The 52,222-nt window shown below is 41.2% G+C and carries 37 protein-coding genes, 1 tRNA gene and 1 pseudogene; 14 read left to right on the top strand and 25 right to left on the bottom strand.

Features of this window, described 5'->3' with window-relative positions; all coding sequences use genetic code 11:
- Nucleotides 1-176 precede the first annotated feature (176 nt).
- On the bottom strand, nucleotides 177-2,024 hold the full coding sequence (locus BHV72_RS02010; protein WP_286853949.1) for a right-handed parallel beta-helix repeat-containing protein: 1,848 nt from the start codon (nucleotides 2,022-2,024) through the stop codon (nucleotides 177-179).
- A 334-nt stretch (nucleotides 2,025-2,358) separates the two neighbouring features.
- Between BHV72_RS02010 and BHV72_RS02005 the strand changes: the two genes are divergently transcribed.
- The 6 genes from BHV72_RS02005 (at nucleotide 2,359) to BHV72_RS01980 (ending at nucleotide 13,293) form a co-directional block, all read left to right on the top strand.
- Nucleotides 2,359-3,300 (top strand): FecR family protein, encoded by a 942-nt coding sequence (locus BHV72_RS02005; RefSeq protein ID WP_149921483.1) that lies wholly within the window; start codon nucleotides 2,359-2,361, stop codon nucleotides 3,298-3,300.
- Nucleotides 3,301-3,342: 42 nt separating this feature from the next.
- Complete coding sequence (locus tag BHV72_RS02000; RefSeq protein WP_022042542.1) at nucleotides 3,343-6,726, top strand: TonB-dependent receptor; 3,384 nt, start codon at nucleotides 3,343-3,345, stop codon at nucleotides 6,724-6,726.
- Nucleotides 6,727-6,737: 11 nt separating this feature from the next.
- The gene (locus BHV72_RS01995; protein WP_286853943.1) at nucleotides 6,738-8,642 is read left to right on the top strand and encodes a RagB/SusD family nutrient uptake outer membrane protein; all 1,905 of its coding nucleotides are present in this window, start codon (nucleotides 6,738-6,740) and stop codon (nucleotides 8,640-8,642) included.
- Nucleotides 8,643-8,663: 21 nt separating this feature from the next.
- Nucleotides 8,664-9,533 (top strand): discoidin domain-containing protein, encoded by an 870-nt coding sequence (locus tag BHV72_RS01990; protein ID WP_229093476.1) that lies wholly within the window; start codon nucleotides 8,664-8,666, stop codon nucleotides 9,531-9,533.
- A 163-nt stretch (nucleotides 9,534-9,696) separates the two neighbouring features.
- Nucleotides 9,697-12,567 (top strand): M60 family metallopeptidase, encoded by a 2,871-nt coding sequence (locus tag BHV72_RS01985; protein WP_229093475.1) that lies wholly within the window; start codon nucleotides 9,697-9,699, stop codon nucleotides 12,565-12,567.
- A gap of 165 nt (nucleotides 12,568-12,732) precedes the next feature.
- Nucleotides 12,733-13,293, top strand: coding sequence for an RNA polymerase sigma factor (locus BHV72_RS01980; RefSeq protein ID WP_032837987.1), 561 nt, complete (start codon nucleotides 12,733-12,735; stop codon nucleotides 13,291-13,293).
- On the opposite strand, the gene BHV72_RS01975 is transcribed toward BHV72_RS01980, so the two are convergent.
- The 4 genes from BHV72_RS01975 to BHV72_RS01960 form a co-directional block, all read right to left on the bottom strand.
- Nucleotides 13,265-14,518 (bottom strand): Gfo/Idh/MocA family protein, encoded by a 1,254-nt coding sequence (locus BHV72_RS01975; protein ID WP_286853936.1) that lies wholly within the window; start codon nucleotides 14,516-14,518, stop codon nucleotides 13,265-13,267. The genes BHV72_RS01980 and BHV72_RS01975 overlap by 29 nt on opposite strands.
- 126 nt (nucleotides 14,519-14,644) lie before the next feature.
- Nucleotides 14,645-14,727 (bottom strand) — tRNA-Tyr (locus BHV72_RS01970).
- 54 nt (nucleotides 14,728-14,781) lie between these two features.
- Nucleotides 14,782-15,276 (bottom strand): 6,7-dimethyl-8-ribityllumazine synthase, encoded by a 495-nt coding sequence (gene ribH, locus BHV72_RS01965; protein ID WP_005677363.1) that lies wholly within the window; start codon nucleotides 15,274-15,276, stop codon nucleotides 14,782-14,784.
- 149 nt (nucleotides 15,277-15,425) lie between these two features.
- The gene (locus BHV72_RS01960; protein WP_286853933.1) at nucleotides 15,426-16,109 is read right to left on the bottom strand and encodes a tetratricopeptide repeat protein; all 684 of its coding nucleotides are present in this window, start codon (nucleotides 16,107-16,109) and stop codon (nucleotides 15,426-15,428) included.
- Between the two features lie 161 nt (nucleotides 16,110-16,270).
- Between BHV72_RS01960 and recF the strand changes: the two genes are divergently transcribed.
- Together recF and BHV72_RS01950 are read left to right on the top strand one after the other, a co-directional pair.
- A complete protein-coding gene (gene recF / locus BHV72_RS01955) occupies nucleotides 16,271-17,380 on the top strand; it encodes a DNA replication/repair protein RecF (RefSeq protein ID WP_005680074.1) in 1,110 nt (369 codons plus the stop codon).
- Nucleotides 17,377-17,664 carry a DciA family protein gene (locus BHV72_RS01950; RefSeq protein WP_005680075.1) on the top strand — a complete coding sequence of 96 codons (288 nt, stop codon included), beginning with the start codon at nucleotides 17,377-17,379 and terminating at the stop codon, nucleotides 17,662-17,664. The genes recF and BHV72_RS01950 overlap by 4 nt, the downstream gene beginning before the upstream one ends.
- Here BHV72_RS01950 and BHV72_RS01945 read toward each other — a convergent pair.
- The 7 genes and pseudogenes from BHV72_RS01945 to BHV72_RS01915 form a co-directional block, all read right to left on the bottom strand.
- Entirely contained in the window at nucleotides 17,651-18,442 is a 792-nt protein-coding gene (locus BHV72_RS01945) for a histidinol-phosphatase (RefSeq protein WP_286853926.1), read from the bottom strand. The genes BHV72_RS01950 and BHV72_RS01945 overlap by 14 nt on opposite strands.
- Nucleotides 18,387-18,977: a 5-formyltetrahydrofolate cyclo-ligase gene (locus BHV72_RS01940; protein WP_085962114.1), complete on the bottom strand. Its 591-nt coding sequence runs from the start codon at nucleotides 18,975-18,977 to the stop codon at nucleotides 18,387-18,389. Before BHV72_RS01940 ends, BHV72_RS01945 begins: the two co-directional genes overlap by 56 nt.
- Nucleotides 18,889-20,637 carry a S41 family peptidase gene (locus BHV72_RS01935; protein WP_005677369.1) on the bottom strand — a complete coding sequence of 583 codons (1,749 nt, stop codon included), beginning with the start codon at nucleotides 20,635-20,637 and terminating at the stop codon, nucleotides 18,889-18,891. The genes BHV72_RS01940 and BHV72_RS01935 overlap by 89 nt, the downstream gene beginning before the upstream one ends.
- Before the next feature lie 30 nt (nucleotides 20,638-20,667).
- Nucleotides 20,668-21,114, bottom strand: a complete 447-nt coding sequence (locus tag BHV72_RS01930) for a dCMP deaminase family protein (protein WP_005677371.1) — start codon at nucleotides 21,112-21,114, stop codon at nucleotides 20,668-20,670.
- A gap of 9 nt (nucleotides 21,115-21,123) precedes the next feature.
- Nucleotides 21,124-21,636 carry a DUF4847 family protein gene (locus tag BHV72_RS01925; RefSeq protein ID WP_122134339.1) on the bottom strand — a complete coding sequence of 171 codons (513 nt, stop codon included), beginning with the start codon at nucleotides 21,634-21,636 and terminating at the stop codon, nucleotides 21,124-21,126.
- 21 nt (nucleotides 21,637-21,657) lie between these two features.
- On the bottom strand, nucleotides 21,658-23,718 hold the full coding sequence (locus BHV72_RS01920) for a M3 family metallopeptidase (protein WP_286853920.1): 2,061 nt from the start codon (nucleotides 23,716-23,718) through the stop codon (nucleotides 21,658-21,660).
- Between the two features lie 173 nt (nucleotides 23,719-23,891).
- Nucleotides 23,892-24,801 (bottom strand): annotated as a pseudogene (locus tag BHV72_RS01915) (type I glyceraldehyde-3-phosphate dehydrogenase).
- Nucleotides 24,802-24,900: 99 nt separating this feature from the next.
- On the opposite strand from BHV72_RS01915, the gene mscL reads away from it, so the two are divergent.
- Entirely contained in the window at nucleotides 24,901-25,344 is a 444-nt protein-coding gene (mscL, locus tag BHV72_RS01910; RefSeq protein ID WP_005680080.1) for a large-conductance mechanosensitive channel protein MscL, read from the top strand.
- A 133-nt stretch (nucleotides 25,345-25,477) separates the two neighbouring features.
- Here the strand turns inward: mscL and BHV72_RS01905 are convergent, their stop codons facing one another.
- From BHV72_RS01905 to BHV72_RS01895, 3 genes are read right to left on the bottom strand one after another with little or no spacing between them, the layout of a single operon-like run.
- On the bottom strand, nucleotides 25,478-26,440 hold the full coding sequence (locus tag BHV72_RS01905; protein ID WP_286853907.1) for a TraB/GumN family protein: 963 nt from the start codon (nucleotides 26,438-26,440) through the stop codon (nucleotides 25,478-25,480).
- Between the two features lie 32 nt (nucleotides 26,441-26,472).
- The gene (locus BHV72_RS01900; protein WP_022041867.1) at nucleotides 26,473-27,090 is read right to left on the bottom strand and encodes a hypothetical protein; all 618 of its coding nucleotides are present in this window, start codon (nucleotides 27,088-27,090) and stop codon (nucleotides 26,473-26,475) included.
- The gene (locus BHV72_RS01895; protein ID WP_055172823.1) at nucleotides 27,065-27,856 is read right to left on the bottom strand and encodes a CPBP family intramembrane glutamic endopeptidase; all 792 of its coding nucleotides are present in this window, start codon (nucleotides 27,854-27,856) and stop codon (nucleotides 27,065-27,067) included. Before BHV72_RS01895 ends, BHV72_RS01900 begins: the two co-directional genes overlap by 26 nt.
- A gap of 346 nt (nucleotides 27,857-28,202) precedes the next feature.
- Here BHV72_RS01895 and guaA point away from each other — a divergent pair, with 346 nt between their 5' ends.
- On the top strand, nucleotides 28,203-29,726 hold the full coding sequence (gene guaA, locus BHV72_RS01890) for a glutamine-hydrolyzing GMP synthase (RefSeq protein ID WP_055172825.1): 1,524 nt from the start codon (nucleotides 28,203-28,205) through the stop codon (nucleotides 29,724-29,726).
- A gap of 333 nt (nucleotides 29,727-30,059) precedes the next feature.
- Here the strand turns inward: guaA and BHV72_RS01885 are convergent, their stop codons facing one another.
- The 7 genes from BHV72_RS01885 to BHV72_RS01855 all read right to left on the bottom strand — a co-directional run bounded on the left by BHV72_RS01885 (nucleotide 30,060) and on the right by BHV72_RS01855 (nucleotide 43,237).
- Nucleotides 30,060-30,926, bottom strand: coding sequence for a hypothetical protein (locus BHV72_RS01885; RefSeq protein ID WP_286853895.1), 867 nt, complete (start codon nucleotides 30,924-30,926; stop codon nucleotides 30,060-30,062).
- A gap of 32 nt (nucleotides 30,927-30,958) precedes the next feature.
- A complete protein-coding gene (locus BHV72_RS01880; RefSeq protein WP_286853893.1) occupies nucleotides 30,959-32,629 on the bottom strand; it encodes a RagB/SusD family nutrient uptake outer membrane protein in 1,671 nt (556 codons plus the stop codon).
- Between the two features lie 21 nt (nucleotides 32,630-32,650).
- Nucleotides 32,651-35,737 carry a SusC/RagA family TonB-linked outer membrane protein gene (locus tag BHV72_RS01875; RefSeq protein WP_286853890.1) on the bottom strand — a complete coding sequence of 1,029 codons (3,087 nt, stop codon included), beginning with the start codon at nucleotides 35,735-35,737 and terminating at the stop codon, nucleotides 32,651-32,653.
- Between the two features lie 20 nt (nucleotides 35,738-35,757).
- Entirely contained in the window at nucleotides 35,758-37,455 is a 1,698-nt protein-coding gene (locus BHV72_RS01870) for a RagB/SusD family nutrient uptake outer membrane protein (RefSeq protein ID WP_055172829.1), read from the bottom strand.
- A gap of 6 nt (nucleotides 37,456-37,461) precedes the next feature.
- Complete coding sequence (locus BHV72_RS01865) at nucleotides 37,462-40,317, bottom strand: SusC/RagA family TonB-linked outer membrane protein (protein ID WP_250539590.1); 2,856 nt, start codon at nucleotides 40,315-40,317, stop codon at nucleotides 37,462-37,464.
- Between the two features lie 479 nt (nucleotides 40,318-40,796).
- On the bottom strand, nucleotides 40,797-42,545 hold the full coding sequence (locus BHV72_RS01860) for an SGNH/GDSL hydrolase family protein (RefSeq protein WP_055172834.1): 1,749 nt from the start codon (nucleotides 42,543-42,545) through the stop codon (nucleotides 40,797-40,799).
- A 26-nt stretch (nucleotides 42,546-42,571) separates the two neighbouring features.
- Complete coding sequence (locus BHV72_RS01855) at nucleotides 42,572-43,237, bottom strand: Crp/Fnr family transcriptional regulator (protein ID WP_005677397.1); 666 nt, start codon at nucleotides 43,235-43,237, stop codon at nucleotides 42,572-42,574.
- Between the two features lie 137 nt (nucleotides 43,238-43,374).
- Between BHV72_RS01855 and BHV72_RS01850 the strand changes: the two genes are divergently transcribed.
- On the top strand, nucleotides 43,375-43,974 hold the full coding sequence (locus BHV72_RS01850; RefSeq protein WP_122264995.1) for a MarC family protein: 600 nt from the start codon (nucleotides 43,375-43,377) through the stop codon (nucleotides 43,972-43,974).
- Here BHV72_RS01850 and BHV72_RS01845 read toward each other — a convergent pair.
- Nucleotides 43,872-44,615: a rhomboid family intramembrane serine protease gene (locus BHV72_RS01845; protein WP_005680140.1), complete on the bottom strand. Its 744-nt coding sequence runs from the start codon at nucleotides 44,613-44,615 to the stop codon at nucleotides 43,872-43,874. The genes BHV72_RS01850 and BHV72_RS01845 overlap by 103 nt on opposite strands.
- A 214-nt stretch (nucleotides 44,616-44,829) precedes the next feature.
- On the opposite strand from BHV72_RS01845, the gene BHV72_RS01840 reads away from it, so the two are divergent.
- The 3 genes from BHV72_RS01840 to BHV72_RS01830 are packed head-to-tail and all read left to right on the top strand — an operon-like array spanning nucleotide 44,830 to nucleotide 49,518.
- Nucleotides 44,830-46,767 carry a glycogen debranching enzyme N-terminal domain-containing protein gene (locus BHV72_RS01840; protein WP_005677402.1) on the top strand — a complete coding sequence of 646 codons (1,938 nt, stop codon included), beginning with the start codon at nucleotides 44,830-44,832 and terminating at the stop codon, nucleotides 46,765-46,767.
- Nucleotides 46,768-46,783: 16 nt separating this feature from the next.
- Nucleotides 46,784-48,049 carry a glycosyltransferase family 4 protein gene (locus BHV72_RS01835; RefSeq protein WP_005677403.1) on the top strand — a complete coding sequence of 422 codons (1,266 nt, stop codon included), beginning with the start codon at nucleotides 46,784-46,786 and terminating at the stop codon, nucleotides 48,047-48,049.
- A 17-nt stretch (nucleotides 48,050-48,066) separates the two neighbouring features.
- The gene (locus BHV72_RS01830; protein WP_286853876.1) at nucleotides 48,067-49,518 is read left to right on the top strand and encodes a glycoside hydrolase family 57 protein; all 1,452 of its coding nucleotides are present in this window, start codon (nucleotides 48,067-48,069) and stop codon (nucleotides 49,516-49,518) included.
- A 161-nt stretch (nucleotides 49,519-49,679) separates the two neighbouring features.
- Here the strand turns inward: BHV72_RS01830 and bamH are convergent, their stop codons facing one another.
- On the bottom strand, nucleotides 49,680-51,368 hold the full coding sequence (gene bamH / locus BHV72_RS01825; RefSeq protein WP_250539592.1) for a BamH family beta-barrel-assembly machinery protein: 1,689 nt from the start codon (nucleotides 51,366-51,368) through the stop codon (nucleotides 49,680-49,682).
- A gap of 19 nt (nucleotides 51,369-51,387) precedes the next feature.
- Nucleotides 51,388-52,222, bottom strand: an 835-nt coding sequence (locus tag BHV72_RS01820) for a glycogen/starch synthase (RefSeq protein WP_286853872.1), incomplete at its 5' end; no start/stop codon positions are given.

The following is a 52,222-nucleotide window of genomic DNA, read 5'->3' as shown; positions in this document are numbered from 1 at the left end:
AAATACCAAAATAAAGAGATAAAGAGCATTTCCTTTTTAATACAATATGTCAAAGAACACTTGATGCTTACTTTTTACACAACCTCCGGGAAGGAGGGGAATGGAGATACCACCGACTGGGTAAATTACCACCAAATTTGAAGAAGAACCTAAAAACTTTTTTGTAGCAGAACTTATTATTTCAATTTTCGGAAAAAAGGATTCTTGCTAATCTTTATATCCGACGATTTCATCCTGTCGAATTTAACGGTTCTCCCTAGCACATCCCCTTCGATCTTATTATTAGAGATGACTACCAATTTGCAGGCTTCCAGCGTGATACCTTCCTTGCGGTAATGATAAGGTTGGTAAGTCGTGTCACGTATCAGCGTGTTGTCGGAGAAAGTCAGTCCGTCTACCGAGCGGGCAAAGAGGATCGGGTAGTCGAAAAGATGAAAGGTGTTATCCACAATACGGATATTGCGGTGGTAGGGATATTTCTGTTCCGGTGTCGGTATTTCCGGGTCGATACTAATCACAGCCTCGCAGAATTGGTAAATTGAAGAGTTGCAAGGATAACGAAAATCATTATTACGGATAAGTACATCTTTTACGGCCCCTGATTCATACCAGGCATTGGCGTCTCCGGCAATTAAAATAGCGGAACCGCTTGATTCGAATATGTTATTCTCGATAACGACCTTTCCCGGAGTTGATACTAGTAAGCCGCGTGCACGGCAACTTCCGAAATGACAGTTGCGTATTTCCGCATCCGGTGTGCAAGTCAGGTTTTCTATCACGTATCCGGCCTCTACTCCGGCAGGGAGCGGGGCGGATAGCTCAATGATAAATTCGGCCTTGTTGAGCGCTTCAAACTTATTCATTTTTCCGGTTGCTACGGTGCGCATTGTATTGTGTTCAATGAATCCGATCATTTCGTCCGGGCGTCCCCATTCCATACCTTCGCTCATGTCCTGCATGAATTTACATTTGATACGGGTGGGGGAGAGAACTTCCATGATGCGTGAGCAAGTTCCGTGGATATTGATCGGGTCATCCATTAATCCGGCCCAGCTGCAATTTTCTATTTTGAGCAGCCCGCTGCATCCCATAAAATGGAAGCCGTCGTCGTGTCCGCTTAATACACGTCCTTTTGCGGCATTGGGGATGATGTGGACATCGTTGAATGCGATATTTTTGCTGTATTGTGACAGGATTCCTAATCCGCAGGTATGGAATAACTTCAGATTCTCCAGTTTGGTGTCCGTGCTGTGGTAGATGAAGATACCGGCATGGTCACGGGTACTATGTCTCAACACGAGGATAGTGCCCGGTGCGGGGAAACGTTTGTTGGCTTCCCTTTTCGGATCGGCGAGGCGTACCAGTCCGGGTTTTACCTCTGTCGCATCATAAGGGCGCCATCCCAGGTTGTCGCCGGTATTGGGCAGGACGAAGTGGGTTTCAGGGTCAAACTGCATGATAGACCACAGCCCGCTTTTCCAACCTTCACCGACAAAGGTGAGCCGTTTGTTTTCTATGATGTAAGGATATTGGCGGGTGTCGATTTCCACTTCTATATAGTCGGGGGTGGATTGAGTGACGGTGCCTTGGGCGGTTAGAGGGATTTCCCAGTCAACGGAGAAGTTTTTCAGGGTGATGTTTTGGCAGCGGTCCAAGGTGAAGGGTTGCATACGGCCGTGCATGATAAACTCCGAGCCGTTGCCGTCAATAGTCAGGTTGTTGACTTGATCCAGCAGTACGGCAAGGATTTTAGGATTGACATCGTAAGTATTCGTTTCGTGATAATCTCTTTCAATGGCGTGCTGTGCCCAAAAGTCATATCTCCCCTTGGGAAAGACAAGCGTGGAGCCGGGATGTTGTTTGCAGGCATTGATTGCTTTTTGTACAAACGGTACGGCATTGATGCGGCTGTCGGGCTTTAAACCGAAATCAGAAACCGAGATAATTTTATTTGCAGAAATGTTGGTAGAACAAACCAATAATGCAAATGATAAGAGTGATTTCAATGGCAAGAGGTTTTTCATGCGTTTTGTAGTTTATTAGATGTTTATTTCTTACATAAATACTACTAATTAACCAGTATCCCTATCTATTCTCTGAAAAAAAAAGATTTTTTAGTATTTGCGTTCTTTTTGGCGGATTATTATACGGATGAGTGAGAATATGCCTTAGAATATACTGGAGGGCTTACCATAGTTCTATATGAACTAAAGCAAATCGGAGATAAAAGAAGGAGAAGAAAGGGAAAAACAGGAAAATCTTATCTTTTTTCAAATAAAATCGTTTTTTCTTGTAGGGATAAGCCGGGCTGCGGTGTATTTATATATGTAACACCAATTATTGAAGAACAGAATTGAAATGGAAACAAATACAGATAAAAGAAAAACATTAATAAGAAGACTTCTGGTTGAACAGTTATTGCCGGAAGAAAAACAGAATCTACTGAAAAGAAATTCGGTAGAAAACGAGATGAAAAAGCAATGGAAACAGTTTGAAGATGACCCAATAAAGTCGGAAGTTAAAAAAAGGATATGGAAGAATGTCCAACGTAGATGTGAAGGCAAATCCGATACTTTAGTTCATATAGAACTATGGCACTCACTGGCTGCTGCTGTCGTAATCCTCTTAGTAATAGGCGGTTTACTGTTTTTATCCGGAAACGATGATATGGGAGTAGAAAAAACGATTAAAATAATCGCAGAAAAGAATCAATTATATGTGTTGCCTGATAGCACAAAAGTGTGGATGCAGCCGGGTAGTTCGATTCGGTATGCAAAAACATTCGCCCGGGACAGGAAAGTGTGGCTGGAAGGAAATTCCTTATTTGAAGTACGCAAACATCAGGGAAATACGTTTCAGGTATATATAAATGATGCATTTATTGAGGTGAAGGGAACTTGTTTTTTGGTAAAGCAAGAGGACGCACACCGTAGCGAGATAACTCTGTTTGAAGGTAAGATTGAATTTAATGTTCCGTCTACCCGACAAAAAACGGTGATGCGCCCCTTGCAGAAACTCATTTACAACTCGGTTGATTCACAAACGCAAATTGACAATATCGCTAATATCAGTTGGGAAAACGGGAGATATAATTTCAAGGATGTCCCGTTGGCTCAATTGATTCAGATCGTAAGCCAGATGTACCATACTGATATTCTCTTACAGGGAGTACGTAAGGATGAATCCTCATTCAGCGGCAGCATTCATTATAATGAGCCTCTGGACAAGGTACTGAATAAGATTTGTTTCAGCCTGAATCTAAATATCCGGCAGACGGATGACCGGATCGTTTTATACTAGTCCATTTTTATTAACCATATGTCTAATCAAATTAATTAAAGCATGAGAAAATCACTCAGTTTTCACAGTAGCGTGCGATATTTCAAGTATATCGTGCTGGTTTTGCTTTTTTATCCGTTGACGGTCCTTGGAGCTCAGGGGCATATCACGGTGAAAGGGCAGTCTATTACAATCAAAGAAGCTATTATGCTCATTGAAAAAAACAGTAATTATGTCTTCTTTTACAATGCGGCGGATTTGAAAAACATTCGATTGAAAAATATCAATTGTTCGGGTCCGATTGATAAGGTATTGAACGAAGTATTTGCTAATACGGGAATCACTTATCTGATTCAAGGCAATGATGTTGTTCTGAAAGTGAGTAAAACGGAATCGGCCCAACAAGCTAAGAAAACGGAAATTGTGGGTGTCGTGACGGATGCACGCACGGGCGAGGCTGTCATTGGGGCGAGTGTCGCTATTGTAGGTACCACAACGGGAGTTATCACTGACATCGACGGTAAGTTTGTGATTCAGGCAGGTCCGCAGGATGTTCTGAAAATTTCGTATGTGGGATACACAGCTAAGGAAGTGAAAGTAGGCAACCGCAAAGTACTTGCTATTGATTTGTCGGAAGATGCACAGGCGCTTGAAGAGGTTGTGGTGACAGCTTACGGAACAGGACAGAAGAAGGCGAGTATGGTAGGCTCGGTGCAGGCTATCCGTCCGGCGGAATTGAAAGTCCCTTCAACGAATCTTTCCAATTCATTTGCCGGACGTTTATCCGGTGTGGTTGCTGTTCAGCGTACAGGTCGTCCCGGTGCAGACGGGTCGGATTTCTGGATTCGAGGAATCTCAACCTTGAGTGAGGCTACGTCTCCTCTGATTATCATCGACGGTGTACAGGTATCTTCGGCTGATTTGAATGCTTTGGATCCCGAGGTTATTGACGGATTCTCCATTTTGAAGGATGCTACCGCTACGGCAATGTACGGAACCCGTGGTGCAAACGGTGTTATGATTGTTACTACGAAGTCCGGACAAAACCTGGATAAACCGATTATAAATTTCCGCGTAGAGGGACAAATCAGCCAACCGACCAAGACGCCTAAGTTCGTGGACGGAGCTACGTATATGGAACTGTTCAACGAGGCTGTAAAGAACGACGGCAGTCCGGACGTTTTGTATAGTCAGGACAAGATTAACGGTACACGTATGAAACTCAATCCGTATGTTTTCCCCGATGTGAATTGGTATGATGAGATGTTTAACGATGTAGCTTTCAATGAGAAAGTTAACTTTAACATCCGTGGCGGTGGAAAGAAGATTGATTATTTCTCAAGTATTTCGGTCAACCACGAATCGGGTATGTTGAAGAACCGTTCTAAGGACTTTTTCTCTTATAACAATAATATTGATGTGATGCGCTATGCCTTCCAGAATAATATCAACGCATATCTCAGCAAATCATCAAAGTTATCCGTAAGATTGAACGTCCAACTTCGTGATTTGCGCGAGCCTAACCGCGGAATTGATGATATTTTTGCAGATGCAATGAATTCAAGCCCGGTTGAAGCACCTGTTTTCTATGAACCGGACGGAACAACCAATCACGTGAAATGGGGTACTACGGACCGTTTGATTACGGCTTATCAGGGTAACCCGGTTGCTCAGTTGACTACGGGATATAATGATACGTTTGAAAGTACGGTTATCGCCGCTCTTGAATTTGAACAGAAATTGGATTTCCTGACTAAAGGGCTTCGTTTCAAAGCGTTGGGTACGTTCAAAAACTGGTCGAAGTCTATTAATAAATATAGCGCCGGCTGGAATAAATATCTGTTGGGATCGTATGAACAGAATGAAGATGGTTCATATAGCTATACTACAAACAGAGTCGGTAATGAAGTGTCGACTGACTTGAATAGTACTAACGAGACGGCAGGAGATCGCCGGATTTATCTGGAAGCAATGGTAGATTATAACCGCACGTTCGGAAGACATGATGTAAATGCCATGTTGCTTTATAATCAGGATGAACTCGTGAATAATGTACCGGGTAACAATCTTATCAATTCTCTGCCTAAACGTAAACAAGGTCTTGCAGGCCGCCTTTCGTATGCATACGATGGAAAATATATGGCGGAAGTCAATATGGGATATAACGGTTCGGAGAATTTCGCGAAAGGACATCGCTGGGGATTTTTCCCTTCCATAGCACTGGGATATAATATCAGTGAAGAAAGTTTCTTTGAACCTTTGCGTAAAGTCATCACCAGCATGAAGTTGCGTGGTTCATGGGGATTGGTCGGTAATGACCAGATCGGTGGCGAAAGATTTATTTATATGCCTACAATTAACTTGTCCGGCAAGGGATTTACTACCGGTATCGACCAAAACTATGGATTGAGCGGACCTGTTTACACCCGCTATGAAAACAATAGCATCACTTGGGAGGTAGGAGAAAAGATCAATCTGGGTATTGACTTGCAATTATTGAACAGCCTGAACATTGTTGTTGACATTTTCCGTGAGACCCGTAGAGATATATTCCAGAAAAAAGGAACTATTCCTACATATTTGGGAACCGGAAATACTGATGTGTTCGGTAATCTTGCCGAGATGAAAAACCAGGGACTCGACCTTTCGATTGATTACAACAAGGCGTTCAGCAAGGATTTCTATATGAACTTTAAAGGAACGTTTACTTATGCGCACAATGAGATTACTAAATATGACGAAGCTCCTAAATATGCTTTTCAGTCAAAAGTGGGTCAGAGTGCTAATGTGAGCCAGGGATATTTGTCAAATGGATTGTTCTTGGATGAGGCTGAAATAGACCGTTACAATCAACAAATGGGATCTACATTGGGAGCCGGTGATATTAAATATCTCAATGTCTCAAATATGCATGGTTATGGAGATGATATCGTGGATGTGGACGACTGGACGTGGATTGGAAATCCGACTGTTCCTGAAATCGTATATGGTTTCGGACCTTCGTTCAAATATAAGAACTGGGACTTCTCTTTCTTCTTCCAGGGAGTAGCGAAAACTTCTTTGTTTATGAGTGGATTCCATCCTTTCGGAGACAATTCACTGCGTAATGTGTTGCAGTTTGTGGCAAACGACAGATGGTCACCGACTAATCAGAATGTGGATGCAAAATATCCGCGTTTGACCCGTAAGACAAGTTTGAATAATACGAATCCCGGTAACTCCGGCCGTACTTCCGATTATTGGATGCGTGACGGTTCGTTCTTGAAACTGAAAAATATGGAGCTCGGGTATACATTTAAGAGAATGCGTTTCTATATCAGCGGTTCTAACCTGTTGACATTCTCCAAGTTTGATTTATGGGATCCGGAACAAGGCGGTGGTAGTGGTTTGAAATACCCGACACAACGCGTCTTTAATGTTGGTTTCCAAATGACTTTCAATAATTAAATTTACATAGTATGAAAAAAATAATAAAATATCTGTTTTTAGCATTGTTTGCAGGATTTACAATGGTTTCCTGTGATTTCTTGGATGTGGTACCGGCGGAGAAAGCAAGCGATAAGGATGCCTTCTCCAGTCCTAAAGCAGCAGAAAGATTCCTGTATTCATGTTATGGATATATACCGCAGATTAATATGGTACAGACCTGTCTGGACTTCAGTGGAGATGAAATAATAAGCCCTTTTGCTCAAGAGTCTTACGTAAAGTTTGCTGAAGGTGTGTATACCTCGGGAAACTTAATCATCAGTTACTGGAACGATTTGTTTCTGGGTATTCGCCAGTGTTATCTGTTAAAGAAGAATATTACGTCTGTCCCCCGCATCGACCAGGCAACCATAGACAGCTATGTGGCTCAGGCTGATTTCCTGATTGCTTATTTTCACATGTTGTTGATTAAATGCTATGGTCCTGTCGTTTTGGTGAAAGAATTGCCGGTTTTGGATACTCCCAAAGATAATTTATTGGGACGTACCTCTTATGATGAGTGTGTACAGTGGACTTGTGATATGTTTGATGATGCTGCCGGAAGGTTGCCTGCAACCCGGACCGGTTCGGAATATGGACTTGCAACCAGTGTGGCTGCAAAAGCTCTTAAAGCCAGATTATTGCTTTATGCAGCTTCTCCTTTGTTTAATGGTAATACAGAATACTATAGTGACTTCGTTAATACGGATGGTAGTTCGTTGATGCCTCTTTCTTATGATGAAAATAAGTGGAAAAAGGCGGCTGATGCCGCACTTGAGGCTATTAATCTGGCTGAGTCCAACGGATATAGTTTATATGAGATGAGAGAAGGGGACTTGAGCGGTTATCCCGAACCTCAAGATCTAACACAGCGTACGTTGCGTTTTACATTTATGGATAAAGACAATTCCAAAGAAGTATTGTTTGCAGAGACCCGTAAAGCAGGTGCGTATGGTTTGCAGCCTAAATCCTTGCCTTATTTAAGTGACGGTTCGTGGAATGGAGTTGCACCGACTTTGACTATGGTGGAACGTTTTTATACGAAAAACGGACTCCCGATTGACGAAGATCCTGAGTTTGATTATCAAAATCGGTTCTCGGTAGTTCCGTTCCCCGATGGTGCTACTTATGGGGAAGGACAAACTATAAAACTGAATGTTGACCGTGAACCTCGTTTTTATGCATGGATTGCATTTCAGAATGGCTATTATGAATGCCAGACAGAATCTAAAGAGAACGCTTATGTAGCGAAAGCCGAGCGGACAGAAGGAAAGAAATGGTTGACAGATTTTACAGAACAAGGTAATTGTGGTAAGCAAGGTAGAAACAATAACTACTCAAAAACCGGATACCTGAATAAAAAAGGTGTTCATCCGGGAGTAGCTGCTTCCAAGTCGCAAAAAGAACCTTCTAAAGATTACCCATGGCCGGTTATTCGTCTGGCGGAATTGTATTTGAGTTATGCGGAGGCATGTATCGCTTATAATAAAGATGGGTATCTTGAAAAAGGTATGGTAAAACTGGATAGAATACGTGAACGTGCCGGACTTCTTTCTGTCAAGGATTCTTGGAAGAATGCAAAAAATCCGATTGTCAGTTATGAGGGAAATGGTGGCCTGAACGGTAAACTGACAGAGATTGTGAGACAGGAAAGAATGATCGAACTTTATCTGGAACAGCAGAACTTCTGGGACATTCGTCGTTGGAAACTGGGAGATAAATACTTTAATGTACCGGTGAAGGGTATGAATATTGATGCTACTGATATTAATGGGTTTGCCACTGTGAAAACTCTTCCTGATGTACGCAATTTTGATACTCCGCGGCAGTATTTGTTACCTATTCCGGCAGCAGAAGTGAGCAAGAATCCTAATATGGTACAGAATCCTAATTATTAATTAAATTTTAGCATGACTATTATGAAGAAAAACATATTTCTATTGGCTGTCACTCTACTTTTGATAGGATTCGCTAGTTGTAGTGACGAAGATACAAAGCCTATTATCCCTTCTGATGTGATCGACTTGAGTGCTGACACTCAAAACAAGCCCGGTTACATTGTGCTTCGTTGGGCAACACCTGATGATAATACGATCAGATACATAAAAGTATCTTATTATGATTATTTGCTGGAACAGGATGTGGTAAGATTGGCCAGTGTTTATGCGGATAGTGTGTTGATTCCGGATACACGTAAAAAGTTTGGAGAATATGAATTTAAAGTCCAGTCTTATAGCGAAACCGGTGATGCGGGAAATGTTCAGACAATCAAGGCTGTTTCGGAACCGGCTCCGGTACAAGTGGTCTTTGGTGAGTCCAAACAAATAGCGTTGACGGTGGACCAGTTGTCGACGAATGCTCAGGAAAAATCGGAAGGTCCTATCGCAAACCTTATTGACGGAAATACCGCTTCTTACTTCCATACGAGCTGGAGTGGGACTGTTCCTCCGGCTCCCCACTGGTTCCAGATAGATACGAAGAAAGAGATTACTTATTTCAAGTATGAGTCGGTAGCGCGTAACGGCAATAATATTCCTGATGATGTGGATATTATGGGTAGTAATGACGGAGTCAACTTCGAACTAATTGAGAATCTTACAAAGGCTAAGAATGGCATGTTGATGAGTACATCGCCCTACACATCGCCTGTCATGGGAAATAATTCAAAACCTTATCGTTATATACGTTATTCGGTGAATCATACGAATACAGGTTCTGTCTTTTTTAGTATGGCGGAATTTAAACTGTTTGAGGTTGATGCAAGCGTTGTCGATCCTGAAGCTGATTAGTAAGGAGCGTAGAATGCAGACATTGAAATAATTGGGGAAATTTTGTCTTTTTGACAACTAAGGCGGAAATATGAATATTTCTTTTTAAGAATAATATTAGATTTCCGCCTTTTTTATTTGGATGTTTTGAATAATAGATGTTACATAATAATATATCTGATAAATGGTAAATTGTCATATAAAAAAATACTTGATTATCTTCTTCGTACTTGTACAGGGGGCTGTCGCTTTTTCTTGTGCCAGTGATGATGAAGTACTGGAAGTGGTCGATTTGTCCGTTAATAAGGAAGTGGTGGATTTCAAAAGTGAAGCCGGAACGCAAAATATAACGGTTTCAACGAATGCTCCGACTTGGGAGGCTAAAGCGGATAAAAACTGGTGTACGCTTTCTGTGGCAGGAAAGATCTTGAAAGTTTCCGTAGACGAAAGTGAAGAAAGATTGGTACGTGAAGCTACCATTACGATAACGGCGGAAGGGCAGAAGAAGACGGTTAAAGTTCGGCAACTGGGCTATGAAGCTGCTATCCTGATTGATACGAACGTGTTTGAAGTGGAAGTCATTGGTAAAGAGATTACTTTTAATGTCACGACCAATGTGGAAGTGAGTGCCGGGTTTCCTGATTGGATTACTGAAAAGGCAAAATCCCGCGCGCCGGAAATGGTGACGTCTACCCACACTTATATAGTGAAAAGTAGTACGTTGGATGAAAAGAGAGAGGGAGCCATAGTCTTTACTGAGGTTTTACCGGAAGGTGCTTCGGAAGAAAACTCCCCGGTTTCTGCTTCGGTCTTGGTTTCACAACATGGCCTGAATGAATATAATGGAGGTGCGGGAGAAGACATCGAAGGTGACATCAAAGTGAAAGTGGTGAGTGGGCACGATACTTCTCATCAGGGAGAAGATGCTATTGAAAAGTCTTTTGACGGTGACTATACAACGTTGTATCATTCGAGCTGGTCGAATGGCGGAGCGAATTATTTCCCTATTACGCTGACCTATAATTTTGCGGAAGCGTCTGATGTGGATTATCTGATTTATTATCCCCGTTCCACAGGATATAACGGTCATTTTAAAGAAGTGGAAATACAGTATTCGGAAGACGGGAGTGTATTTACGAAGTTGCTGGATAAGGATTTTGAGGGTTCGGCAACTGCTACCAGAGTAACCTTTGATAATACGGTCCGGGCTAAGTCTTTCCGTTTTGTCGTGAAAAGCGGAGCAGGAGACGGGCAAGGGTTTGCTTCTTGTGCCGAAATGGAGTTCTATGCCAAGAATCTGAATGCATTTGATTATTCTACTCTTTTTGAAGATGAAACGTGTAGTAACTTGAAAGCGGGAATCATGGAAGCGGATATTGAGAACTGCAAGTATCCTTTCTTTAAGAATCTGGCTTATTATATGTTCAAGGATAAGTATGACAGAAACTTCCGTGTGGAGGACTATAAGGCGTTCCCGAATCCGGATATTCAGTCGGAAACCCACAAAACAAACCCGTACAGCCTTCTTGACAATCCGACAGGTATCTCGGTGAAAGAAGGGGAGACGCTGGTTGTAATGGTGGGCGACACACATGGACAGAACATCGGAATGAAAGTACAAAACCTGGACGTACCGGGAGGTGACGGTTTCGGAGGAGTTACGTATCCGTTATATCGCGGTATTAATAAACTGACGATGACAGGGAAAGGGCTCGTATATGTGATGTATCATACCAAAACATTGGAGGATGCGGAAACAGCGCAGCCTGTTAAGATTCATTTTGCTTCGGGTACAGTGAATGGCTATTTTGATTCGCAGAAAGAAGAACATCAGGGACGTTGGAGCGAATTGTTGGGGAAAGCTACGGACAAATATTTTGATGTGGTAGGCAAGTATGCACACTTGACATTTGAAACTAACGATTTTAGGAAATATGTTTCCACAAACGGTAATGAATTGATTGATCTTTATGATAAGATTGCTCACAGTGAAATGCAACTTCTCGGATTGGAGAAATATGACAAGATGTTCAAGAACAGGATATATCTGAATGTCATGTATCACTCTTTTATGTACGCTACTGCATATCATACGGCTTACAATCAGTCAACCATGGGGGATGTGTGTGATCCTAATGTCTTGAAAACCACCGGTTGCTGGGGACCTGCTCACGAAATCGGGCATTGCAACCAGACCCGCCCGGGCGTTAAGTGGATAGGACTGACGGAGGTGACCAATAATATCATGTCCGAGTATGTGCAGACTACAATTTTCGGGCAACCCTCCCGGATACAAACCGAGGATATGGGAGCGGTTTACCGTAACAGATATTCAAAGGCATGGAATGGTATTATTGTTCCGAAAGCTTCTCATGCTGATTTTAAAAATCTCGATGATTCGGATGATGTGTTTTGCAAGTTGGTTCCTTTCTGGCAACTGGAGCTTTACTTCGGTAAAGTGCTTGGGCGGACTCCTCTTCAGCAGTCGGACCGTGGCGGTTTCTATCCGGATGTTTTCGAGTATGCTCGTACAAAAGATTATGGTGGCATGAGTGAGGGACAGATTCAAATGGATTTCGTTTATAATTGTTGTGTGGCGGCGCAGGTGAATTTACTTGATTTCTTCGAGAAATGGGGATTCCTGACACCTGTGGACAGGTCGATTGAAGATTATGATACGAAAACTTTGAAAGTTACCGAAGAAATGGTTGATGAACTGAAAAAGAAAGTAGAGAATCTGGGATATGACAAATTGCAGAATATTGCTTTGGAATATATTTCGGACAATACATGGGAATTGTATAAGAACAAGCCTGAAGTAATATCCGGAACAAATGCAACACGAAGCGGTAATACCATTACAATCAAGAATTGGCAGAATGTAGTGGCTTATGAGGTGAAGGATCAGACTGGTAAACTTGTCTTTGTTTCTAGTGGTGAAACAACCTCTTCTACTACCGATATGTTCACTCTTTCCGGCAACTGGGATAGTAGCTATAAACTTTATGCTGTATCGGCAGCAGGGAAACGCACGGAGATTCCGGTAGGAAATTAACTGCTGTTCTGAATATTGCCATAGATTAGTACAAAACTGTTATAGTTATCAGTTATATCTGATAACTATGACAGACTGTGTTAATCTATGGCATTTTTCATGTATTTTATAGATGTAATTCGCGGTAAAAATATTACTTTTGTCTATCACAAGATTTTATACAATATGAAGGAAGAAGAGTTGATAGAACAAATGAAAAATGGCAATAATATAGCCTTTGCTGCATTGTATGATTATTATTGTCAGAAGGTCTACAATTTTACCAAACTTTATGTAACTTCTTCTGATACTGTTGCTGAAATCGTGCAGGATGTTTTTGTGAAATTCTGGGAAGCACGCCACTTATTGGATAACAACAAGAAGGTGGAGGGCTTTTTGTTTGTTATTACCCGGAATATCATTTTTAATAAAGCCCGCAGCAGGATGCGCGAAGATATGTTCAAAATGACGATACTACGTTCCATAGAGAACGAAGAACCGTATAATCAGGAAGACCAAATGGTGGCTGAGGATTTAAAAGAATATATCGACCGGTTAATTGCCGTGTTACCTAAAAGGCAACGTGAGATATTCTTGATGAGCAGGGAGGAGAACATGACTTATCGGGAGATTGCCGCTCGATGCGGTATCGGTGAAAAAGCCGTAGAACGGCATATTCACCTTACCTTGAAATTCTTGAAAAAGAATCTTCTTTTATTCATCTTGTTTTCCATGCTCCCCGAGTGAAATCCGGTATCTCTACCGGTATGCTTCCATTCAATACCGACTTCTCGCTTAATTCTGTGATGCAGGACCATTCGGCGGCATCGTATACATCCATGTCAAGAGGAAGACCGTTGCGTAGACAGTATATCAGTCGGTAATCCATCACGTAGTTCATTTCGTTTGGCAAACCTCTGCGATGTGCTTCTTCGCCGATAGTGGCGCTGAAAGGATGTTTATAGCGGGATAATACTTCTTCCAGTGCTTTTCCTTCAAGAGGAGTGTCTCCGTTGGGCTCCAGTGCGATGCAAGGCACGGGGTATTTTTGTGCAAAACCAAGAGTACCGCATACGGTTTGCAGGCGGCTGTAAGGCCGGGGCGTGCATACATCATATTGCAGCATGATTGTTTTTCCCTTCGCGGTATGGATCAGGGTCGTGTTGACATCTCCCAATTTATATTCCTGTCTGGCTTCCGGTGAGTCTTTGCCGAACTTTTTCCGGGCGTATTCGCTCATGCCTGCTTGGTGGGTGGACATTGAAACGAGGTATTCCATTTTATCGCCCCGGTGAATGTCAAGTATCTGGCAGGCAGGTCCCAGACCGTGAGTGGGATAGGGATTACCCGTATGTTCGATGCTATATCTTTTCCCCCAGTGGTTGTGGTAACCTCCTTCGCTTTCTTCGGCAAAATACATGGAACGCAGGTCGTGTATATAAGCTCCCTCCACGTGCATGATAGTTCCGAGTATTCCTTGGCGGGCCATATTGAGAGTTGTTAGTGCAAATGGATCGTAGCAACAGTTTTCCAGCATGATACAGTGTCGTCTTGTCTTTTCGGCGGTATCAACCAGTTGCCAGCATTCTTCCACGCTCATGGCTGCCGGGACCTCAATGGCTACGTGTTTGTTGCATTCCATGGCAAAGGTTGCCATAGCTGTATGCATTAGCCAGTCGGTGCAGATAAAAACAATATCCAGTTCATCATGCTCGCACATATTTTTCCAGCCTTCCGGTCCGGTGTATCCGGTGGCTCCGGGACGATTGTTTTCCTTTAGTAGTTGTTGGGCTTTGGCCAGGTTTCCTTCTCTGATTTCACAAAGAGCGTTGATTTCTATTCCTTCAATTTGCAGATAACGTTGCAGGGTGAGCAATCCGCGATTGCCCAATCCTATGATTCCGATACGGACAACAGGAATAGGAGGGTGCGATAGTTGAAGCACGTGTGATTGTGTCGGAGAATCTTTCATAATCTTAAAGGTCTAAAGTAATAGAAAAAAAGAGAATCTAATTTCTCAGATTCTCTTTAGAGAGCGGAAGACGGGGCTCAAACCCGCGACCCTCAGCTTGGAAGGCTAATGCTCTCGCAATTTTTGTGGGCAAAGATGGATTCGAACCACCGAAGTCGAAAGACAGCAGATTTACAGTCTGCCCCATTTGGCCACTCTGGTATTTGCCCTTTTTGCTTTTGAGGAGGTTTGTTTCTTTTCTCAATTGCGGTGCAAAGATACAACTATTTATTTAAACTCCAAACAAAATCAATCATTTTTATTGCAGTAATTGCACATTCGTCTCCTTTGTTACCTAGTTTGCCACCGGCGCGATCCTCTGCTTGCTCCATTGTATTTGTAGTAATTAATCCGTAAATAACTGGTATATCGCCAGTTGCGTTTAATTCGGTAATTCCTTGAGTGGCTCCCATGCAAACATAATCAAAATGTGGAGTATCTCCTTTAATTACGCAACCAATTGCAATAATTGCATCAACATCGCAATTTTCCATCATTTGGTTGGCGCCGAAAGTTAGTTCGAAACTTCCCGGTACGGTTTTTACCAGAATATTTTCATCTTTTGCTCCATGTTTTTTTAATGTATCAACTGCGCCTTTCAGTAAAGCACCCGTAATGTTGAAGTTCCATTCGGATACAACGATTCCGAATTTCATGCCTTCGGCGTTTGGAACTGAATTGAAATCGTATTCGGATAGATTATGGTAAGCTGTTGCCATAGTAAATTATAAATTGAGAATTAAAAATTGAAAATCAAGAATCCGGAGAGGTCAAGAAAAAAGGCACGGATTACATGGATTTCACGGTTCTGAAATAATCCGCAATCCGGTGTAATCCGTGTCTCAATCTCTTATATATATAAGATCTATTATTTCTTCATCAACTTAGCCTGTTCGATGTATTTGTCGATGTCCATGGCTTGGTAAGATTGGAAGTATTTATCCTTAATCTTAGTGTAAGCGTCAACAGCGTCATCATACTTGCCTTGTTTCACCAGAATCTCTCCGGCTTGCATCAGGAAGATCGGACTCAGTGTATTGTTGTCGGCTTTGTCAGCAGCAGACATCAATGTAGAGGCTGCTTTGTCCAATTGACCGAGTTGTGCGTAGCAGTTTCCTGCAGCACCCAAAATTGCCGGAGCAACCATTTGATCTTTTCCGTTAAAGCTATCCAGCATTTTAACAGCTTCTTCATATTCGCCAAGTTGTGCGTAGCAAATACCTGCATAAGCTTTGGCCAAGTTAGCGGCTTTAGTTCCGCTGAAATCGTCTGCTACTTTCAGGAAACCGACAAAACCGATGCTGTCACCGTTCAGTGCTTGTTCGTAAGCATCCTGTTCAAAGTATTCCTGTCCTTTGAAAAGAGCCGCTTGCGCTTTTTCTTCACGAGGTTCAGCATAGAGGTTCTTGTACATGATAAAACCTGCTACAATGATAATCACAGCAACAACACCGCCGATGATTGCGTTTTTGTACTTGATAAGAAATGCTTCCGATTGTGTCAGTGCATCTTCTACGTTCAGATGTTCGTTCTGATTCTTTTGTTCTGCCATTTTTATATGATTCTTTTTGTTATTATTCGCTATTTGATATTTCGACTCGCAAAAGTAGTTTTTTTATATCTACAAACGAAATTTAGAGGCATCTTTTTTTGTTTTACACCCGAAAACCACGAAAATCTTGCTACTTTTGTGAACAAATTAAGGTGTACACAATGATACTGAAACGGATATCCATATTAAATTATAAGAATCTGGAAGAGGTGGAGATTGATTTTTCCGCCAAACTGAATTGTTTTTTCGGCCAAAACGGTATGGGGAAAACGAACCTGTTGGATGCGGTGTATTTCTTGTCTTTCTGCAAAAGTTCCGGCAATCCGATTGATTCTCAGAATATTCGTCACGAACAGGACTTCTTTGTCATTCAGGGCTTTTATGAAGCAGAGGACGGAACTCCCGAGGAGATTTATTGCGGGATGAAGCGCCGTTCGAAAAAGCAGTTCAAGCGAAATAAGAAAGAGTACGGTCGTTTTTCGGACCATATCGGTTTCTTGCCTTTGGTCATGGTTTCGCCCGCCGATTCCGAACTGATTGCAGGGGGGAGTGAGGAACGCCGCCGTTTTATGGATGTGGTGATTTCTCAGTATGATAAAGAATATCTGGATGCGCTGATACGATATAATAAAGCGTTGGCACAACGTAATACGTTGTTGAAAAGTGAGTTTCCGGTCGAGGAGGAGTTGTTTTTGGTTTGGGAGGAGATGATGGCGCAGGCTGGGGAAGTGGTGTTCCGGAAACGGGAAGCGTTTATCAAAGAGTTCATTCCTATTTTCCAGTCGTTCTATTCCTTTATTTCTCAGGATAAGGAGTCGGTGGGATTGTCTTATGAATCTCATGCGAGGGATACTTCTTTGCTGGATGTGCTGAAGCAGAGCCGGGAGCGGGATAAGATTATGGGATTTTCTTTGCGCGGTATTCATAAGGATGAACTGAATATGTTGCTGGGTGAGTTTCCTATTAAAAAGGAGGGTTCGCAGGGGCAGAATAAAACATATCTGGTTGCGTTAAAGTTGGCACAGTTCGATTTTCTGAAACGTACGGGTAGAACGGTTCCTTTATTGTTGTTAGACGATATCTTTGATAAATTGGATGCCTCGCGCGTGGAACAGATTGTCAAACTGGTGGCGGGAGACAGTTTCGGACAAATATTTATTACGGATACGAACCGAGAGCATCTGGACCGCATCTTGCATAAGGTGGGCAGTGATTACAAGATTTTCTGTGTGGAACAGGGAGTTGTCCGTGAAATGGAGGCAGAACAATGAAACGTAATGATGCGGAACCAATAGGTAAATTAATACAGCAGTTTCTTCGACAGGAGAGTCTGGAATCTCCATTGAACGAACAAAGATTACTGGATGCATGGCCGCAGATATTGGGGCCGGCTGCCAATTATACCAGCAATCTTTATATTCGTAACCAGACCTTATATGTGCATCTTACTTCTGCCGCTCTTCGTCAGGAGTTGATGATGGGGCGTGAGAAGTTGGTGCGTGCCTTGAACCAGAAAGTCGGTGCTACTGTAATAACTAATATCATTTTTCGCTGAGGAAGGGGATTCTGTCTATTACCTTTATTCCCAGTGCCCGGAGTCTTTCGTTTGCACGGTCGTAATAAAACGGGGTTTCCAGATATTGATTATTGTGGGCGTCTACTCCGATGATAGCGGTACATCCTTCGGCTGCTGCTATCTTCCAAAAATCCGGATGGGGAATGGTCGTAATCTTGTGCGCGTCGTTATAATCTTCGTAGCCGATGTTGTATTCCAATGGGAGGTTTAACCGTGCGGCAGTCCGGCAAATATGTCTGCTGATTAATTTGCAGTGACGGTCGAATTCCGGATAAGAACGCATAAATAAGTCCGGATGAGCAAAGTAGGCAAACAGTCCGCTTTCCATTCCTTCAATGGCACTCTCCTCATAGAGTTCGAGCATATCTACCGTTTTGGTATTTCTACCGAAATAAGGAAACTTCTCGTCTGTATGGAAGTGATGGTTTCCGAAGATGATGTAATCCAGTTTAAATTCTCGAATGACTTCTTTCAGCCAATGAAGGTAGTCGGGAAAGTATTCGCATTCCAATCCTATTTTCAGGTTGATCCGGTCTTTATACTTTTCTTGTAACGAGCGGAGGCTTTCTACGTAATCCGGCAGTTCCTCTGGAGTCATGCGGATATCTGAAATGTAGTTAGTATGATATTTCCAGGGAGTATGGTCTGAAAACCCCAGTTCCTGATAGCCGCCTTTAATGGCGCTTAAAACAAATTCTTCGTCACTCCCTGTCGCATGAAGGCAGCGGGTGGTATGGGTGTGATAATTCGTTCTCATTTGTCGTTATAATTATGTCCATGCGGATATCGAATGATTCTGCCGGGACTTCTTCTACTAATTGAAAAGGAAAGCAGATACCAGCTTTGCAGGCTGAGGGGATACGTGGCAAAAGGCGGTCATAATAGCCTTTTCCGCGTCCGAGACGATTACCTTTCCGGTCGAAAGCTACTCCCGGGACGGCGATAAAGTCTATGGCTGCATAGTCGGTAAACACCTCTCCGGTCGGTTCTTCTATTCCGTAGCTACCGGTTGTCATGTCGTCCGGGCCGGTGTATATACGCAGTTCCAGATCATCGCCTACGACAACCGGAAGCAATATTCGTTTTTCACTGCTCCATTTTTTGATAAATGTATGTGTATCCACTTCGTCTCCGAGAGAGTGGTAGAGCAATATGGTATTTGCCGCCCTGAAAGCCGGGTGGGCTTCGAGGGCGGCAAGTATTTTAGCTGATTGAAGCTTCCGCATAGTCGAAGTACAGAGTTGGGTCTTCAACGATGCGATATGCTTGCGCAGTTCTTTTTTTCTTTTCATTCTTTTTGTCCTTAGTATCTTCTTCTTCCACTGCTACCGGAGCTTTCGGGAATGCTTCTCCTTTCTCGAGTATCTCGATACCCTTATTGACAGTAGCGTCTGTCTTGTTAAAATATTGGAGGTAGGCTTCCAGCCCCAACATATTGTAGATGATGTTGCCATAGATATTTTTCTCCAATAACTTGTAGGACTTTTGGATGAGGATATTTCTTCTTTTCAATCCCTTACTTTCAGCAAAGCGGACAAACTGTTCTACCAGACCCTGGTGGCGGAGATAATTTAGTAGTTCTTCTTCCGTTTCATACTGGCTGAGTTTTTTCCGGTTGTTGTCGGTGTATTGGAATGTGAACTGAATGGTTAATCCACGATTGATAGCCGTAGAAAGATATGAGGTGACACCTGTGGTATCCTGCGGCACGAATATATCCGGCATAATGCCACCGCCACCATACACAGGACGTCCGAGGCTGGTGTAATAAAGTTCGTTTTCATTTTGCTTGATACTGTCGCGTGAGAAGAATTCACCGTGTTCGTAACGGTTGAATAAATCCAGTTCGTAATTACGGTCTTTTCCGCTTTCGTAGGGGCGTTGGATACAACGTCCTGCGGGGGTATAATAACGGGCGATAGTCAGGCGGATAGCTGAACCGTCGCTGAAGTCGATAGGCTGTTGCACGAGACCCTTACCGAAGGAACGGCGTCCTACTACCGTACCACGGTCGTTGTCCTGAATAGCTCCGGTAAAGATTTCGCTGGCAGAAGCCGAACCTTCATCGATCAATACGACAAGCGGCATCTTTTGACAGCTTCCTGTACCGTTGGCAAATTCTTCTGCGCGAGGATATTTGCGTCCCTGAGTATATACAATCAGTTTTCCTTCCGGCAGGAATTCGTTAACCATGCGGATAGCTGCTTCCATGTATCCGCCTGTATTGCCGCGAAGGTCGATAATCAGGCCTTTACATTTCTTGTGGTTCAGTTGCGCTAAAGCATTGAGAAGTTCCACATGGCTGGTACGTCCGAACTTACTTACTTTGACATAACCGATTTCGTCATTTAACATATAAGCAGCGTCGACAGTGTTTTGAGGAATGTCTCCGCGTGTGATTGTAAAACTTAATAAGTCTTTTTCTCCCATGCGTTTCACTCCTAACTTCACTTGAGAACCTTTCGGTCCCTTTAGTGTGCGCATAGCCCGTTCGTTGGTTACTTTTTTACCGACAAACAAGCTGTCGTCTACGGTGACGATGCGGTCACCTGCCATTAGTCCTACTTTCTCGGAAGGACCGCCCTGAATGACGGCATTGACGTGTATTGTATCGTTCTGTATCGTAAACTGGATACCGATTCCGCTAAAACTGCCTTCCAACTCCGAATTTACTTCTTCGAGGTTCTGGGCGGGGATATATGTTGAATGCGGATCTAGTTCGGCCAGAATCTGAGGCATGGCTTTTTCCACAAGATCGGTCATGTTTACGGTGTCTACGTATTGGTCGTCTACGATTCGCAGCAATGCATTCAGCTTGTTAGAGGAACCGTTGATGATACCCAAACGATTGCCGGCAAAATGCTTGGCATAAAATGTGCCGATAAGAATCCCGATTACCACGCTGATAGCTATGATGACAGGTGTAAAACGTGAAGAGTTTTTTGTACTCATGTCTATTCCTTTTTTTAAAAGTTCGTCTTATTATTTATTTGGAGCGGTTTCATCCAGTTCTGTATAGATGACTTCAACTCCAGCCCGTTTTAGTAGTTCTATTCCATCTTCGAGGCGGTAATGTTCGGAGTAAACGACTCGTTTGATTCCCGCCTGTATGATTAATTTTGCACATTCAATGCAAGGGGAAGCTGTGACATACATGGTAGCACCGTCGCTGCTGTTGTTTGAACGGGCTATTTTGGTAATGGCATTTGCTTCTGCGTGCAATACATACGGTTTTGTCAGATTATTCTCATCTTCGCATACATTTTCGAAACCGGAAGGGGTTCCGTTGTATCCATCGGAAATAATCATCTTGTCCTTAACGATTAAGGCGCCTACTTTACGACGTTGGCAATAGGAGTTCTCTGCCCATATGCTCGCCATACGTATGTAACGTTTGTCAAGTTCTGATTGTTTCTTTTCAGTGTCCATGTTTCTTAACTAATTACCACTAACTACACGGAAAACCATACGGAATGTCTGAGTGTTAGATTGAGGTTTATATAAAAGGTATAAGTTGTTCTCATCTCCTTCGTAAGATGTTGCGTTGTTCAGGCCTTCAAGAAAGTTCTTGGCGAGTGCATCTCCACCATTGTTTCCTTCTACAGTTGCTTCGAATTTATTATTCTTACCATTGGCACTCCATGTACCTTCAAAGTTGCCGGTGGTAGTAATTACTGTTCCCTTTATATTTCCTTTTATGATATCGCCTTCAACCGTACCCTCAAATATGACGTTGTATGTACCATTCTTGTTAAGTTCTTCATAAATCTTTGTTTTTTGAGCTTCATTTTCCCAAAAAGGAAACATATCATGTCCGCCATCCACAGTGATGTAATTTAGTTTCCAAGTTTTCCCGGTAAAGATAGCAGCCACATCATCCGAATCATTACATCCGGTGAATAGAGGGAGCAATAGCAACAGCCCAAGTATTTTACTTATATTTCTCATCATCAATCTCTTTAATACTTATTATTAATTTTTTATCCCGTTTCTGATTAATAAAGCGTCAATGGTCGGTTCTTGTCCACGGAAGCGTTTGTAAAGTACCATTGGATGTTCTGTCCCTCCTTTCGACAAAATATTATTGCGGAATGATTCGGCGACGTCCTGATTGAATATCCCTTTTTGTTTGAAAAGCGAGAAAGCGTCTGCATCCAGTACCTCTGCCCATTTATAACTATAATATCCGGCTGAATATCCGCCTGCAAAGATATGAGAAAACTGTGTACTCATACAGGTTTCTTTCACTACCGGCAATATTTGTGCCTTTTTCCATGCCTCTTGTTCGTAGACCTTCACGTCTCCTTCGAAAGGTACGTTACGTGTGTACCACGCCATATCAAGTAAGCCGAAACTGATTTGGCGGAGGCAGGCGTAGGCTACATTGAAGTTTGAAGCATCCACAAGACGTTGAATTAATTCATCCGGCAGTACTTCTCCGGTCTGATAATGACGGGCAAAGGTGTTGAGAAAATCTTTCTCTATGGCGAAGTTTTCCATAATCTGTGAAGGAAGTTCCACAAAGTCCCAATATACATTAGTCCCGCTTAAACTCTTATATGTAGAGTTGGCAAACATACCATGCAGGCTGTGACCGAATTCATGCAAGAATGTCTCTACTTCATTGAAAGTCAACAAAGCCGGCTTGTTCTCGGTCGGCTTGGTGAAATTCATGACGACGGATATATGTGGACGGCTGTTTTCACCGGTCTTTTTATCTATCCATTGTTCTTTGTAACTTGTCATCCAGGCACCGGCACGTTTCCCAAGACGGGGATGGAAGTCCGTATATAAGATAGCTAAAAACTGCCCATCCTTATCAAACACTTCGTAGGCCTCTACTTCTTTGTGATAAACCGGAATTTCTGTATTCTTCCGGAAAGTAATTCCGTATAGTTTCTCTGCCAATCCGAACACCCCTTTTTTTACTTGTTCGAGCTCAAAGTAGGGGCGAAGCATTTCTTCGTTAATATTGAATTTCTTATCTTTCAGTTTGTTTGAGTAATAGCTCCAGTCCCATGGCATTAAAATGAAGTCATTTCCTTGTTCCAGACGTGCTAGTTCCTGTACATCCTTATATTCCGCTTCGGCTGTGGGAGTGTAAGCTTCCAATAACTGATTGAGAAGTTTGTATACAGCTCTGCTGCTTTCAGCCATTCTCCTCTTTAATGTATATTCCGCATAGTCCTTGTATCCTAGCAGTTGAGCTATCTTCATGCGTGTATTGGCTATCTTCTTTACGATATCGATATTGTTGAATTCGTTATCGTGGGTACACTTGGTATTGTAAGCCATATATAGTCTATGACGTAAATCGCGGTTGTCAGCATAAGTCATAAAGGGAACATAACTTGGGGCGTGCAGGGTGAAGGCCCAGCCTTTTTTCCCTTCGCTTTTGGCTGTTTCGGCAGCAGCTTCTACGATAATCTCCGGTAGTCCGGCAAGGCTTTCTTTTTTTGTCAGCAGCATTTGATAGCTGTTAGTCTCTTTCAGGTTGTTTTCGCTGAAGTCAAGTGTCAACTTACTCAATTCGGTGGTCAGCTTGCGGTATTCTTCTCTCGCTTCCCCTTCCAGATTGGCACCGTGTCGTACAAAGCTGTTGTATGCGTTTTCAAGCAACTGACTTTGTTCCTGTGTCAGTTGTAAAGTCTCTTTTTGATCGTACACTTCTTTCACGCGGGCGAATAGCTTTTCATTCAGCGTGATATTATTGCTGTGCTCACTAAGCAACGGCATAATCTTTTGAGCCAGTTCTTGCAGGTCGTCGTTCGTTTCGGCACTAAGCATATTGCCGAAGACTGAAACCACTCTATCCAGTAATTCACCCGATTCTTCGAATGCTTCGATTGTATTATTGAAGTTCGCTTTTTCCGGATTTAGTATGATAGCATCTATTTCCGCATTCTGTTGCTTGATACCTTCGAGGATCGCAGGCTCGTAATGCTCTGTTTTAATCCGGTCAAAGGGCACGGTTGCGTGCGGTGTCTGGTATTGCCCGAAGAAAGGATTTTGGGCATTTGTTATATTGTTCATAGTGCAAACAAGTATCAATGTTATTAATAATCTCTCCATAGAACTACAAAACTACTAAAATTGTAGCTTATTCAACGGATAACAGCTTGCTTTTTAACAATATATAAAATGAAATGTATAAAAAAACCGCTACGGTTTCCCGCAGCGGTTTTCTATATTATTCAGGCTTCTAATTAAGCGTTAACTGATGCCATGTGAGCGATCAAGTCAAGAACTTTGTTAGAGTAGCCGATTTCGTTGTCATACCAAGATACAACTTTAACGAATGTATCAGTCAAAGCAATACCAGCTTTTGCATCGAAGATAGAAGTACGAGTGTCACCCAAGAAGTCAGAAGAAACAACTGCATCTTCAGTGTAACCCAGGATACCTTTCAATTCGCCTTCAGAAGCTTCTTTCATTGCAGCGCAGATTTCAGCGTAAGTAGCCGGTTTAGCCAAGTTAACTGTCAAGTCAACTACAGATACGTCCGCCGGAAGCAGCACGACCACCTCTCCAGTCTTTCATAGAAGGACCGTCAACTGTTTTCTGAGTAGCAGTTGTAGAGTGAACAGTAGTCATCAAACCGTCAAGGATACCGAACTTGTCATTCAATACTTTAGCGATAGGAGCCAGACAGTTAGTTGTACAAGAAGCGTTAGATACAAACTGAGTACCTTTGACATATGTTTTTTCGTTTACACCACAAACGAACATCGGAGTATCATCTTTAGAAGGAGCTGACATTACAACATATTTTGCACCAGCTTCGATATGAGCCTGAGCTTTGTCTTTGCTCAAGAACAAACCTGTAGATTCAACAACGTATTCAGCACCTACAGCATCCCATTTCAAGTCAGCCGGGTTTCTTTCAGCAGTGATACGGATAGATTGACCGTTAACGATCAATTTGCTGTTTTCAACATCTGCTTCGATAGTACCGTCGAATTGACCGTGCATAGTGTCATACTTCAACATATAAGCCAAGTAGTCAACCGGGCAAAGGTCGTTGATACCTACGATTTGAATATCGTTTCTTTTCATTGCAGCGCGGAAAACGAAACGTCCGATACGTCCGAATCCATTAATACCTACTTTAATCATTTTGTTTAAACTTTTAAGGGTTTTATAATATTTGCGGTGCAAAATTACGAAAATGTTTTTATATTCGCATATTAAATTCACATTAAATATTGAAAAAAGATGGGAAAGAACACATTTTTACAGGACTTTAAGGCGTTTGCCATGAAAGGAAACGTCATAGACATGGCTGTCGGTGTAGTTATTGGTGGTGCGTTTGGAAAAATCGTATCATCATTGGTTGCTAATGTAATTATGCCTCCGATTGGTTTACTGGTTGGTGGTGTGAACTTTACGGATTTGAAATGGGTAATGAAAGCGGCTGAAATCGGAGCTGATGGTAAAGAGATTGCTCCTGCCGTTTCTTTGGATTACGGGCAGTTTCTGCAAGCGACTTTTGACTTTCTGATTATAGCCTTCTCCATATTCTTATTTATACGTCTGATTACGAAATTGACTACAAAGAAAAATGAGGAAGCTCCGGCAGCGCCTCCCGCTCCTCCTGCACCTACCAAAGAAGAAGTGTTGTTGACGGAGATTCGTGATTTACTGAAAGAGAAGAATTAATAACGGCTGGGTCCTATAAACATTATTTCTTTATTGGGCCGGTTATACTTCTAACTAGTTGTCTTGCCACATTCGGGTAGTTTCAGCTATCAGTATTTGTCTGATGAGGAAACCCGGATGTGGCAAATTTGATTTATAGTCCGATCGGTTCTACCTGATATCCTTTTTCAAGTAAAAGCGCGATTAATCCGTCTTTGCCCGGAAGGTGGCGGACGCCTACGGCGATGAAGGTGGGCTGGGCTTTCATCAGTTCGGGTATCTTGTTCATCCAATTCAGATTTCTGCGCTTTAACAAATCCTCCCGTATTCGTTTCCCTATTTCTGTTAATTTCGGTGAGGTTCGGAAGATCGAATCTACTTTCACTTCAAAATCTATCAGGCTTTTCATGTTTTGAGTACGATACACATCTGAAAGGGTATTGACGAAAGATAAAGGTGAAATTTCGTCATCTTCCCGTAGATCTGATATTAATTCGTCAGCTTCTTTCTTTAGATTACTTTTTTCTGATACAAAGGCGTCGAATATGCCCTCCAAGCCGACAATTGTGAGGCCTTTCTCTTTTGCTTTTTTTTCTAAAGCTATGTCCATAACTTGAGATTTCATACTATCAATCCGACTTTGGGAGTATCCTGTGTCTACCAATTTCTTACCTTTTTCTATCTCTCCTAAAATAAGGGCTAAGAAATTAGGCTTTATATACACCTTATTTAAAGGAGATTTTAAACTTTGACGTACTATGGAATCGAGAAAATGAAAATCTTCTTTATTTAATAAGTCGGCATAGGTTGTGTCTTTAGGTAGTTTTATAGCGGCTCCGACCTGAGCAGGGGTTGGTTTGGACGTTGTTTCGCTTTCTCCGGTGAATTGGCTACAAGCGTTAAAGGCTTGGTGGAGTTCGGGAATACTGTCGGTATATTGATATAGTATGTCGTATGTACCATGATATGTTCCGAACAGATAAGAGGGATGCGAAAGACCGTTGCCTGAAATTTTCCATAACCAACCGCCTTCCGGTCGCTGTTTCGCAGTGGAAGTACAGGTGATAAAGATTGCAATGGTAAGAAATGCCAGGAATAGTTGATTGAATTTTTGCATAGCTATTATGATTATAATATTTATAAATCTTATTATAGTACGTCTCCGCCTTTGGGGGTGGGACAAATTTGTGGAATGTTTAGTAACGGACAATGAATGCATTGTTCTGCATTTTTACATGTTCCGCTTAGTTTTATTTTATTCTGGATACGCTGTCTGCGTTTTTTTACGGCATCGTAATTTTTACCTAGTAGGTTGGCAATCTCTTTTAGAGATACTTTCTCGAATATCAGGATACAGATAAAAATCTCGTAAGACGACAACTGGATTGATTCCAGAAAACTTATCAATGGCTGGTTTATTTTTCGATAGAATCCTAGGATTTCGGTGTATTCATCGTATGAAGGTTCAGCAGGTTTTTGATTTTCCAATGTTTGCATCCGCTCGCGTAGGGAAGCGATAATGGCTTCTTGTGTCTGATTGCGGAAAGTAACATCCTGATTGACTTGTTCTATTTCCTGGAAAAGTGATCTCCAGTATGTACTTGCTTGTTTTTGCCTCTTGAACATAATAATAGCTACCGGAATTAAGAGGATAACTAATAGTACCAATCCCAGAATAATGAGTTGTTGCAGTTGTAGTTGCTGCAGCAAGATGTCGTGTTCAATCAATGATTGCGAAGGATTAGATTGCGTAATCTCGGTTATCATGATGTCTAAAAGTTTGGTATAAGAAATATGTAAAAAGAATAAATACAATAGTGGCTGCCAGATTGACTATCCATAGATCTCCTGTCATTGCTGAGTTTACCTGTTGGGGAAGGGGATGATAATAATTAGTCATGACATATGCCACGCTTGAGACTTGTAAAAGAATATGTGTTATCAGGCAAGTCCATAGGCTCCGGCTATATACATACAACCAGCCGAACCATAGTCCGTATATTAATCCTAGTACAGGTAATAAGGTCATGCACCCCCACACTACAGAATAAATTATTGCGGCTATTATAATTGATTTTCGGATGCCATATTCTGTCAGTAGTCCTCTTAGAATGATTCCTCTAAAAATGACTTCTATTATAAAAGGCATGAGTATTGCGCTGATAAAAGGATAAATGTAAGCCTCGTTTGAGTCTTTTGTTCCAATTTCTGTGAATATCTTTTTGAGAAACTCCGGGAATGGTACGATTGAATAAATCAGTGCATGTACCCACGGAAGGCAGAGAGTTCCTCCTGCTGCAAGTAATAGTACCTTTATATTTGGTTTGTCAAAACGGAGTATGGAGCGGTCCATTGCTTTGGTTCGGAAAGCTATTGCCAGTATTGTTACTGTGCTTACATATAGTATAGTCGCACATAGATAGCTAGGTACGCCTGATATGATGCAGATAACTTGAACGATTACAGTCCACAGAATAAAGAAGACAGCTAGCCAAATAGATTGACGGCAATTGGGAAAAGTGAGTATTTCCATAGTTTTTAATTTAATGTAATTATATAGAAGACTAAAAACAGTGTTGCAAAGTAGTTTCTTTTTTGTGATAATACCAAATTGGTGGAAAAGTCTAAAGGGACAGGCATATATACATTAAAAAGCGTTGTATGAGCTGTACATAATGGCTTAAATGGTATTTGCGGGACAAAGATTAACTCATTTTAACTCAGTGTTCCCTTGTCTTGAGAGCGATAGCAGAAAATAAAAAATGGTTTCATGATGTTTTGAATATACTAAAATGATAGATTTTTGACTTATATCTTATATAGATTGCGTACTTTTTCCTACTTTTGCAGACCATTTATTTAAAAACCCATACATTGATATGCAGGAAAAAATAATAATTCTTGATTTCGGTTCGCAAACTACGCAACTTATTGGACGTCGTGTACGCGAGTTGGACACGTATTGCGAAATTGTTCCTTATAACAAATTTCCTAAAGAAGATACAACAATCAAAGGAGTTATCCTTTCCGGAAGCCCTTTTTCGGTTTATGATAAAGATGCTTTCAAAGTAGATTTGAGTGAGATTCGTGGTAAATATCCTATATTGGGAATTTGCTATGGCGCACAGTTTATGTCGTATACTAACGGTGGGAAAGTAGAGCCGGCCGGTACGCGTGAATATGGGCGTGCGCATCTGACTTCTTTCTGTAAGGATAATGTGTTGTTCAAAGGAGTACGCGAAAATACACAGGTGTGGATGAGCCATGGCGATACGATTACTGCTATCCCTGCTAACTTTAAAAAGATTGCTTCAACAGACAAAGTTGATATTGCTGCCTATCAGATTGAAGGTGAAAATGTATGGGGCGTTCAGTTTCATCCGGAAGTATTTCATAGCGAAGATGGAACACAGATCTTGAAGAATTTCGTAGTCGGGGTTTGTGGGTGCAAGCAGGATTGGTCACCGGCTTCTTTTATCGAAAGCACAGTTGCTGAATTGAAAGCACAGTTGGGTGATGATAAAGTAGTGCTCGGTTTGAGTGGTGGTGTGGATTCTTCTGTAGCTGCCGTGTTGCTGAACAGGGCTATTGGCAAGAATTTGACTTGTATCTTCGTAGATCATGGTATGTTGCGTAAGAATGAGTTCAAGAATGTGATGAACGATTACGAATGCCTTGGCCTGAACGTGATTGGTGTGGATGCCAGTGAGCAGTTCTTTGCGGAATTGGCCGGTGTAACGGAACCGGAAGGTAAACGTAAGATTATCGGTAAGGGCTTTATTGATGTGTTCGATGTAGAAGCTCACAAAATAAAAGATGTAAAATGGTTGGCGCAGGGTACTATTTATCCGGATTGCATAGAATCATTGTCTATCACAGGTACAGTGATTAAGAGTCACCATAATGTAGGGGGCCTTCCGGAGAAAATGAATCTAAAGTTGTGCGAGCCGCTTCGTTTGTTGTTTAAGGATGAAGTTCGTCGTGTAGGCCGTGAGTTGGGTATGCCGGAACATCTGATTACCCGTCATCCGTTCCCGGGACCGGGGTTGGCAGTACGTATTCTGGGAGATATTACGCCGGAGAAGGTACGTATCTTGCAGGATGCGGATGATATCTTTATTCAGGGATTGCGTGATTGGGGATTGTATGATCAAGTATGGCAGGCAGGTGTTATCCTGTTGCCGGTACAGTCTGTCGGTGTAATGGGAGATGAGCGTACTTACGAAAGAGCAGTTGCCTTGCGTGCCGTGACATCTACGGATGCTATGACTGCCGATTGGGCGCATTTGCCTTACGAGTTCTTAGGTAAAGTTTCGAATGACATTATTAATAAGGTAAAAGGTGTGAACCGTGTAACCTATGATATTAGTTCCAAACCGCCTGCAACAATCGAATGGGAATAAAATAAGTCCTTTTTAGATGATACTTGAGTAGCCTCAACTTGAATAAAGTTGGGGCTATTTTATTTTCATCTCGGCAAACAAACTGTTTCATACGGCAAAACCAATAGTTTCATGCATTGGAACCTTTGGTTTCACCGTACAGAAACCATAGTTTCACCGGTGGGAAACTTTAGTTTCAGACGCTTGAAACTTTTGTTCCCAAGGCTTGAAACTTCCAGTTTCATTACGGGAAACAAATAGTTTTAAACCTTTGAAACAAAATTGAATAGGGTGCGTCTCTGTCTTGTCAATGAGAGACACACCCTATTCCGTATAACTTATGTTGATAACTGTTTATTTCGCTTGTAACTTGGTGACAATCGTTGCCGTAACCGTCGGATCGTCAGAACTACCGGCATTACCAGTCAGGTTTTGAATATATACCACTCCTTTTTGTCCATCTTGCGTCTGGTATGCATATACTTTTCCATTCTCTATTTCAATACTTTCTGTTGTTGGTGACAAATTCTTTAGAGGAGTGTCATCAATTCTGCTGATTGCGTTGAACTGTTCTAAGGTCATATTCGTAACTCCGAATTTAGTATTGCGAGCACCGTTAAAGGTTAAGCTATGCTTGGCAGGAGAGATTAATACTGCTTTTCCATTCTTATTTTCCATACCTATATTAACTTCAGCAGCATATTTACCCGCTTCACGGCTCTTATAGATGCGGCCATATAACCATTCAGCATAGAATACTCCCCAATATTTGTCAACTGATTCCAATTTCTTATCACTATGTTCAGAAAAGATAACAGCAGGAGTGATTTCTACTACAAAGTTTTTCTGAAAGTCTTCTCCTTCAGCATCAGTTACACTAATTTTGATCGCTTTGTTTTCTGACAGGTTTGTTATAGTATATGAAAAATCATAATTACTTTTAGGTTCGTCAAATGTTTGTCTGGTACTCTCGATGACAGATATCGCCGCACCGGTTTCAGCATTGGCTGTGCTGATAGCGAAGGAGGTAAGTCCTGCTGTAGAAGTGATGCTTCCTTTTACCGTATATTCTTTGATACCTTTCGGAGTAGTTACCAAGTTCGTTCCTCCTTCAAAATTGAATAGTACAGTAGGAACATAATCAATATTAGCTTCATTTTCACAAGAGGTAAGTGAAAACAGGAAGATAAATAACGTATAAAATAAATGTTTTGCTTTCATATTATTGTAAAATTATTGGTTTATAAATCTGATTACCACCCGGCGTTTTGTTCAATATTCTGACTGTTGTCAACTTCTTGCTGCGGGATTGGGAAATGGTAACATTTGGAAAGAAAAATACGTTCTTCCAGCAGGCTTCTGGTATATGTAGGATTTTCTAGGCTGCCTGTTACAGTAACCTTGTATACTGGTTTAGAGAACCATTCTTCCGCTTTGGCCCATCGGCGGGCATCGAAGAAACGATTGTCTTCGAATGCAAATTCTACACGATATTCTTTGTAGATGCGCTGTCTGAGTTCATCCTTATTCCAATTTTTGTTTTCATCTAATTCTCCTACACCGGCACGTTTACGTATCAGGTTGACTGTTTTTACTGCATTTTTGCTGTCACCCAATTCATTAAGTGTCTCTGCATACCCAAGTAATATTTCCGCATAACGTATCATTTGGGGGTTACAGTCATAATTGGAGTTTCCCGAACTTTTGTGTCCGATTCTATCGTCGAGATATTTCAGGACGAGATAACCGGATGATTTGCTTTTATCATCTACGTCAGTCATATCCAACGCTTGTTGGGAACCATTAAGATCGAATGTGTTGCCATGATAAAAGATTGTCATTTTAAGGCGTGGATCCCGGTTTTCATAAGGATTCTTATCGTCATATCCTGAATTTTTATTAATGATAGGCTGGCCATTGGCATCGTATCCGGTGATTGGTTCAGTACCGTCTTTCATGTCGTAAGCATCTACCAGATTCTGAGTGGGAGTACATCCCACATAAGATTTTTCATTCCAGGGAGCTCCTTGGGGAAGATTACTATGCATGGTGGCATTGGCAGCGAGTAGATATGTATATATATTTTCTTTGGTTTTACGCTCGCAGAAATAATGTGCATAACTTAATTCCGGATTTTGCGTGTCATAATATAAATCATAGATATTCAATCCCATGACTGCTGATAATGCGTCTCTGGCATCTTCCCATTTCTTACGATCCATAGACGGGTTGTTTAGTTTGCTGGCAGCATAAAGTTTGGTACGGGCTATGTAGGCCAGTGCCGCTCCTTTGGTAGCACGCCCGTAATTGGGGGCGTCCCATTCTAATGGAAGTTGTGATGCAACATCTGCCAGTTCGGAAACGATATAGTCGACGGTTGCTTCTGCAGTTGAACGCGAACGGTCCAAGTCGGTAGGAGAGATGATTTCATCTCCCAGCAACACGACTCCTCCGTACCAACGGTATAATTCTGCATAATACAGTGCCCGTAAGAAACGCGCTTGTAATTTTGAGGAGGCTTTTTCTTCATCAGACAGTACCGATTTGTCTACTTTTTGTATAAATAGAGTTGCGTTACGGATACTATTGTAATAGAAGGTCCAGGGATGTCCTCCGTTCATTGCAATATCAGAGGCAGACATGGTTGACTTACCATGCGTATGTACTGATGAATATTCAATAGGTGCATATGCGTTGTCTGTTGCACAGTCAAGGAAAGTTACTCCATCTCCGGAGAAACTGGAGAAGCTACCTTGTGTTAGACGCGTGCGGGCATATAGGTTATTTAAAATCTGCCTTGTCTTTGCTGCGTCTGCATAGATTAATTCTTCCGTATTTGTTCCTGTCTGGATTCGTTCCATATCACCGGTACATCCGTATAGGAGCAGTAGGGAAAAGGCTGTTAGAATAATATTTTTCTTCATATATCGAATTGTTATCAGAGGTTAGAATGTAACGTTTACTCCAAGATTATAGATTCTTTGCTGAGGGTAGAAGTTTCCGCGATTGGCAGGTTGTGCTTCCGGGTCGATCACTTTTAACTTATCCCAAGTAAGCAGGTTGAATCCGTTGACATACATCCTTAATGCGGATATCGGGGTGTGGGTAAACCACTTTTTAGGGAAGTTGTAGGATAACTCTACATTCTTCAGTCGCAGATAAGAAGCGTCATACAAATACATTGAAGATGATTTGAAGTTGTTCTGATTGGAGCCTGAAGAATTGCTCATACGATGATAAGTCGCAGTTTGCTGTGTTTCGGGAGTCCATCTGGCCAAATGTCTGTCGGCAAGAGCAGAACCAAGATTGAAGAACTCCCATGCAACTTCACCTGTCAGTGGAATTGTTACACGTGTTGCTCCCTGGAACATAACGGTCAGGTCGAAGTTTTTGTAAGACAGACCAACTTGGAATGAGCCAGTTATTTCGGGTACATCCGAGAAACCGAAAGGTGCTATGTCGTAATCATTGATAACACCGTCTCCGTTGATATCACGGAAACGGACGTCTCCAGGTTGTAAGGTTCCGTATTGCGTCGGGCCGGCTGCGATTTCGGCATATGTATTGTAGAATCCGTCGGCTATCAGTGAGAACTGTTGTCCGATAGAACCTCCGGTACGGTTCATATAAGGATATTTACGTATCTGTTCATTTTGTTCGATAATCTCATTGTGGTTGTAGGCAATGTTTGCTTTGATGCGATAGCCGAAGTCTTTGATCTTATGATCCCATCCTACTTCTACTTCTACACCTTGATTTTTTACTTCCATTAGATTTTGTGGAGAAAAACTTGTCACTCCGGAAATGATGTTGGTGCGTGAGGGAGTTTTCAAGATGTTGGTACGGTTTTCGCGGAAGTATTCGGCATTCAAGGTTAATTTACCTTCAAACCAGCGTGTGTCCATACCGATATTGAATTTGGTAGAACGTTCCCAACTTACAATCTGTGCTGCTTTTCCTTCCAAGAGTCCTCCACTGGCTGCAGTTGGAGATTCACCGAAATTGTAATTGGTGCCTGCGGCATAGGTCGCTTCCGAATAATAGGCAAAATTACTTCCGAATTTGTCATTACCGACTTGTCCTAATGAAGCTCTTATTTTCCAGTAAGGTAATAGTTTGCTGTCTTTTAGGAAAGATTCGTTAGTAACAATCCAGCCTACGGATGCGGAAGGGAATAATGCATATCGTTCGCCTTCAACAAATCTGTTGGAACCATTGTATCCTAAATTGATTTCTACTAAGTATTTACCTTCAAAATCATAGTTGGCACGGGCTACCAGTCCTTGATATACCTGCGGTAGCCCTCCATATTCACCATCGCCCGGTGCTTGGTGAGAGTTATAGTTGTATAAAATAAGTCCCGAAACATTATGTTTTTCTGCAAATTGACGTGAATAATTCACGAATGCTTCCCAGTATACACGTTTTTTTGCTCCGGATGCAAAATTGATGAGAGAAGGGAATACTTTGGCAAGTAGGCGTTGGTATGTTCCATTCTCATTATATTTCCATACAGGTTCCACCACATTCAAGCCCATACCGTTGTCTTCGATATAACTATTGTAGGAGAATTTACCTCCGATACTCAATCCTTTAGTAATAGCATGTAAATCGTAGTTCAGTTTTACAGTTCCTTCCAAAGCACTGTCGTTGTCCTTTCTATATCCCTGATAGAGGAATGCGTGTAGTGGGTTGGCTCTCACAAGATTTGGAACGGCTGCAAAAGTTCCGTTTTCGTTGACTAGCGGGAATGCATTGGCAGGTGTACGGGTCATATTGTTAAATGCACGGCTGGCATCTCCTTCGGAGTTGGGACGGTTCTTGCTTCCGGTACGATAGCTGAAGTCAACGCCAATACTGAAGTCTTTAGTAACTTGTATATCTAGGTTGGTTCGTACGTTGAAACGATTATAGTAGTAGGCAGAGTTGTAGTCTGGTTGCTGGAGTAAATTATCCAGTTCCGGGTTAATGGCAATCAATTTGGCCAGATCCGGTTTCTTTTTTAATTTTTCGATATCAGTTTCGTAGGTTCCGTTCTGATGAAAATAGCCTAATGACACAAAATATTTAAGCCGTTCGTTTCCTCCCGATACATTGACATTGTACTTTTGTTGTGTACCTAGTTTGGTAAACATATCTATATAGTCGTTGTCCGGATGAGTAAACGGGCTGGACTGGTCGCGGTATAATTGCATATCATGCTCTGTATATTTCGGTGCTTGCCCTTCATTCACCAAACCTTCATTCATCAATGTTGCATATTCTTCGGCATTCACCATTTTTGTAATACGGTTGATTTGTGTAATACCGAACTCACCGGAGAAAGAAACTTTAGCTTTACCGGAATTACCACGTTTTGTAGTCACAAGGATAACTCCGTTCGCTCCACGTACACCATAAACGGCAGTAGCAGATGCATCTTTCAATACGGAAATACTTTCTATTTCGTCCGGGTCGATTTGTGAAAAGTCACGTTCGATGCCATCTACCATAATTAACGGAGAAGCATCGTTCACCGTAGCACGGCCACGAATATAGAGTGCGGCAGCGTCTTCACCGGGACGTCCGCTGGTTTGACGTGTTACCAGTCCGGGAATACGTCCTGTCAGACTGTTTGTGACACTGGAAGTAGGACCTTGTTTCAGTTCCCGATTGCCCACAGCAGAAATAGATCCGGTAACCGATACCTTTTTCTGTTGCCCATAAGCTACAACCACTACTTCGTCCAAGGTTTGTGTGTCATCATGGAGTCTTACGGTAAGTGTCTTTCCATCTTTGGGAACGATAACTTCTACAGTTTTCATTCCTATCATTGAAATAGCAATAATAGCCTTGTTACTGGTTACCTTTAATGTAAATTTGCCGTCAAGATTTGTAATTGTTCCATTACTGGGTTGTCCTTTTTCTACCACATTGGCACCAATTAATGGTTCGCCGGCGGCATCTGTAACAACACCTCTTACGGTTTCTTGTGCTTGCGCTCCTATGAACCATAAGCTCATTAGTAGCATTAATATATACCATTTTTTCATATTATACGATTTTTAGATTGTTATCTCCAACCGGGATTCTGTACTAAATTTGTATTTAACTGCATTTCTGAGTAGGGGATAGGAGAATAATACATCTTTGTATTAAATTTCCTTTGTCCGTCGACAACAAACTCATGTGTGGACACAACTCCATTATCTTGCCGCTCTATTCTGAATCCCATTAGTGGCTGGTTCAAATCTTTTTCGGCTGTTTTCCATCTTCTCAAGTCAAAATAGCGTTGATCTTCGAATGCCAGTTCAACCCGTCTTTCATTTCTTATTTTCTTTGTCATTTCCGTTTGAGAAGTTGTAGTGTATGGGACTGTTATTCCTGCACGTGTTCTTACTTTATTCAAAGCTTCGAGAGCTGTCCACCCCAAATCGGCTGCATCATTCGGTCCGTATGCTTCGTTCATGGCTTCAGCGTATAGCAAATAGATGTCTGCCAAGCGAATGACAGGGAAGTAGTGGTAGGTACTCGTTATTGTTTGAGCTGACAGATTTATATTCGTATCAAGGAATTTGCGTAAATAATAACCTGTAACGGTAGAACGAAGATTGACTTTGCCGATAGCATCCTGACTGTTGGGGTCGCTGATGTCGATTGCTCCTCTTGCTCCCAAAATACTTCCGTCACGAACGATCGTAACATCAAAACGAGGATCCATATTCTCGAATCGGGTATCTGATTGCATATCGTTGGCACTACCATCCTTCTTCTCGAAAGCGCATACCAGATTATGGGAAGGACAAGTACCTCCCGAACCCAACAGTGAAGGAGGGTAATTGTAAAGTTCCAGCATATAGTTTTTTGGATTTCCGGTATATACTATATATTCAGTATTTTGGTTTGGCTGTATGATAAACAGTTTTTCAAAGTTTGGGTATAAATACAATTTACTCGGAGCAAGGTCAATTACGGTTTTCAAAGCTTTAGCAGCAAGTTTCCACCTTTCTTGTACGTTTCCGTCAGTATAGCCGAGTATCGGATTTTGTACATTGTTGAATAATGGACTCGCTGCGTACGCCAGCGTTTTTGCCTTAATAGCCAACGGGCATGTACTGGCTGATAAAAAACCAAAACCACGATATTGATTCGTGATATAATTGTAGCGCGTAAATACTTCGCTGGCTTCATTGCATAAACTTACAATATAATCGACGCAATCGCTGAAATTATTGCGGGGTAATGTTATAATCTCTTTATCATCAAGAGTATATGTCTTTTTCACGAGCGGAACTCCTCCATACCTTTTGATTAACTCGAAGTAATAGAGTGCACGGACCGATTTACTCTCTGCTATGGCCAGTTCTTTATAACTTTCAACTTGTGCATCTGTCCAACCTGCATTGTTTTGTAGGAGAGGAATGTACTGCTCGAAATAAAGTGTACGCCGGATACCGATGTATAAATCGGCCCAACGGTTTTCTATCGGACTAATTTCGGTTGCGTATCCTTGTCCCAGTTTATACATTGCATTGGCGGGGTCTACATAAGCACCGTCATCTGTAGATGCGTCGAGGAATGCTGTGTAGTTGCTTTGGTATCCATTGGGCATGGAAACGTAAACGCTATTCAGCATTTGGATTGTTTTGTTATAATCAATAAATGTCTCTTCCGGTTGCCAGTATTCATAAGGTTGTTGGTCCAGATAGTCGCATGAAGAAACTGCAAGAGCAATACAACCTGTTATGAGTATATGTTTAATCGTTCTCATAGTTAGTTAAAATTTAATGTTTATTCCGGCGCTGAATGAGCGTTGGAGCGGATAAGCGACACCATTGCCATAGGCCTCCGGGTCAATAACGTCTAGTTTATCAAATGTGAGCAGGTTCTGGCCATTTAAGAAGATACGGAGTTCTTCAAGACCAATGGAACGGACCACTTTGGTTGGTAGATTATACGACAGTTCTACATTCTTTAGTCTTAGATAAGAGGCGTCCCGTTGCCAATAGGTAGACGAAAGACTGTTGTTGCTTGACCCTGCAGCTTTAGTTGTAAATCTTGGGTTGTTGACAGAAGGGTTTTCCGGTGTCCATCTATTTCTTTGGTGTTCATACATATTTCCGTTATTGTAGAATGCAAACGCTGTGTATGAAGATAGCATTTTAGATACTTTAGCTGCCCCTTGGAATAGTACGGACAGAGAAAATCCTTTATAGCTTCCTCCAAGACTGAAGCCATAGAACACTTGAGGAACGTCCGTGTATCCGTAACGTACCCGATCTTTTTCATCTATCTTACCGTCTCCGTTGATATCTTTATATCGTATGTCTCCGGGAACGACGCTGTTCAATGTGTGAACAGGAGCTGCCGCAATTTCTTCATACGATTGGAAAATACCATCGGCAATATAGACCAGTGAAGTACCATAAGGATGTCCTTTGGAATACATATAGTCATACGGTTGCAAGGCTTCGTCCATATCAATGACTTTGTTTTTGCTGTATGAAATGTTACCACTAAGGAAATATGTGAAATCTTTACCTATGTTATCTTTCCAGTTTAGGCTGGCTTCCCAACCTTTGGTTTCCATTTTCCCGATATTCTTGCCTGGCATATAGATAGTAGTATATCCCAACATGGATGAAAATGTGGAGGGAATGGTGTATACACCGGTGCGACGATCCTTCCAAATGTCGAATGTTGCGTTCAAACGATTAGAAAACATTCCTAAGTCTGCACCTAGATTCATTTGAGTAGATTCCTCGTAGGTAGCAGAAGGATTGGCTTGTTGGGTTTCCAATAGAGAAGTATATTGTACCATGTCATTACCAAAATAGATTCCTTCATTCAAATTCTGAAGACGGCTCATATACATATACGCAGATACTGCACGGTCATTATTGATCTTACCGATACTACCGCGTATCTTTAGATTAGAAATAGCGGGCTTTAACACATCAAAGAATTTCTCATTGGATACATACCATGCTAAAGAAACAGTAGGAGACAATCCCCAGCGGTTTTCATTATTGAATTTGTAAGAACCTTGATAACCGAAAGTGGCATCTATCTGGTATCTATTATCGTATTTATATGCAAACCAGCCGCCAACTGTTTGATAGCGATAGGGAAGCACAATACTTTGATTGTATTCATATTGGTCGTAAAACATCATTCCCGAGACATTGTGCCTACCGAAAATACGATTGTAGCTAAGCTTAAAATTTAATGTGGTGTTACGTGCATCACCATATTTCATGGCAGCATTTGATATCATTTCTTCACTAGTTCCATATTTTTGGAGTACTCCGTTATTTTGAAGTGTGTAATAATTGAAAGAGCGGGTACGGTTTTGTTTTTGTAAGTTGTATACGTCCATAGAAATCTGTCCGTAGAGCGATAAACCCTTCAGAAGGAAATCCAGATCCTGTTTCAGTGATACAGAAAAGGCGCCATAACGTTTATCGATCGCTGTGTAGCCACCTCTGTTCAAGATAGCCCACGGATTAATATATTTATCATTGCCTGCTACAATACGGTCTCCCGGTTGTGATTTGATAGGATTCCCTGACTGGTCTACATAGTTATGAGTATCTTTATAGTACATAGGGAATGCCGTAGCCGGCGTTTTCAACAAATTTTGGAATATATATTGTTGTGCTTGGTCGTAATAAGGTGAGTTTTCACTTTGCATCCAACCGTCTAATTTAACTGATAAAAGGGTTGTGGAGGTGATGTCGAAGTCTACGTTCGAGCGAAAGTTGATTCGGGAAAATTCTGTGTTGGTACTGTAATTCTGCTCTTTTTCAGTATTAAACATTCCTGCTTGTCCGGTATATCCCAATGAGACGAAATAACGGGTACGCCCGGAACCTCCTTCTACTGTGGCATTATATCGCTGCATGAAAGTTCCTTTTTTAAGCAAGTTTCCTATCCAGTCGACATCTGGGTAGCGCTCCGGGTCTGAATGATTGGCGAATTTATTGATCTCCGTTTCCGTGTAGAAAGGATTCAAACCGTCATTAATGTTCGCTTCATTGTAGGATTGAGCATATTCTGCCGCGTTAACAGCTTTGGGAACTCTCATGTTCTGCTGATATATCCCTTGGATGTTAAGGCTGACTCTAGGTTTTCCGAGACGTCCGGATTTGGTTTCAATCAGGATAACTCCATTCGCGCCTCGCATACCATAAAGAGCGATAGCAGAAGCATCTTTTAATATGGTCACTCTTTCAATTTCCTGAGTTTGTACCATACCGTAGTAATTGCGTTCTTGTCCATCGATTAGTACAAGTGCGCCATTTCCATTGCTACGTATTCCACGTATATAAATGGAAGCTTCGTCATTGCCCGGTTCTCCACTTCGCTGAATCGTAGTTAACCCCGATATTCTTCCTGACAATGCATTGGATAAATGCTGTACAGGCACATTCTCCAATACTTTACCGGAGATTACATCGGATGCACCGCTAAACTCTGTTTTTAACTTACTTCCATAGGGTATGGAAATGATTGTCGAGTCTTTTTCATTCTTTTCCTTCACTGTTTTGTCCTGTGCTGAAATGATGGTTGAATAACCTGCAAGTGAGCAAAATAGCAGAAAGAACTTGATTTTTAAAGTTTTCTTTCTCATAAATATTAAATTAAGGGGAATATTTTATAATATTCAGTTTAGAATAAGTCGTAGTAGAACTTAGCCTAATTTAATCTATATCTATGATAATCAGTTTGTTAAAGTTGCTATATTTATTAAAAAAAAGTAATGGTATAAAGTTGGTATCTAAAAAAGTAGATTTAATTTGCGGGAGAATGCAAAATAAATGAAATATTAGCTTGATATTTTAAAATCAATTAATATATTTGCGGAGAATTAAAAACAAAATGAACTTTTAAAGCAAAATCGCCTATGGAGAGCTAAGCACTTCTACTATAATTTAGAAAATTATTAAGTTCTACTACAACTTAGCTATTAATTTAATCTTTTAGAAACATAAATAAGAAAAGGGAAAAACTATTTTTTAATGGTGGTTATATGTTTGTCGTTTAGTAATCGTAGACAAAATGATCCTATTTGTGCTACCTAAACAGGGAATTATATAATTAACTATCTATCTAATTATCTAGGTAAGTTTTTAAAACCTCTGCTATTTTCTCATATCCTTTAGTATTAGGATGAAGTCCATCGCTGAATAAGGATGAATTGATAATGCCATTTTTATCTGTCAACAGATTGCTTAAGTTTATATAAATACAATTCTGTTCTAGCTTCTTACGAAGTTCTTTGTTAATTTGCTGAATACGTTTTTCTGTGTTTGCTCTTGGGAGGATTCCCATTACGCATAATTTAGCTTGTGGTTGGCGTATTTTAATAGCTTCGGTGACCTGAAGAATACCTTGCAGAATTTCTTTATCTGTATTAAATTGAAGATTATTAGTTCCTATCAGTAGAAAAATCATATTTGCTTTGAAACCGTCCAATTCGCCATGGTAGATGCGCCACAATACGTTTTCTGTTTTATCCCAGCCGAAACCGAGATTGCGAACTGACCTGTTTTTGAATAGCTTGTCCCAAGCTTCTTTTCCACGTTGTGTCGGTGCAGTAGGCTCGCCGGCCCAGTAATGCGTGATAGAGTTACCTATCATAATGATTTCTGGGGCATTTTCTCGGTTTAATTTAAGGATTTCTTCATGACGCGCGTACCAATCATAGGAATCTCTTTGTTGTTTGCATGGAATACATGAAGTGGGACCTTCATTCTTTTCATGTAATATTTCCCGTATCTTTTTTAAATAACTGTCTGCATATTGCTGCATACCTAAATCAGTAGAATGAACTCCGTCTACCATACCGTCTGCCGGAATACCTATTTCTTCTTTTGTCAGATAATAGATATCCGGAATTTGTTCTTCTTGTAAAGTATTGTATGCTTTTCGCAATTCAGTATTAGCTACGCGGTATGATTCTTCTGCTTTTTCGGAAGTGACATCGTTGGCATATCCGTCATGCTCTACTAGTAAAATAGGTGCTTTGCTGGTTTCGCGTAATTTCTTTACTCCTTTTAAGGTACGGTCGTATATCACTTCTGCACTCTTTCCCGGTAGGTTGGGCATACAGTCAATGATAAACAGTTTTGCATCAATCTCGGACAATAAGTCGAATAGTTCGCTCTCGAGTTTGCCATTGCCGGAGAATCCCAAATTGATGACGGGATGTTCCGACTTTCTATTTAAAATATTTCCCCATGCCATACCCGGACGGGAGGCACAAGCCCCTTGTGCAATGGAAGTTCCGTAAATAACCAGGGGTTTTTCTTGTGAGACGGGAAGAAAACGGAAAGAAGTGTTCTCGGGTACACCGATTTCTAGCCATGACACACTGTTGTAAAGAGGTAGAAATAATTGATATTCAAAACCTTTTCCGGTTTTTGCGGCATACGAAAGTCCGCTAAAATCGTATGTAATGGTATCCTGCATAACATACCGTCCAACACACCAACGCTCTTGACCATTATTGTCGGTTGCATATAAATCAATGCCAGAGACACCAGTTGCTGGCATGTGTGGCATGGAAAGAGCGCCTTTCACAACATAACGAATTTTTATTTCCGGAGCATTGGAACGAAATGCAATGGAGAGTCCTGCGCTTTGGAGTGATAAGTCCCATACCGCTTTTCGTACTTTATCTTTAGCCCGTTGTGGAAGTCGTGTGTAAAATCCTGCGGGATCTTCTTGCCATGCTTGTCCACGGACGACCGGAAAACTTTCTTTTTGTGGATTGAACCACTTATATTGTGCTGTTAGTGATGAAGTGCAACCTAAAAAAAGAATAAAAAGAAAGAGGTGTAAATGTGTTGTTTTCATAGGTGGTATAAATAATATAACTTAATTTATATAATGAGCTTCTGTGCATCAGGAATAAGAATTTCTTTTCGTCGCAACTCTATCAATCCTTTATCCTGTAATTCGTTAAGTGCTTTGGAAGTATTCAGACGGGTATCGTCTAAATAGCGAGCTAAATCATCCATTTTTACTTTGAATATCTTTTCTCCTTGTGTTTTCTCGCAATGCAGTAAGAAGAAGCGGGAAATCTTCTCCTTTAAGTCTATAGTCGGTTCTTCCCATAGTCGGGAGTAAAGATTTTGTGCACGATTGCTGACAATATTCATATAGTTGAGCCGGAATATATCGTAATTAAACAGGTCGCTAAGTACGAAGGCTTTACTAATACTGATTGTGTGGGCTTCTGTATGCGCTATATAAGAGGATGCGTAATTCGTATTCATGCCGAATAACGATTGTGGCTCTATCAGATATGGTGCTTCCATTTGCTCAATGACAGTGTATATGTTTTCTTTGGAAGTGGTGACGATAGATACTTTACCTTTTAACAGGAAACGGAGTTGCTTACAAGGACTACCATTCTCAATGATAGTTTCTCCGGCTTTATGCTTGATAAAATGTAGCTTTACCTTATCCAAAATACTAGTGAAATCTTCATGGCAAAGACCTTGAAATAAAGGTAATTGGAGCAAAGTGTCGAACATTGTTTCCATACGTTGTTATCTCTTATTTATTGTACAAATTTACTCATTATACAATACTGCTGTCAACATCTGACCCTTCTTTTTGTTTTTTTTATTGTTTGAATGCATAAAAATAGAGTATATTTGCATAAAAAAAGGAGGAAATTATGTTTGCAGGCTTTAACTGGCAACAGATGATTAGTGCGTTTATCGTGCTTTTTGCGGTAATAGACATCATCGGTTCTATACCTATTATTATTAACCTGAAAGAAAAGGGGAAGGATGTGAATGCAATGAAGGCTACCGTTATTTCTTTTGCCTTATTAATCGGTTTCTTTTATGCAGGGGACATGATGCTGAGACTCTTCCATGTAGATATTGAATCTTTTGCTGTTGCAGGTGCATTTGTTATTTTCCTCATGTCTTTGGAAATGATTCTGGATATTGAAATCTTCAAAAATCAGGGACCTATCAAAGAAGCTACTCTAGTTCCGCTTGTTTTTCCTCTTTTAGCCGGTGCCGGAGCTTTTACTACCTTGCTTTCCCTTCGGGCAGAATATGCCAGCATTAATATTATCATCGCCTTGGTTCTGAATATGATCTGGGTTTTCTTTGTTGTGAGTATGACCGGTCGTGTGGAACGATTCCTCGGGAAAGGTGGTATTTATATTATTCGCAAGTTCTTTGGAATTATCCTGTTGGCTATCTCTGTCAGGTTGTTTACGGCGAATATAACGTTGTTGATTGAGGCATTGCATAAGTCCTGATTGGAAAATTCCTCCTTCGGATTCTCCTCTTCTTCCTCGTCATCATCCTTTTCATCTGCAAAAGGTTCCGGGCGTTGAGGCCCGTGATTCACAAAAGCTAGGGCACAGAGTGTTCCCATAATTCCACCGCTTAGATGTCCTTCCCACGACATATTGGCGGGAGAGAAATAGGGGAACATATGCCAGATAATTCCTCCGTATAAAAAGGTGACAAGCAGAGAAATGGCAATAAGTGGTACGTATTTGCGGAGAATGCCACTGAAAAAAAGGAAAAAGGCAAGACCGTAGATTAATCCGCTGGCACCTATATGCCAGCCCGGTTTACCTATAATAAAGGTAAGTAGTCCGGCACCGATCCAAATCAGGATAAAAATTTTTCCCGCTATTCCCCGGTAAAAGTAAAAAAGACACCATGATAAGAAAAATAGCGGGAGCGTATTAGCCAGTAAATGACTGAATCCACTGTGTATCAACGGATGAGTCAGAATACCGAAAACTCCACGTTTTTCCATAGGATATATCCCCAAGTGAGAGAGATCCCAATGCATCCCGACCTCTACAATCTTGAGCATATAAAGAATGAAAATAAGAAACAATGGCTTTGCTGCAGCTAGCATGATACGCTGAATATCTTGTTTCATGACTTTCTTTTCTTTAGATATTTTACGCAATACTACGAATATTTGCACAAAATCTGAAAATAAAAACCCTTTTTATTTTTGTTTTTATCTAGAATTTGTACATTTGGACATTGTACCTGTTATATATGGTGCTACAACCATTCTGTATGCGATATAGTAATAAATACAAGTATGATATAATAGCCAATAATTAACCTTTAAATAATGCACAACTATGAGTTATTTACGATTTGACAAGACCCTCATGACGAATCTGGAAGAATCTCTGCAGAGAGAAATTCTCCGGACGAACAAGGCAGGAGCTTATCATTGTACAACGATTGTTGATTGTAACACACGCAAATATCACGGCCTGTTGGTGATTCCCGTTCCCAATCTCGACGATGAAAATCATGTGCTGCTATCTTCTCTTGATGAAACGGTAATTCAACATGGTGCGGAGTTTAACTTGGGATTGCATAAATATCAGGGGAACAACTTTAGTCCCAACGGGCACAAGTATATCCGTGAGTTTGATTGTGAACATATCCCGGCGACAACTTACCGTGTTGGAGGAGTAATTCTCCGCAAAGAAAAAATCTTTGTACATCATGAAAATAGAATCCTGATTCGTTATACTTTACTTGATGCGCATTCGGCAACGACTTTGCGCTTCCGTCCGTTCCTTGCTTTCAGAAGTGTACGTGAGTATACTCACGAAAATGCACAGGCAAGCCGCGAGTATCAACTTGTGGAAAACGGTATAAGGACTTGTATGTATCCGGGCTATCCGGAACTGTATATGCAGTTGAACAAAAAATGTGAGTTCCATTTCCTACCCGACTGGTATCGTGGCATTGAATACCCGAAGGAACAGGAACGAGGGTATGATTTCAATGAAGATCTTTATGTTCCCGGTTATTTTGAGGTGGATATAAAGAAAGGGGAGAGTATTGTATTCTCGGCCGGGACTTCAGAAATATCCCCTCGGAGACTGAAACAGACATTTGAGGCGGAAGTGGCTGATCGTACACCGCGTGATAGTTTTTATCACTGTCTGAAAAATTCTGCTCACCAATATCACAATCAACAGGAAGGTGAACATTATATCCTTGCCGGTTATCCATGGTTTAAATGCCGTGCACGCGATATGTTTATTGCTTTGCCGGGGCTGACGCTTGCTATTGACGAAATCGACCAGTTTGAGGATGTGATGAAAACAGCGGAAAAAGCAATTCGTAACTTCATTAATGAAGAACCTGTGGGTTACAAAATCTATGAGATGGAACATCCTGATGTTTTGCTTTGGGCTGTTTGGGCTCTGCAACAATATGCAAAAGAGACTTCCCGAGAGCAATGTCGTCAGAAATATGGAGAGCTTCTGAAAGATATCATGGAATATATCCGTCAGCGGAAACATGATAACCTTTTCTTGCATGAAAACGGGCTGCTTTATGCAAATGGTACGGAAAAAGCGATTACATGGATGAACTCTACCGTAAACGGTCATCCGGTAATTCCCCGTACAGGATATATTGTTGAGTTTAATGCTTTATGGTATAATGCGCTGCGTTTTGTGGCAGATCTAGTGCGTGAAGGTGGAGATGCAATTTTTGCAGATGTACTTGACGCACAAGCTGAAGTGACCGGAAAGTCATTTGTGGATGTGTTCCGGAACGAATATGGGTATTTGCTTGATTATGTGGATGGTAATATGATGGATTGGAGTGTACGCCCTAACATGATATTTACAGTAGCATTTGATTATTCTCCTTTAGATAGGGCGCAAAAGAAACAAGTGCTTGATATTGTGACTAAGGAATTGCTTACTCCGAAGGGAATCCGTTCGTTGAGCCCGAAGAGTGGCGGATATAATCCGAATTATGTAGGTCCGCAGGTACAGCGGGATTATGCTTATCATCAGGGAACCGCATGGCCTTGGCTAATGGGATTCTATCTGGAGGCTTATTTGCGAATCTATAAGATGAGCGGACTGTCATTCGTCGAACGCCAGTTGATTAGCTATGATGATGAGATGACAAGCCATTGTGTGGGCTCCATTGCCGAACTATTTGATGGAAACCCACCTTTCAAAGGACGTGGCGCGGTATCGTTTGCAATGAATGTGGCAGAAATATTGCGTGTTTTAAAGCTACTGTCTAAGTATTATTAAAAAAGGAGGAACGAAGATGAAAGTTTTAATGTTTGGATGGGAATTCCCTCCCAAAATATATGGTGGTCTTGCGGTTGCTTCTTACGGAATAACTAAGGGATTGAGCTTGCAAGGTGACATGGAAACAATCTTTTGTATGCCTAAGCCTAGCGGCGAAGAAGAAAAGTTCTTAAAAATAATCGGTATGAACCAAGTACCTATTGTATGGCGTGATATCAATTATGACTACTTGAAGTCTCGCTTGTTGGAGATGTCTCCGGAAGAATACTATTCTTTCCGCGATCATATTTATGCCGATTTTTCTTATATGCACGTCAATGATTTGGGATGTATGGAGTTTGCAGGAGGTTATCCCGGAAACTTGCACGAGGAAATTAATAACTTCTCGATCATTGCCGGAGTAGTGGCTCGTCAGCAGGAATTTGATATTATCCATGCGCACGACTGGCTGACTTATCCTGCCGGTGTACATGCCAAAATGGTAAGTGGCAAACCGCTTTGTATTCATGTACATGCCACTGATTTCGACCGTTCTCGCGGTAAAGTCAATCCTACTGTTTATTCTATAGAGAAGAACGGGATGGATCATGCTGATTGTATTATGTGTGTATCTGAACTTACTCGCCGCACAGTGATTAACGAATATCATCAGGACCCTAGAAAGGTATTTGCTATGCACAATGCTGTTTATCCATTGTCTCAGGAACTTTTAGATATTCCGCGTCCTGAACATCCAAAAGAAAAAGTGGTAACCTTCCTCGGGCGTATAACTATGCAGAAGGGACCGGAATACTTTGTGGAGGCTGCGGCACTTGTTTTGCAGCGTACTCGTAATATCCGTTTTGTTATGGCAGGTTCAGGCGATATGTTGAATGCCATGATTAACTTGGTGGCGGAACGTGGTATTGCCGATCGCTTCCATTTCCCCGGCTTTATGAAAGGTAAACAGGTATATGAGGTTTATAAGAATAGTGACGTATTTGTTATGCCGTCCGTTTCCGAACCTTTTGGTATTGCTCCGTTGGAGGCAATGCAGTGTGGTACACCTTCTATTATTTCGAAGCAATCGGGGTGTGGTGAAATTCTTGATAAGGTGATTAAAACCGACTATTGGGATATTCATGCTATGGCTGATGCTATTTATTCTCTTTGCACCAATCAATCTCTTTTCGAGTATCTTCGGGACGAAGGAAAGAAAGAAGTTGATGGGATTACTTGGGAAAAGGTTGGCTTGAGAATTCGTGCTCTTTACGAGGATGTGTTAAGAAACTATGGTAAATAACAAAACAATAAATAAAAATGAGAACTATCTGTCTTTATTTTGAAATACATCAAATTATCCATTTGAAACGTTATCGTTTCTTCGATATCGGTAATGATCATTACTATTATGATGACTATGCGAATGAAACAGGTATGAATGAAGTTGCTGAACGTTCATATCTCCCTGCCCTTAGTACATTGATTGAGATGGCGAAAAGTTCGGGCGGTGCTTTCAAGGTAGCGCTTTCTATCTCGGGAGTAGCTTTGGAACAGCTTGAAATCCATGCTCCGGCGGTCATTGATTTATTGCACCAGTTGAATGATACAGGATGTTGTGAATTCCTTTGTGAACCATATTCACATGGCTTATCATCACTGGCCAATGAGGATTGTTTTCGCGAAGAAGTACTTCGCCAGCGTGATAAGATGAAGCAAATGTTTGGTAAAGAACCGAAAGTATTCCGTAATTCTAGCTTGATTTATTCCGATGAAATCGGTGGCTTGGTAGCTTCTATGGGCTTTAAGGGGATGTTGACGGAAGGGGCAAAACATGTGTTGGGCTGGAAGAGTCCGCATTATGTATATCATTGTAACCTGGCACCTAGTCTTAAATTGTTGTTGAGGGACTTCAAACTTTCGGATGATATCAGTCTGCGTTTCTCTAATTCGGATTGGGCGGAATATCCTTTGTTTGCTGATAAATATATCAACTGGATTGATGTGCTACCGCAAGAAGAACAAGTAATCAATATCTTTATGGAATTGAGTGCTCTTGGTATGGCTCAACCATTGTCTTCCAATATTCTTGAATTCCTGAAAGCATTGCCGGAATGTGCGAGAGCTAAAGGAATTACTTTCTCTACACCGACTGAGATTGTAACGAAGTTGAAATCTGTTTCTCAACTTGATGTTCCTTATCCGATGTCATGGGTAGATGAGGAAAGAGATACGAGCAGTTGGCTGGGTAATGTTCTTCAACGTGAAGCTTTTAATAAACTATATAGCGTTGCCGAACGTGTGCATTTGAGTGACGATCGCCGTATCAAGCAGGACTGGGATTATTTGCAGGCTAGTAATAACTTCCGTTTTATGACAACGAAGAATACAGGTATCTGGTTGAATCGTGGTATCTATGACTCTCCTTATGATGCTTTTACCAACTACATGAATATCTTAGGTGACTTTATCAAACGAGTTAATTCTTTGTATCCTGAAGATGTGGATAGTGAAGAACTTAATTCTCTTTTGACTACTATTAAGAATCAGGGTGATGAGATTACTGAATTGCAGAAAGAAGTAGCTAAGTGGCAAGCAAAAGCCGAAAAGGAAACGGCTGCTAAAAAAACTGCGGCCAAGAAGGCTGTTGTGGCAAAAGAGTCGGTGGTAAAGAAAGAACCTGCTGCAAAGAAATCAGCGACCAAGAAAACTGCTGAATCAAAGAAAGCGGTCGGACGGGCCAAGAAGACTGTTACAAAGAAAGAAGAATAAAATAAAATTCTATATACAACAGAACCGTGAGTGAGATGTATATCAGACTCACGGTTCTGTTGTATATAGAAAATAGTATTTAATAAATATCCTTTTTAAAATAATAGCGCAGATTACACAATTAGTAGTCCGCGCTATTTTTTATGATATTCTCCTGCTATTTATTTCGCTTTCGTAGAACCAAAGTTTGTAGAGACAACTTCGAGTTTTAATATGTTTTCTGGGTATACAGGATTGCCCTGAGAATCTTTCTCTTCTCCTTTTAATCCACCTTTCAAGCGTACATAACCTGGTTTTAAGTCATGTTGGATACCAATGACATTAGAACTGCTACCATAATAACCGTTTGAACCGGCATCTGTTGTTACAAGTACTGGAATTAGTATGGCTTTATTCCAATCACTGAGTTCTTCCCAGTCTTTTATGTTATTAACAGTATGGTTCTCTATTTTCCCTTCATCATTAAATGTTTGGAAAGTGATAGATTTTTTCTCTTGTATTTCCTTGTCTGCTGCTGCTCTATCTTTTAAACAGTCATTTATCAATTTAGTGATATTATTGTACGTGTATTCAGTGAGATTACTTGTAGAAGAAGTCGGGGTGAATAGCGATGAAGTAACGCCATCACTTAGTTGATTATTCTCAAAGAAGCTTTCTTTATATTTTTTACGTATCAGTAAAACGTTTCTAGGCATAGACATCCCAAATTTCTTATCGCTAGTCTCGTTATAAATAGGAATTCCTAATTTAACGGCGTTCAATGTATCACCTTCAAGTTTTTCTGCTATTTGGCTAACAGGGAGAGTGACCTGAGTAAAAATACCAGCCGGACTTTTTAAATAGGTCCAATCAGAATTATCAATACACTTCTGAATAGCTTCTGTATCATTTGCTAATCTATTAGCTTGAATAATTTCACGTGTAGAATTGAAGGTGCGGCCAGTATACTGTATAGAGTCCTTTTCCGCATTAACTTTAGATTTTAGCTTAATTCCAGTAATACTATCTGTCACATATTCAATGGAAACAACATCCATTTGTACTTGACTGATATAAAGTACAGTACCATCTCCATAATCACTTTTTACATATATGCCACTGAATAGATCAGGAAAAGCCTTGTAGAAATCTTTTCTGTCAGCTTTGAAAAGTTTCTGTCCTAATTTCTCTGCTTTGGCTTGATCTAATCGAATACTTACACTTGGCACGTATGTATCAAGTTTACGAATAGAATCACTTACTGATAAATCTACGGCAGTATATGCTTTAGTTCCTAATAAATCTGATTGTTTGTAATAATCCTCCGGATTAATATTGGTATAATATGCCTCTTCTTCATTCAACCTTTTATCTAATTCGTAGATGCTTAAACGGCACGCAGTTAGTGAGTCACCGAAATAACTACTATACCATAGGTAGATATTTATTTGGCAATTGCCTATTACGTGATTATTCTCATCTTTGATTAAAGTAAATCTATCTTTAATCTTACTATCTATTTCTATATTATCAAAACTAGTAACCAAACTTCCTGTGGCTTTAGTCCCTGCTTCATTTTCTTTGTACATTTCAGAGAAACTCAATCCTTCCGGACAGTTCAGTTCAGATAAAAAGCCTGCCTCATATGTACCGAATGTATCATCTGTGAATTTTCCCACGTATCCGGTGCTGGTCTTTGCATATACTTCACCTGCGTGTACAGATTTTGTTGTTACGTCAAATGTAGTCAGTTTTCCATTGATATTCTGGTCACTTCCCGGAAACATTCCCAGTCCTAATCCGGCTGTGTTATCGTCACATCCGAAAAAAGTGATTGCCAGTAAAGCTATTAAGGCGTATTTTGCTTTCATGATCGTCGTATCTTGATTTTTATTCTTCTTCTTTGTTCGCAGTGGCATCCCATACCTGATCGTAGAACTCGTTGCAAGCATCTGCATAGTTCTCCGGGTTCTGATAATCAAGTATCAGTTTACCTGATTGACGGGCATATTCAATGATAGATTCATTCACCTTTTTGCTGTTTTGTATCACTCCGTCCGAATAATCCACGGCGAGTTTGCAAAGGGCGGCATAATCTACCGGTTCTTTTAAGTTGCTTAAATCATCCTTAGATATTCCTTTCAACATTAATTTAGTTGCAAAGTCGTCACTGAGTGTATTTTTGAAGTCGTCTTCATATACAGAGAATACAACTTTGGCATCACGGAACGACGGTTCATCCTTGTACGCTTTCTTAATATAAAGAGGTGCTAACGCTGTCATCCAGCCATGACAGTGAATTACATCGGGACACCAGCGAAGTTTCTTCACGGTTTCCAATACACCACGCGCATAGAAGATAGCGCGGCTGTCGTTGTCGTCATACTCTATGCCGTTTTCGTCCATAGCCTGCATCCGATTCTGGAAATAATCATCATTATCGATGAAATATACCTGCATACGTGCGGATTGGATAGAAGCTACTTTTATAATAAGGGGGTGGTCAGTATCATCGATAATCAGGTTCATACCGGAGAGGCGAATCACTTCGTGCAGTTGGTTCCTGCGCTCGTTAATGTTTCCCCATTTGGGCATAAAAGTTCTGATTTCACGGCCTTTTTCTTGTATCGCCTGTGGAAGGTTTCTACCTATATTGGCCATTTCGGATTCTGAAACGTAAGGTGTAATCTCTTGAGTAATAAATAAAACTTTATTCGCCTTTGTC

The organism is Bacteroides sp. 43_46, assembly GCF_001915455.1.
Lineage (GTDB): Bacteria > Bacteroidota > Bacteroidia > Bacteroidales > Bacteroidaceae > Bacteroides > Bacteroides caccae.
The sequence above is the reverse complement of the archived record's forward strand: the minus strand, read 5'-3'. Positions and strand labels throughout refer to the sequence as shown.

What these genes read in the sequence shown, in the direction of transcription:
- BHV72_RS02010 (WP_286853949.1), bottom strand. Translation starts at nt 2,024, where the DNA reads ATGAAAAACCTCTTGCCATTGAAATCACTCTTATCATTTGCATTATTG.
- BHV72_RS02005 (WP_149921483.1), top strand. Translation starts at nt 2,359, where the DNA reads ATGGAAACAAATACAGATAAAAGAAAAACATTAATAAGAAGACTTCTG.
- BHV72_RS02000 (WP_022042542.1), top strand. Translation starts at nt 3,343, where the DNA reads ATGAGAAAATCACTCAGTTTTCACAGTAGCGTGCGATATTTCAAGTAT.
- BHV72_RS01995 (WP_286853943.1), top strand. Translation starts at nt 6,738, where the DNA reads ATGAAAAAAATAATAAAATATCTGTTTTTAGCATTGTTTGCAGGATTT.
- BHV72_RS01990 (WP_229093476.1), top strand. Translation starts at nt 8,664, where the DNA reads ATGAAGAAAAACATATTTCTATTGGCTGTCACTCTACTTTTGATAGGA.
- BHV72_RS01985 (WP_229093475.1), top strand. Translation starts at nt 9,697, where the DNA reads ATGGTAAATTGTCATATAAAAAAATACTTGATTATCTTCTTCGTACTT.
- BHV72_RS01980 (WP_032837987.1), top strand. Translation starts at nt 12,733, where the DNA reads ATGAAGGAAGAAGAGTTGATAGAACAAATGAAAAATGGCAATAATATA.
- BHV72_RS01975 (WP_286853936.1), bottom strand. Translation starts at nt 14,518, where the DNA reads ATGAAAGATTCTCCGACACAATCACACGTGCTTCAACTATCGCACCCT.
- ribH (WP_005677363.1), bottom strand. Translation starts at nt 15,276, where the DNA reads ATGGCAACAGCTTACCATAATCTATCCGAATACGATTTCAATTCAGTT.
- BHV72_RS01960 (WP_286853933.1), bottom strand. Translation starts at nt 16,109, where the DNA reads ATGGCAGAACAAAAGAATCAGAACGAACATCTGAACGTAGAAGATGCA.
- recF (WP_005680074.1), top strand. Translation starts at nt 16,271, where the DNA reads ATGATACTGAAACGGATATCCATATTAAATTATAAGAATCTGGAAGAG.
- BHV72_RS01950 (WP_005680075.1), top strand. Translation starts at nt 17,377, where the DNA reads ATGAAACGTAATGATGCGGAACCAATAGGTAAATTAATACAGCAGTTT.
- BHV72_RS01945 (WP_286853926.1), bottom strand. Translation starts at nt 18,442, where the DNA reads ATGAGAACGAATTATCACACCCATACCACCCGCTGCCTTCATGCGACA.
- BHV72_RS01940 (WP_085962114.1), bottom strand. Translation starts at nt 18,977, where the DNA reads ATGAAAAGAAAAAAAGAACTGCGCAAGCATATCGCATCGTTGAAGACC.
- BHV72_RS01935 (WP_005677369.1), bottom strand. Translation starts at nt 20,637, where the DNA reads ATGAGTACAAAAAACTCTTCACGTTTTACACCTGTCATCATAGCTATC.
- BHV72_RS01930 (WP_005677371.1), bottom strand. Translation starts at nt 21,114, where the DNA reads ATGGACACTGAAAAGAAACAATCAGAACTTGACAAACGTTACATACGT.
- BHV72_RS01925 (WP_122134339.1), bottom strand. Translation starts at nt 21,636, where the DNA reads ATGATGAGAAATATAAGTAAAATACTTGGGCTGTTGCTATTGCTCCCT.
- BHV72_RS01920 (WP_286853920.1), bottom strand. Translation starts at nt 23,718, where the DNA reads ATGAACAATATAACAAATGCCCAAAATCCTTTCTTCGGGCAATACCAG.
- mscL (WP_005680080.1), top strand. Translation starts at nt 24,901, where the DNA reads ATGGGAAAGAACACATTTTTACAGGACTTTAAGGCGTTTGCCATGAAA.
- BHV72_RS01905 (WP_286853907.1), bottom strand. Translation starts at nt 26,440, where the DNA reads ATGCAAAAATTCAATCAACTATTCCTGGCATTTCTTACCATTGCAATC.
- BHV72_RS01900 (WP_022041867.1), bottom strand. Translation starts at nt 27,090, where the DNA reads ATGATAACCGAGATTACGCAATCTAATCCTTCGCAATCATTGATTGAA.
- BHV72_RS01895 (WP_055172823.1), bottom strand. Translation starts at nt 27,856, where the DNA reads ATGGAAATACTCACTTTTCCCAATTGCCGTCAATCTATTTGGCTAGCT.
- guaA (WP_055172825.1), top strand. Translation starts at nt 28,203, where the DNA reads ATGCAGGAAAAAATAATAATTCTTGATTTCGGTTCGCAAACTACGCAA.
- BHV72_RS01885 (WP_286853895.1), bottom strand. Translation starts at nt 30,926, where the DNA reads ATGAAAGCAAAACATTTATTTTATACGTTATTTATCTTCCTGTTTTCA.
- BHV72_RS01880 (WP_286853893.1), bottom strand. Translation starts at nt 32,629, where the DNA reads ATGAAGAAAAATATTATTCTAACAGCCTTTTCCCTACTGCTCCTATAC.
- BHV72_RS01875 (WP_286853890.1), bottom strand. Translation starts at nt 35,737, where the DNA reads ATGAAAAAATGGTATATATTAATGCTACTAATGAGCTTATGGTTCATA.
- BHV72_RS01870 (WP_055172829.1), bottom strand. Translation starts at nt 37,455, where the DNA reads ATGAGAACGATTAAACATATACTCATAACAGGTTGTATTGCTCTTGCA.
- BHV72_RS01865 (WP_250539590.1), bottom strand. Translation starts at nt 40,317, where the DNA reads ATGAGAAAGAAAACTTTAAAAATCAAGTTCTTTCTGCTATTTTGCTCA.
- BHV72_RS01860 (WP_055172834.1), bottom strand. Translation starts at nt 42,545, where the DNA reads ATGAAAACAACACATTTACACCTCTTTCTTTTTATTCTTTTTTTAGGT.
- BHV72_RS01855 (WP_005677397.1), bottom strand. Translation starts at nt 43,237, where the DNA reads ATGGAAACAATGTTCGACACTTTGCTCCAATTACCTTTATTTCAAGGT.
- BHV72_RS01850 (WP_122264995.1), top strand. Translation starts at nt 43,375, where the DNA reads ATGTTTGCAGGCTTTAACTGGCAACAGATGATTAGTGCGTTTATCGTG.
- BHV72_RS01845 (WP_005680140.1), bottom strand. Translation starts at nt 44,615, where the DNA reads ATGAAACAAGATATTCAGCGTATCATGCTAGCTGCAGCAAAGCCATTG.
- BHV72_RS01840 (WP_005677402.1), top strand. Translation starts at nt 44,830, where the DNA reads ATGAGTTATTTACGATTTGACAAGACCCTCATGACGAATCTGGAAGAA.
- BHV72_RS01835 (WP_005677403.1), top strand. Translation starts at nt 46,784, where the DNA reads ATGAAAGTTTTAATGTTTGGATGGGAATTCCCTCCCAAAATATATGGT.
- BHV72_RS01830 (WP_286853876.1), top strand. Translation starts at nt 48,067, where the DNA reads ATGAGAACTATCTGTCTTTATTTTGAAATACATCAAATTATCCATTTG.
- bamH (WP_250539592.1), bottom strand. Translation starts at nt 51,368, where the DNA reads ATGAAAGCAAAATACGCCTTAATAGCTTTACTGGCAATCACTTTTTTC.